The organism is Tatumella morbirosei, assembly GCF_000757425.2.
Classification (GTDB): domain Bacteria; phylum Pseudomonadota; class Gammaproteobacteria; order Enterobacterales; family Enterobacteriaceae; genus Tatumella; species Tatumella morbirosei.
This window is the reverse complement of the sequence record NZ_JPKR02000003.1, coordinates 748875-806545: the sequence shown is the minus strand read 5'-3', so window position 1 is coordinate 806545 and position 57671 is coordinate 748875. Positions and strand designations below refer to the sequence as shown.

The 57671-nt window shown below is 47.3% G+C and carries 48 protein-coding genes, 1 tRNA gene and 2 pseudogenes (1 of these 51 only partly in view); 32 read left to right on the top strand and 19 right to left on the bottom strand.

What is annotated here, in order from left to right; translation table 11 throughout:
• Positions 1–364 precede the first annotated feature (364 nt).
• The 6 genes from HA49_RS06610 to hutG are packed head-to-tail and all read left to right on the top strand — an operon-like array spanning position 365 to position 5618.
• A complete protein-coding gene (locus HA49_RS06610; RefSeq protein WP_084706384.1) occupies positions 365–1156 on the top strand; it encodes an IclR family transcriptional regulator domain-containing protein in 792 nt (263 codons plus the stop codon).
• Between the two features lie 24 nt (positions 1157–1180).
• The gene (locus HA49_RS06605) at positions 1181–1933 is read left to right on the top strand and encodes a transporter substrate-binding domain-containing protein (protein WP_038021353.1); all 753 of its coding nucleotides are present in this window, start codon (positions 1181–1183) and stop codon (positions 1931–1933) included.
• Between the two features lie 24 nt (positions 1934–1957).
• Entirely contained in the window at positions 1958–2629 is a 672-nt protein-coding gene (locus HA49_RS06600; protein ID WP_211259050.1) for an amino acid ABC transporter permease, read from the top strand.
• Entirely contained in the window at positions 2629–3405 is a 777-nt protein-coding gene (locus tag HA49_RS06595; protein ID WP_038021350.1) for an amino acid ABC transporter ATP-binding protein, read from the top strand. Before HA49_RS06600 ends, HA49_RS06595 begins: the two co-directional genes overlap by 1 nt.
• A 21-nt stretch (positions 3406–3426) precedes the next feature.
• Positions 3427–4821, top strand: coding sequence for a formimidoylglutamate deiminase (locus tag HA49_RS06590; RefSeq protein ID WP_046791703.1), 1395 nt, complete (start codon positions 3427–3429; stop codon positions 4819–4821).
• Positions 4821–5618 (top strand): N-formylglutamate deformylase, encoded by a 798-nt coding sequence (hutG, locus tag HA49_RS06585; protein ID WP_038021348.1) that lies wholly within the window; start codon positions 4821–4823, stop codon positions 5616–5618. Before HA49_RS06590 ends, hutG begins: the two co-directional genes overlap by 1 nt.
• A gap of 284 nt (positions 5619–5902) precedes the next feature.
• Here hutG and HA49_RS06580 read toward each other — a convergent pair whose 3' ends face one another.
• From HA49_RS06580 to HA49_RS06570, 3 genes are read right to left on the bottom strand one after another with little or no spacing between them, the layout of a single operon-like run.
• A complete protein-coding gene (locus HA49_RS06580; protein WP_038021346.1) occupies positions 5903–7252 on the bottom strand; it encodes a c-type cytochrome in 1350 nt (449 codons plus the stop codon).
• Positions 7253–7264: 12 nt separating this feature from the next.
• Positions 7265–9040: a GMC family oxidoreductase gene (locus tag HA49_RS06575; RefSeq protein WP_038021343.1), complete on the bottom strand. Its 1776-nt coding sequence runs from the start codon at positions 9038–9040 to the stop codon at positions 7265–7267.
• 2 nt (positions 9041–9042) lie between these two features.
• Positions 9043–9777, bottom strand: a complete 735-nt coding sequence (locus HA49_RS06570; RefSeq protein ID WP_038021340.1) for a gluconate 2-dehydrogenase subunit 3 family protein — start codon at positions 9775–9777, stop codon at positions 9043–9045.
• A gap of 252 nt (positions 9778–10029) precedes the next feature.
• Between HA49_RS06570 and HA49_RS06565 the strand changes: the two genes are divergently transcribed.
• The gene (locus HA49_RS06565) at positions 10030–10773 is read left to right on the top strand and encodes a GntR family transcriptional regulator (protein ID WP_072055917.1); all 744 of its coding nucleotides are present in this window, start codon (positions 10030–10032) and stop codon (positions 10771–10773) included.
• Positions 10774–10892: 119 nt separating this feature from the next.
• Here HA49_RS06565 and HA49_RS06560 read toward each other — a convergent pair whose 3' ends face one another.
• Genes HA49_RS06560 through HA49_RS06550 form a run of 3 tightly spaced genes read right to left on the bottom strand, consistent with a single transcriptional unit; the run spans position 10893 to position 13450 of the window.
• Positions 10893–11621 (bottom strand): ABC transporter ATP-binding protein, encoded by a 729-nt coding sequence (locus HA49_RS06560; protein ID WP_038022601.1) that lies wholly within the window; start codon positions 11619–11621, stop codon positions 10893–10895.
• A 1-nt stretch (position 11622) separates the two neighbouring features.
• Entirely contained in the window at positions 11623–12474 is an 852-nt protein-coding gene (locus tag HA49_RS06555; RefSeq protein ID WP_046791702.1) for an ABC transporter permease, read from the bottom strand.
• A 1-nt stretch (position 12475) separates the two neighbouring features.
• On the bottom strand, positions 12476–13450 hold the full coding sequence (locus HA49_RS06550) for an aliphatic sulfonate ABC transporter substrate-binding protein (RefSeq protein WP_046791701.1): 975 nt from the start codon (positions 13448–13450) through the stop codon (positions 12476–12478).
• Positions 13451–14350: 900 nt separating this feature from the next.
• Between HA49_RS06550 and mrdA the strand changes: the two genes are divergently transcribed.
• The gene (mrdA, locus tag HA49_RS06540; RefSeq protein WP_038021337.1) at positions 14351–16243 is read left to right on the top strand and encodes a penicillin-binding protein 2; all 1893 of its coding nucleotides are present in this window, start codon (positions 14351–14353) and stop codon (positions 16241–16243) included.
• Between the two features lie 677 nt (positions 16244–16920).
• A pseudogene (locus HA49_RS22070) lies at positions 16921–18126 on the top strand (MFS transporter); the annotation flags it as partial.
• 927 nt (positions 18127–19053) lie between these two features.
• Here HA49_RS22070 and HA49_RS06525 read toward each other — a convergent pair.
• The 5 genes from HA49_RS06525 to glnT are packed head-to-tail and all read right to left on the bottom strand — an operon-like array spanning position 19054 to position 24713.
• Positions 19054–20349 carry an ammonium transporter gene (locus tag HA49_RS06525; RefSeq protein ID WP_038021333.1) on the bottom strand — a complete coding sequence of 432 codons (1296 nt, stop codon included), beginning with the start codon at positions 20347–20349 and terminating at the stop codon, positions 19054–19056.
• Between the two features lie 56 nt (positions 20350–20405).
• Positions 20406–21731, bottom strand: a complete 1326-nt coding sequence (locus tag HA49_RS06520; protein ID WP_038021332.1) for an FMN-binding glutamate synthase family protein — start codon at positions 21729–21731, stop codon at positions 20406–20408.
• 14 nt (positions 21732–21745) lie between these two features.
• Positions 21746–22426 carry a GltB/FmdC/FwdC-like GXGXG domain-containing protein gene (locus tag HA49_RS06515; RefSeq protein ID WP_038021329.1) on the bottom strand — a complete coding sequence of 227 codons (681 nt, stop codon included), beginning with the start codon at positions 22424–22426 and terminating at the stop codon, positions 21746–21748.
• 2 nt (positions 22427–22428) lie between these two features.
• The gene (locus HA49_RS06510; protein WP_038021327.1) at positions 22429–23349 is read right to left on the bottom strand and encodes a class II glutamine amidotransferase; all 921 of its coding nucleotides are present in this window, start codon (positions 23347–23349) and stop codon (positions 22429–22431) included.
• Between the two features lie 29 nt (positions 23350–23378).
• Positions 23379–24713: a type III glutamate--ammonia ligase gene (gene glnT / locus HA49_RS06505; RefSeq protein ID WP_038021325.1), complete on the bottom strand. Its 1335-nt coding sequence runs from the start codon at positions 24711–24713 to the stop codon at positions 23379–23381.
• 544 nt (positions 24714–25257) lie between these two features.
• Here glnT and purU point away from each other — a divergent pair.
• From purU to HA49_RS06455, 8 genes are read left to right on the top strand one after another with little or no spacing between them, the layout of a single operon-like run.
• Entirely contained in the window at positions 25258–26121 is an 864-nt protein-coding gene (gene purU / locus HA49_RS06490; RefSeq protein ID WP_038021320.1) for a formyltetrahydrofolate deformylase, read from the top strand.
• Complete coding sequence (folD, locus tag HA49_RS06485) at positions 26121–27020, top strand: bifunctional methylenetetrahydrofolate dehydrogenase/methenyltetrahydrofolate cyclohydrolase FolD (RefSeq protein ID WP_046791700.1); 900 nt, start codon at positions 26121–26123, stop codon at positions 27018–27020. Before purU ends, folD begins: the two co-directional genes overlap by 1 nt.
• An 11-nt stretch (positions 27021–27031) precedes the next feature.
• Positions 27032–28273 carry an FAD-dependent oxidoreductase gene (locus HA49_RS06480; RefSeq protein WP_038021318.1) on the top strand — a complete coding sequence of 414 codons (1242 nt, stop codon included), beginning with the start codon at positions 27032–27034 and terminating at the stop codon, positions 28271–28273.
• Positions 28274–28284: 11 nt separating this feature from the next.
• Complete coding sequence (locus HA49_RS06475) at positions 28285–28602, top strand: sarcosine oxidase subunit delta (protein ID WP_038021316.1); 318 nt, start codon at positions 28285–28287, stop codon at positions 28600–28602.
• Positions 28599–31511, top strand: a complete 2913-nt coding sequence (locus HA49_RS06470) for a 2Fe-2S iron-sulfur cluster-binding protein (RefSeq protein WP_038021315.1) — start codon at positions 28599–28601, stop codon at positions 31509–31511. Before HA49_RS06475 ends, HA49_RS06470 begins: the two co-directional genes overlap by 4 nt.
• A complete protein-coding gene (locus tag HA49_RS06465; RefSeq protein ID WP_052752448.1) occupies positions 31511–32101 on the top strand; it encodes a sarcosine oxidase subunit gamma family protein in 591 nt (196 codons plus the stop codon). The genes HA49_RS06470 and HA49_RS06465 overlap by 1 nt, the downstream gene beginning before the upstream one ends.
• 53 nt (positions 32102–32154) lie before the next feature.
• Positions 32155–32958 (top strand): IclR family transcriptional regulator, encoded by an 804-nt coding sequence (locus tag HA49_RS06460; protein WP_038021313.1) that lies wholly within the window; start codon positions 32155–32157, stop codon positions 32956–32958.
• The gene (locus tag HA49_RS06455) at positions 32955–33572 is read left to right on the top strand and encodes a helix-turn-helix domain-containing protein (protein ID WP_038021311.1); all 618 of its coding nucleotides are present in this window, start codon (positions 32955–32957) and stop codon (positions 33570–33572) included. Before HA49_RS06460 ends, HA49_RS06455 begins: the two co-directional genes overlap by 4 nt.
• Before the next feature lie 257 nt (positions 33573–33829).
• Here the strand turns inward: HA49_RS06455 and HA49_RS06450 are convergent, their stop codons facing one another.
• Together HA49_RS06450 and HA49_RS06445 are read right to left on the bottom strand one after the other, a co-directional pair.
• Positions 33830–34117 carry a DUF1330 domain-containing protein gene (locus HA49_RS06450; protein WP_038021309.1) on the bottom strand — a complete coding sequence of 96 codons (288 nt, stop codon included), beginning with the start codon at positions 34115–34117 and terminating at the stop codon, positions 33830–33832.
• 2 nt (positions 34118–34119) lie between these two features.
• A complete protein-coding gene (locus HA49_RS06445; protein WP_038021307.1) occupies positions 34120–34797 on the bottom strand; it encodes a GntR family transcriptional regulator in 678 nt (225 codons plus the stop codon).
• A 513-nt stretch (positions 34798–35310) separates the two neighbouring features.
• On the opposite strand from HA49_RS06445, the gene HA49_RS06440 reads away from it, so the two are divergent.
• The 7 genes from HA49_RS06440 to HA49_RS06410 all read left to right on the top strand — a co-directional run bounded on the left by HA49_RS06440 (position 35311) and on the right by HA49_RS06410 (position 43936).
• On the top strand, positions 35311–35913 hold the full coding sequence (locus HA49_RS06440) for an amino acid synthesis family protein (protein ID WP_038021305.1): 603 nt from the start codon (positions 35311–35313) through the stop codon (positions 35911–35913).
• Positions 35885–36730: an alpha/beta fold hydrolase gene (locus HA49_RS06435; RefSeq protein WP_038021303.1), complete on the top strand. Its 846-nt coding sequence runs from the start codon at positions 35885–35887 to the stop codon at positions 36728–36730. Before HA49_RS06440 ends, HA49_RS06435 begins: the two co-directional genes overlap by 29 nt.
• Entirely contained in the window at positions 36717–37658 is a 942-nt protein-coding gene (locus HA49_RS06430) for a flavin reductase family protein (RefSeq protein ID WP_038021301.1), read from the top strand. Before HA49_RS06435 ends, HA49_RS06430 begins: the two co-directional genes overlap by 14 nt.
• A complete protein-coding gene (locus HA49_RS06425; RefSeq protein ID WP_038021299.1) occupies positions 37655–38686 on the top strand; it encodes an LLM class flavin-dependent oxidoreductase in 1032 nt (343 codons plus the stop codon). The genes HA49_RS06430 and HA49_RS06425 overlap by 4 nt, the downstream gene beginning before the upstream one ends.
• Before the next feature lie 11 nt (positions 38687–38697).
• On the top strand, positions 38698–40164 hold the full coding sequence (locus HA49_RS06420) for an aldehyde dehydrogenase (protein WP_038021297.1): 1467 nt from the start codon (positions 38698–38700) through the stop codon (positions 40162–40164).
• A gap of 185 nt (positions 40165–40349) precedes the next feature.
• On the top strand, positions 40350–41741 hold the full coding sequence (locus HA49_RS06415; RefSeq protein WP_038021295.1) for a purine-cytosine permease family protein: 1392 nt from the start codon (positions 40350–40352) through the stop codon (positions 41739–41741).
• 500 nt (positions 41742–42241) lie between these two features.
• Positions 42242–43936, top strand: coding sequence for a thiamine pyrophosphate-binding protein (locus tag HA49_RS06410; RefSeq protein WP_038021293.1), 1695 nt, complete (start codon positions 42242–42244; stop codon positions 43934–43936).
• Here HA49_RS06410 and HA49_RS06405 read toward each other — a convergent pair.
• Positions 43933–44853: a LysR family transcriptional regulator gene (locus HA49_RS06405; RefSeq protein ID WP_038022583.1), complete on the bottom strand. Its 921-nt coding sequence runs from the start codon at positions 44851–44853 to the stop codon at positions 43933–43935. The two genes, HA49_RS06410 and HA49_RS06405, sit on opposite strands and share 4 nt — an antisense overlap.
• A 508-nt stretch (positions 44854–45361) precedes the next feature.
• Between HA49_RS06405 and HA49_RS06400 the strand changes: the two genes are divergently transcribed.
• Together HA49_RS06400 and HA49_RS06395 are read left to right on the top strand one after the other, a co-directional pair.
• Complete coding sequence (locus HA49_RS06400; protein ID WP_038021292.1) at positions 45362–45715, top strand: type II toxin-antitoxin system RelE/ParE family toxin; 354 nt, start codon at positions 45362–45364, stop codon at positions 45713–45715.
• Between the two features lie 4 nt (positions 45716–45719).
• On the top strand, positions 45720–46022 hold the full coding sequence (locus HA49_RS06395) for a helix-turn-helix domain-containing protein (protein WP_038021290.1): 303 nt from the start codon (positions 45720–45722) through the stop codon (positions 46020–46022).
• A 192-nt stretch (positions 46023–46214) separates the two neighbouring features.
• Here the strand turns inward: HA49_RS06395 and HA49_RS06390 are convergent.
• The 4 genes from HA49_RS06390 to HA49_RS21950 form a co-directional block, all read right to left on the bottom strand.
• A tRNA-Asn gene (locus HA49_RS06390) sits at positions 46215–46290 on the bottom strand.
• A gap of 1067 nt (positions 46291–47357) precedes the next feature.
• Entirely contained in the window at positions 47358–47666 is a 309-nt protein-coding gene (locus tag HA49_RS21770; RefSeq protein ID WP_245610161.1) for an aldo/keto reductase, read from the bottom strand.
• A 31-nt stretch (positions 47667–47697) separates the two neighbouring features.
• Positions 47698–47961 carry an aldo/keto reductase gene (locus HA49_RS21955; RefSeq protein ID WP_281177691.1) on the bottom strand — a complete coding sequence of 88 codons (264 nt, stop codon included), beginning with the start codon at positions 47959–47961 and terminating at the stop codon, positions 47698–47700.
• Complete coding sequence (locus tag HA49_RS21950) at positions 47930–48205, bottom strand: aldo/keto reductase (protein ID WP_281177690.1); 276 nt, start codon at positions 48203–48205, stop codon at positions 47930–47932. The genes HA49_RS21955 and HA49_RS21950 overlap by 32 nt, the downstream gene beginning before the upstream one ends.
• A gap of 192 nt (positions 48206–48397) precedes the next feature.
• On the opposite strand from HA49_RS21950, the gene HA49_RS06380 reads away from it, so the two are divergent.
• The 5 genes and pseudogenes from HA49_RS06380 (at position 48398) to HA49_RS06365 (ending at position 54860) form a co-directional block, all read left to right on the top strand.
• Positions 48398–49348 carry an AraC family transcriptional regulator gene (locus HA49_RS06380; protein ID WP_046791699.1) on the top strand — a complete coding sequence of 317 codons (951 nt, stop codon included), beginning with the start codon at positions 48398–48400 and terminating at the stop codon, positions 49346–49348.
• Between the two features lie 293 nt (positions 49349–49641).
• On the top strand, positions 49642–50814 hold the full coding sequence (locus tag HA49_RS06375; protein WP_245610160.1) for an MFS transporter: 1173 nt from the start codon (positions 49642–49644) through the stop codon (positions 50812–50814).
• Between the two features lie 421 nt (positions 50815–51235).
• Positions 51236–51403 (top strand): annotated as a pseudogene (locus HA49_RS22065) (SDR family NAD(P)-dependent oxidoreductase); the annotation flags it as partial.
• Positions 51404–52305: 902 nt separating this feature from the next.
• Entirely contained in the window at positions 52306–53223 is a 918-nt protein-coding gene (gene nac, locus HA49_RS06370) for a nitrogen assimilation transcriptional regulator NAC (RefSeq protein WP_038021288.1), read from the top strand.
• Positions 53224–53564: 341 nt separating this feature from the next.
• Positions 53565–54860 carry an NCS2 family permease gene (locus HA49_RS06365; RefSeq protein WP_038021285.1) on the top strand — a complete coding sequence of 432 codons (1296 nt, stop codon included), beginning with the start codon at positions 53565–53567 and terminating at the stop codon, positions 54858–54860.
• A 122-nt stretch (positions 54861–54982) separates the two neighbouring features.
• Here the strand turns inward: HA49_RS06365 and HA49_RS06360 are convergent, their stop codons facing one another.
• Positions 54983–56431 (bottom strand): AMP nucleosidase, encoded by a 1449-nt coding sequence (locus HA49_RS06360; protein ID WP_038021283.1) that lies wholly within the window; start codon positions 56429–56431, stop codon positions 54983–54985.
• A gap of 372 nt (positions 56432–56803) precedes the next feature.
• Between HA49_RS06360 and HA49_RS06355 the strand changes: the two genes are divergently transcribed.
• Positions 56804–57671: the 5' portion of an EmmdR/YeeO family multidrug/toxin efflux MATE transporter gene (locus HA49_RS06355; protein WP_046791697.1), read on the top strand. 614 nt of this gene lie beyond the right edge of the window; the window shows 868 of its 1482 coding nt (coding positions 1–868); the start codon lies at positions 56804–56806; its stop codon lies off the right edge, out of view.

The window sequence follows — 57671 nt, the reverse complement described above, 5'->3', positions numbered from 1 at the left end:
AATTTCCATTGTCATGCAGTTTTTCTGAACCATGATAAGTACCTTCCACATCCTCATCATGTCTGCTATTTCAACCGGGAGAGTGAAGACTAATAGCTCTCCTGTTTTTTATCTTCATCACCTGTTCCAAAAGTGACAGTATGCTGCCCGCCATCGGTGCAACAGTTTATCTGACCTGCTTTATTTAACAAGGGTGGGAGTTCCTGAGAAACTATTTTCAGGTGATTTTTAGCAGAAACGAAATTTATAATATTTTATCCTACTGATTTTATTATCATTCCCTTATTGCGGGAATTCAATTCCTGGAAAATGGCACGCATTCTGCAGGCTATGGCTATCTCTCAGAAAAGAATGTGATTAAATAATGAGTATGTCGGAGCAAAACCACCCAGATCCTTCGCTGAATGTTCCATCCGCGGAAAGGGTATTAATGATTTTGCGCATCATTGCCGGATATGGTCGCCCAGTCAGTGCCAGTGAACTCATTGTCTCCTCAGGGTTAAACAAAAGTACGGTGTACCGCTTACTGGCAGCGTTGCGGCGATGGGGGTTTGTGATGGAAACCGGGGCATTATATGCGCCGGGTCCGGCTAGCCTGCAGATGGCCCTGAACTTTGATTCGGTTGCACTTCTTTCGCAGCATGCCAGCGCAGCGATGCACTGGCTACGAGAGAATACTCAGGAAACTGTTGCCATTACCGTCGCAATGCAACAGGAAGCCGTATGCATCAGTATGCTGGAACCTCGTCAGTCTTTACGTTGCTCGTTTGAAAAAGGACGGAGTCTCCCTCTTCATCGTGGTGCTACGGCTAAGTGCCTGCTTGCACATTTACCTGTTTCTGTCAGCCAAATTATCCTTAAAACGCATTACAAAACCCTTTCTGAACGTGCTGATCGCCAACAGGAATTAACAGCGATTTTTCGACAGGGTTACTCCTGTAGTGAAAGTGAAGTTGATGAAGGCGTTTGGGGCGTTAGCGTGCCAGTTTTTTCCCCTGACAGGCAGTTATTAGGGGCATTGAGCCTGATGGCTCCGGTATTTCGTGCTGAGAATAATATTCAGGGACTCATTGAGTTCACTTTGAATGCCGCGAAGAAAATACATCGTAGTCTGGATGAAACCTTTAATCAGTCAACCGCCATTAGTTCTTCTTAATCATTTAAACCGGAGAGTGAGCCTATGTCATTAATTAAACATAAAGTTAAACATGCTTTTCTTGCTATGAGTCTTCTGAGTTGTTCTGTCACAGCCTTAGCGGCAGGTGGGGCAATTAATGCTGTCACTGATGCCACTTTTCCTCCGATGGAATATGTCAGTAACCAAAAAATGACTGGCTTTGATATTGAGTTGGTGAATGCCATCGGTGCGAAACTGGGGCGGAAAGTACAGTGGACCAACGTCGATTTTAAGGGGCTGATCCCAAGTTTGGTTGCTGGAAGGGCTGATATTGCTGTCTCAGCGATTTACATCACTCCCGAACGTCAGAAGGTGGTTAATTTTACTCAACCCTATCTGGCTGGAGGGTTGGTGGTACTGGTGAAGGACGGAAATAACAGCATTAATAGTGCTGCTGATCTGAAAGGAAAAAAGGTGAGTGTGCAAACAGGAACCAAGTCGGTTGAGTGGCTGAAAACACATATTCCGCAAGCCAATGAGATCCAGGTCGAAAAAAATGAGCAAATGTTCAATCTGGTGAGTATCGGACGTGCTGATGCAGCGGTTACCGGTAAACCTGCGGCCTTTCAGTATGCCCGTACCCGTGGAGGAGTCAAAGTTTTGCCTGAACCTCTGACGAGTGAAGAATATGGTATTGCGGTCCGCAAAGATGAAACCTCACTGGTATCTGATATGAATCAGGCGTTGGATCAGCTGAAAGCTGACGGGACGTATCAAAAACTGGTGGATAAGTGGTTCCCTCACTCACCGAAGTAACTTAAGTACTCGAATGGAGGTTTCATGGCTCTGGATTTAAATTTTGCACCGGTATTTGCCAGCAGTGATGCTCTGCTGGCAGGAACCCTGGTGACGGTAGAAATTACACTTTGCGCATTAGTGCTGGGCTGTTTACTGGGACTGGTAATTGGAATAGCCAGAATTAATCCACAGAGTAAATTTATTTACGGCATCGCCAGTGCTTATGTCGCGTTATTACGTGGAACTCCACTGCTGGTGCAATTATTTATATGGTATTACGGTCTTCCCCGGTTTGGCCTGCTACTTCCTTCTTTTTTCTGTGGTGTTATTGGGTTAGGGCTGTATTCCGCTGCCTATATTTCTGAGATTGTCAGGGGAGCGATTACTTCAGTAGACAGAGGGCAATCCGAAGCAGCACGATCACTTGGAATGTCAGCCAGGCAGGCGATGGTCAAGATCATTCTTCCCCAGGCACTGGTGCGTATGTTACCTCCTTTAGGTAACGAATTTATTGCATTGATTAAAAATTCCGCACTTGTCTCTTTGATTACTATTCATGATGTGATGCAGCAAGGAAATACCATTATCAGTAATACCTACCGTGACCTTGAAACCTACCTGGTCATTGCTGCGATCTACTTTGTTCTGACGGGTATTACGGTGTTAATTCTACGCCATTTTGAAAAACGTCATCAGTTGAGAGGAATACAATAATGCAAACCGCAGAGGCCGGCACTAAGCCGCAAATCTCAATTCGTGGACTGCATAAAAGCTTTGGAAACAATGTGGTGTTAAAGGGCATTGATTTTGAAGTTTTCCCGGGACAGGTCATCGTCATCATTGGCCCGAGTGGCTCAGGGAAAAGTACCTTTTTACGCTGCTGTAACGGCCTGGAACTACCAGAAAAAGGGGATATTACCCTGTGTGGTAAATCGTTAATCAGTGATGGTAAGTCGCTTCCGGAAAAACAACTCAATGAACTGCGGAAAGATGTGGGTATGGTTTTTCAGTCTTTTAATTTGTTTCCCCATTTATCGGTTCTGGAAAATCTGTGCGTAGCTCCGGTGTTGCTTCACAGGCTTGAGAAATCTATGGCACATCGTCAGGCTATGCAGATCCTGAAAAAGGTGGGTCTGGAATCTAAAGCTCACGCGATGCCAGGTAACCTTTCGGGGGGACAGAAACAACGGGTCGCCATCAGTCGCGCGCTGGCAATGTCGCCCAGTGTAATGCTGTTCGATGAGCCTACCTCAGCTTTAGATCCTGAACTGGTTGGTGAAGTTCTCCAGGTAATGAAAATGCTCGCCAGCGAGGGGATGACCATGATGGTAGTGACCCATGAAATGGGTTTTGCCCGTGAAGTTGCAGATGTTGTCGTGGTCATGGATGGCGGTGGAATTGTAGAAGCAGGTCCTCCGGAGCAAATTTTTAATCAGCCGAAAAGCGAACGTACCCGGCAATTTTTAAATGCTGTATTAACACGCCAATAGTCAATGACTGAGAATTTTTACATGAGTCCTCATACTATATTTGCCCGACACGCTTGGATAGAAAACGGCTGGCAACGTGATGTTCTGGTGAGTTGGGATAAGAATGGTTACATTACCCAGGTACAAACCTGCGTTTTGCCGACCGATGAAACTTTGTCTGTCGACTGGTTATTGCCTGGTATGCCCAATCTGCACTCTCATGCATTTCAGCGGATCTTTTGCGGTTTGACGGAATACCGTCAACACCCATCAGATAGTTTCTGGAGCTGGCGTAAACTGATGTATCAGTTTGCCCAACAAATTACCCCTGAACAGTTAGAAGACATCGCTACACAGCTTTACCGCGAAATGCTGGCTGCAGGGTATACCTCAGTATGCGAGTTCCATTATGTCCACCACCAGCCTGATGGCACTCCTTATCCGGATGCAATTGCCATGAGCACAGCGCTGTTACAGGCTGCTAAGAAGACCGGGATAGGGATGACCCTTTTACCGGTTCTCTACCAGGCCAGTGGATTTGGCGGCAAGCCTCCTGAAAAACACCAACAGCGTTTTATTCACAACCTCACGGCATTTTTAAGCTTTTGGGATCAACTGTATACATTGTGCAGTGATAATGGGGTGAAACTTGGCCTGGCTCCACATTCACTTCGTGCAGTATTACCAGAACAACTGCACGAGGTGCTTTCTCATGTCTTTTCGGTAGATGATTCTGCACCTGTTCATATTCATGTGTCTGAGCAACAGAAAGAAGTTGATGATTGCCTGTCATGGAGTGGTAAAAGGCCAGTGCAATGGCTACTAGATAATTTTTCGGTAGATCATCGCTGGTGCCTGATTCATGCCACGCATATGGACGACCAGGAGTATCGCAGAGTTGCAGATAGCGGGGCTGTGGTGGGATTATGCCCGACAACTGAAGCCAATCTCGGAGACGGTACTTTTGATTTCCGCCAATGGCAAAGTCACCACGGGAAATGGGGTATTGGATCTGACAGCAATATCATTGTGAATGCTGCGGAAGAATTACAGCAACTGGAGTATTCGCAGCGTTTGCTCCATCAACAACGTAATATTTGCTGTGACGAGAACCAACCAGATGTAGCAAGTTTCCTGTACCGTCAGGCGTTACAGGGTGGCGCTAAGGCTACCGGAAGGGCAGTTGATGGTATAAAACCTGGCCAGTTAGCGGATTTTATTGAACTGGATACCAGCCATCCAATACTGGCGGGTTTGCCTGAGCATTCAGTGTTAGCTGCTCATATTTTTGCCAGCTCCAGACAAACCGCTATCCGCCGTGTCTGGGCTGGTGGTGTAATCCGCTATGACGTATCAGATACAAAATTTCTGAAAAATTCTGGCAGAGTGGCACTCATCAGACAGAAAATTATTGATACATACCTGCAGGAGTCATGATGTCAGAGACTGAACATTATATTTTCCATCAAGGTAATAAACCGTTGCTTATTACTATGCCCCATACTGGCACTGTGATTCCGGAATATATTGCAGAACGTATGACGCATAAAGCTCGTTCTGTACCGGATACCGACTGGCATATTGAAAAATTGTATGCTTTTGCCCGCGAGTCTGGCGCTTCAATTTTACAGGCAAAATGGTCACGGTATGTCGTAGATTTAAATCGCCCGCCTGATGATATATCCCTGTATCCCGGACAAGTCACGACCGGTCTGTGCTTCGTCAACAGGTTTGATGGCGGTGCTGTTTACACTAAGGGTAACAATCCTGATGCTGGTGAAATTGCTGACCGACGCGAGAAATATTGGCAGCCCTGGCACAATAAATTGCAGAATACGCTAACTGAAATGCGTGAAGAATTCTCTACGGTTGTAATGTGGGATGCTCATTCGATTCGATCCGAACTACCGCAGTTTTTCTCAGGTAAACTCCCTGATATCAATATAGGGACAAATGATGGCTTAAGTTGCCATTTTGATCTTCAGCAAAAAATTTTTAATATCGCTAGTCAAAGCCCACCACTGACAGTTGTGAGTAATGGTCGGTATAAGGGAGGGTATAATACCAGGCATTATGCTCAACCAGACCTTGGTACCCATACACTGCAAATGGAGCTGACACAGAGCTCTTATATGCAGGAAATACCGCCCTGGTACTGGGATGAAAAAAAGGCTGTTTTTTTACAAAACAGTCTAAAAAGAATGATTGATGCTGCAATTGAATTTGCGTCATAAGCCCTGTTTAGTATTGATAAAAGACCGGGTAAGAGACTTCAGACTATGAGTATGAGCACGCAGTGAACAATCAGGCAGGTGACTCGCTTGTGCTGTGTTTGTTGTGCATATTCAGTGAATACGTCGTTGTTTGATATGGCTTAGATTTTATCCGTGCAATTTGGAATATGCCGAAACTATTATCGTTTAAGACTGAACCCGCCGGCCATCGAAGGTGGGGCCGGCGGGTTGTATTTATCACTCAGGCTTCTTCCATGAAAATATTACTTCCCTAATTTTATTATTTACGGATCCTTATTTTCACCTTTTGGCGGATAATCTGCCCGAACCTGTTTTACCTGCTGTTCGGTGACTTCTGGTGCCTTATTACCCCAACTATTGCGGATAAAGTTACTTAAATCGGCGACCTGTTTATCCGATAAACGCCAGCCGAAACCAGGCATAGCCAGTGCTGACGGAGCCTCTGGTGTTGCAGGCAGGCGGCTGCCGTCCAGAATCAGATGAATCACGGACACCGGATTGTCAGCCAGCACTGTCGGATTATCGGCCATCGCAGGGAAGACATTTTTAACACCTTTACCACTGGTCTGGTGGCAGGCCGAACAGTTATCTACATACAGTTGCGCACCCGGGGTAGGGTTCTCACCACGGGCCAGCATGTCCGCTGTTTGTGATGATTCCGTGTACGATGACTTCGATTCCTGACCCGCTGGCAGTGATTTGATGTAAGCCGCTATAGCCGCCAAATCAGCATCACTCATTTTGCTGGTGCTTTTCGCCACAACCTCGGCCATTGGCTGACCCACGACAGTATGGCGGGTGTTATGTCCGGTACGCAGGGTGTCGATAATATCCTGTTCCGTCCAGTTACCCAGCCCGTCGGCTTTATCACCGCGCAGATTTACCGCCAGCCAGCCATCAATCACCTGTCCACCAGCGAGATACTGTTTACCGGAATCATCCAGCGCTTTTTCCTGCAAAGTACTGGCGCGAGGCGTATGACAGGTACCGCAATGCCCCAGCCCCTGAACCAGATAAGCGCCGCGAGCCAGGCTGGCACTCTGGTACTTATCTGCTGTAAAGCCTGTATCAGCCGGATCCGGTGCAAACATTTTCCGCCACACGGCCAGTGGCAGACGCATAGAGAGCGGCCATGGAATATCGCTCGCACGGTTCTGCTGGCTGACCGGTTTAACCCCATGCATAAACCAGGCATACAAGGCTCGGACATCATCATCGCTGATTTTTGAGTAGGACGGATAAGGCATGGCCGGATACAGGGTATCGCCATTAGGCAAGATGCCGTGACGAACCGCGCGTTCAAAATCATCCAGCGAGTAATTACCTATTCCCGTCTGTTTGTCCGGGGTGATATTGGTGGTGTAAATAACGCCGATAGGGCTGTGAATCGGCAGTCCTCCGGCCAGCGTTTTACCGCCAGGCTGAGTGTGGCAGGCCGCACAGTCACCTGCAGTCGCCAGATACTGACCCTGGCTGATAAGTGACGCCATCTGTGGACTGTTATCAGCAGGTAACGGCGACAGCGATGCTGTTTTTGTTGGCCACAGAGCGTAAGCCAGCAGGATAATGGCCAACACCAGTATGACAGCGATGATACCTTTAATAGCTTTCATCTGTACTGGCTCCTATGCCTGGACCAACGGACCGGGGTTTTTAAGATATTGTTCACGGATAGCGGTGGCTGCCCAGTAGGCCAGACCTCCCACCAGACCGGTCGGGTTGTAACCATTATTCTGTGGAAAGGCGTTGGCCCCGATGGCAAACACGTTCGGAACATCCCACGATTGCAGATAACGGTTCAGTGCCGATTTTTTCGGATCACTGCCCATCACGGCACCGCCACAAGTATGAGTACTTTGATATTTGGTGATGTCATAATGAGCACCGTCTTTTTTGGCATCACTGGTAATCGCTTTAGGATTGAGTACCTGACACATATCCACCGCCTTGCCGACCAGGAATTGTGAGGCCTTGATTTCGTTCGGTTGCCAGTCGAAAGTCATCCGAAGTAAAGGCCGGCCAAAACCATCTTTCCAGGTAGGATCCAGACTGAGATAGTTTTGCTGATAAGACATACAGGCCCCCTGGACTTCGTAATAGAACGAATGGCGGAAACTTTCAGAAGCCGCTTTTTTCCAGGCGGAACCCCAGGCGGGAGTGCCTTTGGGTACTGCAACACCACGCACCGGACCATTGCCCGGCTGTCTTGCCCAGATGATACCGCCACCGACAAATCCGGCTTGCGCATTATTCAGCTGATTACCGTTAAGGTCATCCATCGTGGTGCCGGAGCCACCGATGCCGATAAAGCCGTTGGCCTGCACACTTTGGTCATAGAACATCATGACCCGGTTCAGGTTCTGGTAGGAGTAGTTGCGGCCAACGGTCCCTTCATTACTGATGGGATCGTAAGGTTTACCAATCTGTGACAGCAACATCAGATGAACGTTATACAGTGAGAAAGCACACAACAGTACCAGATCAGCAGGTTGCTCGGTTTCCTGTCCGTTACTGTCCAGATAGGTCACTCCGGTGGCTTTTTTCCCGTCGCTGCTCAGGTTCACTTTCAGGACCTGCGCATGGGTGCGTAATTCGAAGTTTTTACGCAGGCGCAGGACCGGCATTATACAAACGTTCGGGCTGGCTTTTGAGTAGTTAAGACAACCATAATCGCTGCAAAAGCCGCAGGCATTGCAGGGACCCATCTGACAGCCATAGGGGTTAACGTAAGGACCCGCCGCGTTAGATGCCGGAATAGGATAGGGGTGATAACCCTTCTCTCTGGCCGCTTTATAGAACCACTCAGCACCAAGGTAATTGGGGTTGGGACCCAATGGATACTCACTACTGCGTGAGCCTTCGAACGGATTTCCCCCCGGCTGTACGACGCCGCGAATTACTCCCGCTTTCCCTGAGGTACCGCAAACCTTTTCAAACATATCGAGATGGGGTTCCAGCTCATCGTAGCTCACCGGAAAATCGTCAATGGTCATATCTGACGGGATAAAGGATTTGCCATAACGCTCTTCCAGATTACTGCGCAACCGCAGGTCTTCAGGCAACGGGCGGAAATGACAACCAGACCAGTGACTACCGGCTCCGCCCACCCCGGTACCGGGTTTAAATGAACCCATCTGACGGTAAGGAACCGCAACTGACTGAGTATTGTGGCGAACGGTGACGGTTTCCTGGTGAAGGCTTTGCAGATAGCGGCGATGCACCGAACCCTGTAATTCATCTACCACCCCGGGGTAAGCAAAATCTGGTTCTGTATCACGATCTGCTCCACGCTCCAGGGCCACTACCGATAAACCGGCATCGGTCATCTCTTTCGCCATAATGGCGCCGGTCCATCCCATCCCTACAATCACTACGTCGGTCTTATTTTTTATAATCGCCATTGTTAACCCCTGTTTCCTGCCAAATCTACCGGTCCCAGCGGATAAGGTTTATCGCGGACCGTAATGAAATCGATGTAATCAGCACGCATGCCCGGGAAACCAATCAGTTTCCAGCCGACCATGCCTTTGTTGCCTCCATAAGACGGATCGGCAAAGAAACCGTTACGAACTTCTCCCAGGAAGTAGTCAAAGAAGGTTTTGGCATCCATCTCTTCCAGATGAATCTTGCCTTTTTCCAGAGCCACTAATATTTCTTCCTGTTCTGAGTGGGTCAGGGCATCAAAGGTCTGATTTTTGTTGCTCTGCGTCCAGCCGATAACGCCACGGATCCCCGAGCGAATAATCTCGCTCAACGTTTTACGCCCCTGATAACCGAATTCCGGTCCTGCCTCAACAAAGGGTCCCTGGGTATACCAGACAGAACCGTTGGCATAAGGGGTTTGCAAATGGCGATCGAGAAATTCAGGAACTCCTGCCTCCAGTGCCCCGGGCCCCATATCATCGGCAGGTATCAGTCGTGCACAGGCCGCTTTGACAAAGGCCCACTCGTCAGGTTTGAAGAACACCGGCGAGTAGGGTGTCTGTGCTGCCGGTGCGGCGGTAGAAGTTTCGGCCGCCTGTGCGCTGCCAGTTCCTGCAATACCACTGGTAATAGCTCCCCCAACGGAGACCGCAGGGATCAGGGTGAGTGATTTCAACAGGAAATCACGCCTGGAATGAGAGGGTTTATCTGACATTGCCGCTCCAAAGTTAATTATGAATTCATTTTTACATTTTGAATTATAATTAGCCTGGTCGAAGAAAGGAGAAATAGCCAGTGGCTTGCTGTGGTTTTTTTACATAGATCAAACATAGTTGATAAAAATGCAACAAAATGCTTAAAAATAGACTGGTTGTTTCCGTAGATGATGCTTTTAACTTGCATTGCACCCGGGCCTGTCGCAAAGTCTTTGCGGTGCAGAAGAATTTTCCCAGGTAAGGATGCGCAGATGACAGACAGAAAACCGTTTTTGGCGCCAGGATCCAGCCTTCACGCTGAGGTTGCTCAGCAACTCAGACATATGATCCTTAATCTTGAGCTGGAGCCGGGTGCGAAAATTGATGAGCATGCGTTGTGTGAGCGCTTTGTGGTATCCCGTACACCATTACGTGAAGCACTGAAAGTTCTGAGCAGAGAGGGGCTGATTACCCTGGCCCCGCATCGTGGTGCCAGGGTAGCTGTGACATCTGTAGAGGATGTCAGGGAGCTGTTTCCTGTTATTGGTGCGCTGGAAGCCCTGGCGGCTGAGCTGGCTTGCCAGCAGGTCAGTGATCTGCAAATCGATTCGTTGCAGTTACTGCATGACGAGATGGTGGGATGCTATCGGGCACGGGATGCAGCAGGCTATGCGGAAAGAAATCAGAGAATTCACCATACCCTGTTCAGTATTGCCGGCAATGCCCAACTCACCCAACTGTATCAGCATCTGAGTGCCCGTACTCATGCCGTGCGTTATGTGGCCAGGAAAAACCCCGCAGACTGGGAGAGGGCGGTGGTTGAACATGAACAGATGATGTCTGCCTTACGTCAACGGGATGGCGGATTGCTGGCAAAAATCCTTAAAGATCATCTGGCTGGTAAAGCTGAGGTCGTTATTGCATTTCTGGAAAATCCGCCGGCCGGTGAGGGACGAAATCCCGGGGTCTCTGCTGAAGTCTCGAAAAATGCGACTCTCTACGTAGAAGAAGATTAACTGACATAAGGTAAGAGCCAATTTTCAGGGGGCAGATTAACTCCCTACAGGATTTTAGAGTTAAGGATGACCCTAAGGCTCAGAGTCACATTTCCACTCAAGGACATCCGGTTAACTGATCAGACGTGCAAATTTATCAGCTCTTTTAGCGCATCTGCACGCAGGTGAGCTAAATCATCGCTTCCTCTGTCACGCGGTCCGGGCAGGGTGACATTGTACTCCCTGATAATGCCAGCCGGTGCGCCACCCAGGATAACCACGCGGTCACTCAGATAGAATGCTTCATCGAGATCATGAGTCACCAGCATCACCGCGATATTGTAGCGCAATGACAGAGTCGCGATTAAATCCTGTAAGTGCATTCGGGTAAATGCATCTACGGCGCTAAAGGGTTCATCCATCAGTAACACGGAGGGTTTGCTGTAAAGGCCACGAGCAATCGCGACCCGCTGTGCCTGACCACCTGATAATTGTTTAGGCAAGGATTTTTCCAGTCCCTCCAGCCCCACATCACTAATCAGTTGAGCTATCCAGGCTCTATCACGGCTTCCATCCCGGAAACCGATATTAGCTTCTACGGTTAACCACGGCATCAGTCTGGGTTCCTGAAAGACAACCCCCACAGTACCGGGCCCACGGGAGCTATGATGCCCGGAGGCAAAATGCACTGAACCCCGAAATGATTTATCCAGACCGGCGGCAATACGTAACAAGGTGCTTTTACCGCAGCCACTGGCGCCAATCAGACTCAGGATTTCACCCTCCTGTAATGCAATTGTGATATCACTGAGAATGACACGCTGGTCGTATTGTTTAACAATGTTGTTCAGGGAAATCAGTTGAGCCATTTTATTCAGCATCTCCGATAAAACTGTCACGCCAGTAAAGTGCTTTCAGTTCCAGCAGCTTGAGTAAACTGTCACTTATCTTGCCCATCACTGCCAGTGTAATAATGGCCACCAGCACCAGATCAGGGCGTGATGTTTCTCTGCCATCTGTCAGCATGTAACCAATACCATTAGTCGCAGCCAGTAGTTCGGCGGCAACGACACACAGCCAGGCCATTGAAAGTCCGCTACGCAGACCGGTTAACACCGAGGGCAATGCCGCCGGCAGGATAATTTTGGCCACCATACGAACGCGGGAATATTGATAAAGCGTGCCAACTTCCACCAGCTTACGATCGACATTGCGGATACCGGCAACCAGATTGAGATACATAGGGAAAAAAGCGCCTATTGAGATTAAAGTGACTTTTGAACTTTCATCAATTCCAATCCAAATCAATAGCAAGGGAACCCAGGCCAGACTGGGTACGGAGCGCAGTGCCTGGAATGTCGGGTCGAGGTAAGCTTCGGCGTTTCGGCTTAATCCGACCAGCGAACCGACAACCACCGCCAGGCTGGTACCAATCACAAATCCTGCGATGACACGTAACAGGCTGGCAGTAATGTCATCCCACAACGGTCCGTGTGCTACATCAATAAAGCTGAACAGCAGTTCACTGGGAGGGGGCATCACGTAATCCGGGATAATCCCTGCGCGTACCACCCCTTCCAGTAGCAAAATACCCAATATTGGAAGTACCCAACCGCGACATTTACGCAGCGCAGAACGCAGCGAAAATGATCGAAGTTTTTGTTGTTCAGGAAGGGAACGGGAGTTCTGTTCGGCAACATCGTCCCCTATACGGTCAGTCATATTATTTGGCCTCAACAACAGGCGTTGCCAGCGAACTGTCAATCAATGTATTCAGTGTTTGTTCGGTATTGGCACCGTGGCGTAAAATATTGTCTGAAAGCAGCAGAGGGATCACAGGTTTAATTGCCTCTAAAGCAGCCTGGCCTGGAATAGGTTTGGTTAAATCATAGCGGCTGAGTTGCAGGCTGATCACCGGTTCCGGTAATTGTGTTTCGGCAGCAATCAGTTTAACTGCCTGCTGTGGATTAGCGATTATCCAGCGACGAGCCCGATCGTAGGCCTTAATGACAGCAGCGACGGCTTCAGGGTGATCATGCAGAAAATTTTCCCGGGTATTTAAAAAAGCAGCAACACCAAAGTTCTTATTTTCATACAGGATTTTATCGCCGGCGAGCTGGCCCGCTGCCATAAAAGGATCCAGTCCAGCCCAGGCATCCACCCTGCCTTGCTCAAGTGCTGCCCGGCCTTCAGGATGTTGAAGATGGACGATATTGACGTCTTTAACGTTAATGTGGCTGCTACTTAGTGCACGCAATAAAAAGAAGTATGGATCGGTCCCTTTGGTTGCTGCGATTTTTTTGCCTTTTAAATCGGTCAGCGAAGTATAAGGAGCATTTTTTTGTACCAGGATAAGACTCGGAACATACCACAGATAGCTGTAGATGGCTTTAACAGGCTGGCCGTTGGCTCTGCTGACAAAAGCCGAAATGCTCGAGGTTAATGCAAAATCAGTCGCACCACTATTCAGGAACTCAAGTGAGTTGTTAGAGCCGCGTGACAGTACCCATTTGACGCTGGTATGGCTTTTATTAAAATCATCTTCGAGCCAGTGATTCTTCTTTATCACCAGACTTTCCGGAGAATAGTAGGCGTAGTCCAGGCTGATTTTCTTTAGCGTTTCTGCATGAAGTGGAAGAACAAAAAAGAGACTGGCGGTAATCGCGGCTTTGATCTTAGCTTTGTGCTTAGGCAACATCGTGCTCTCCTGGCAGTGGTTCAATGAGTAAGGTGGCGAATTCAGGTTAAGTCCGTGGTATTCAGAAATAAAATATTGAGAGGTTGCCCGCAGACTGAAAAGTCATTGAATACTACGAGTGTACATTCTGTAAAACAAATAGATAAATTCAATTAACTTTTCTTTAATTTAGATAACAAAGACCTGTCGTAGGGTTTTCTGGTGCTTGTTAATTAAAAATCGAACGGTCTGTAAAGCTTATGTACTGTGAAATCCTTAATGCGATTTCTTTCTGGTTAAATAATTAAAAAATATGTTTTTATCTTTTAAAAGTGAGTTTTTCTGATTGCTATCAATGAAAATAATTACAATGGTTGCTGGTGATATATTTATCATTTATCATTTATCATTTATCATTTATCATTTATCATTTATCATTTATCATTTATCATTTATCATTTATCATTTATCATTTATCATTTATCATTTATCATTTATCATTTATATTTTAGTTTAGGATGGCTAGGGGGGTATTGCAGGTTGATCTGGTTGTAAATATGACGAGATGAAAATTTTTTAAAAGCCACGTTGCTACAAATATGCTATTCTTAGTATTTTCCTAATGAACACTTCTTTGGTAAGATATCTCACTCCCTGGTTTTCATTACTTCTCATTCCACATAACGTATTGTATTTAATTGTTACGTTTCTGTCATAGTATTTCTGATAGCATGTCGTAATACTGGAATTAGACTGGTTTCACACAGGGTTTATGTCCGCAGACAGGCCCGGTAATGGATGTGTTTACTCATGTTTATTGGCACATTTATTCTGCCACGATATATCCCTGTGATAACGTAGTGGAAATTGCTCTGTTAAATATTCTTGGCGTGTTTTTGAACAGAAAGTAAAAGAGATACTATGTTATTTCGTGATTACAAGAAAGAAGAGGTGTTGTTTTTTAAACGGGCAATCATGTCTTTTCTTATTGTTGCAGCCGGATTCACTGCGTTAGTGGTAAATTTATACCATCTACAGATTGATGATTATAATGAATATAAGCTGCGTTCTGCAGATAATTATATAAGATTAATTCCCATCGAGCCAGTGCGAGGGATTATCTATGACCGCAATGGCATTCCGTTGGTCGAAAATGTTAAGTCCTATGATCTGGATATTATGCCCTATAAAGTTGATCATCTTAAAGCGACAGTTTCGGGGGTTTTAAGTGATATTGGCGATTCTCAGGATGATATAAAGGAAAAACTAAAGGAAATTTCTGTTGCCAGTAAATTTAAGTATTTTACCCTTAAGGAAGGGTTAAGTGACGTAGAGATCGCTAAATTTTCAGTTGATGAATTTAAATATCCCGGAGTGTCAATATCCACCAGCCGTTATCGTCATTATATTTATGGGGCAGATTTAGCTCATGTCATTGGTTTTGTGTCAAAAATAAATGCCAGTGATTTAAAGAGAATCGATAAAGAAGGTCAGTCGGAAAATTATTTAGCCGACAAAGATATCGGTAAGCAGGGTATTGAGGCATATTATGAAAATGCACTGCACGGGCAAACCGGCTTCAAAGAAGTTGAGGTTGATAACCATGGTCGTGTGGTTCGGGTTATCAAAGAGACGCCCGCGATTGCCGGTGAAAATATTCACTTAACTATCGATCTCAAACTTCAGCAATATATAGAGAAGTTACTGGTCGGACAGAATGCCGCCATGATAGTGGAAGACCCTCGTGATGGTTCTGTTTTAGCTATGGTGTCCAATCCCAGCTATGACCCTAATCCGTTTGTCAAAGGCATAAGTTATAAAGATTATAAAGCATTACTGAACGATCCTAATCGGCCTCTGATTAATCGTGTGACCCAGGGATTGTATCCGCCAGCCTCGACAGTAAAACCCTATATTGCATTTTCTGCGATGTATAAAAATATCATTAAACCGACGACAACATTGTACAGCGGGCCCTCCTGGACATTACCCGGAACCAAGAGAAGTTATCGGGACTGGGTGAAAACCGGGCATGGGACCATTAACTTTAAGCAGGCTATTGAGGAGTCGGCGGATACTTTCTTTTATCAGGTAGCTTATATGATGGGTATCGACACCCTTCACGAAATGTTGAGCAAGTTTGGCTACGGGAAAATGTCGGGTATTGACCTGAATGAGCAATATGCAGGTTTGCTGCCCAGCCGTGAGTGGAAAATGAAAGTGCATAAACAACCCTGGTATCAGGGGGATACAGTACCCGTAGGGATAGGGCAGGGTTACTGGCTGGCTTCGCCGATACAAATGGAGAAAGCCATGGTGACCCTGATTAATAATGGTAAAGCCCTGAATCCACATCTGATGATGAATGAGCAATTTGGTAATGTGGTCGTTCCTTATTCCGGGAATGATAAGGTCGGATATATTGCCGATAAAAACTCGCCATACTGGGGACTGGTTCAGGATGCCATGTTTGGTATGGCGAATTCAAAGAATGGTACCGGTTATCGTTTTTTCCATACGGCACCTTATGGCATTGCCTCGAAAACAGGAACCTCACAGGTATTCAGTCTGAAAGAACATCAGATATACAACGCAAAAAATATCCCGCTCAGGCTGCATGACCATATTTTCTATACCGCTTATGCGCCGTATAAATCGCCGACAGTGGCCATAGTGTTGATCCTCGAAAACGGCGGGGTCAATGGCATTATGGGGGCTAAAGTGATCAGGAATGTGATGGACCATATGCTGTTACCCGCAGATGAGCAGAGCATGCCTTACATTTATGGCGGTCATGTAGGGGATATTTTGTAATTTAAGCTGATTATGGGTTGTTGTCTGATGTTATTGTCGATGTTTGTAGGTTCCATGATAAGCATCGGGATAGGTGTTTTGCGGCCGGGTGGGGAGTAGAGTAGGGCCACCTGTGTCTTATGCAAAAAGTCTAACTTTCCGGTACGCAGATCCTGGAAGCAGGCTAATCTGCCGTGGTGAAGTTGACGAGTTATTCTGTTTCAGCCATACCTTCACCAGTCAGCCCGGAAACAACGACAGAGGGAATTACATGCTCCCCGGGGACGATAAATAATACCCCTTCGGAGCAGGTGGGGGAGATCACGGCAAGCCTGATTTCTTTGAGCTTTATGTCATACTTATCCGGAATGCCCTTCACTGAATTGCACGTTACCCCCCCAGCCAGCAACCCCCGGCAATCTGAGTGAAATCCGCCTGTAAACTGTGCAGGATCTGACTGTCCTTTAGCGGAACCAGCGTTTTTATCCGGCTGGGGCTGATTTAACGAAGCCACTTTCATGGCCGGGCGACGGGACACGCCTGCATAAAACTCATAGCTTCACTTTCCGCAAACCCTAATTGATGATATTTGAATTGATTAAGTCAAATATAAAAATTAAGACATATTTTTATGTATTATACATCTAAATTGTTTTTGTTAATTATATATGCACCACTTATTTTAATTTTTTAAAATTATGAATTTAAAAAACAAGAGTAGCTATGCTTTTTTTCTGGGTACTATGTCAGGTCACCTGATTGAATGGTACGACTATGGTATATTTGGATTTTTAGCCGTGTATATGGCTAAGGAGTTTTTTTCAAATCAACCTCCAATAATCGGATTAATGAGTAGCTTCTTATTGTTTTCAATAAGCTTTGTTTTTCGACCTTTAGGCGGGATTTTCTTTGGTCCTTTAGCTGATAAGATTGGCAGAAAAAAGATCCTGGTAACAGTTATTGCTTTGATGTCAGTATCTACATTTTTACCAGGAATTCTTCCAGGGAGTAATCATATAGGAATCATCGCTCCGATAATACTAGTTCTTACCCGCTGCATCCAGGGATTTTCTGCTGGCGGAGAAATTGGTACGATTACTAGTTATGTCGCTGAAAAATCACCCAAAAACAGACTCGGAAGATCAACAAGTTGGCTTATGGTTACTGCTGTTCTTGGTCTTATGATCGGTGCGGGAGTAGTCAATTTGCTTACAGAATTTTTAGGAGAAAAAATTATGTCCGACTGGGGGTGGCGTATACCTTTTTATTATCTTTACCTACAGGTTTGGTATCCATTTACATTCGAAATCGATTTGAAGAAAACACCACACATTTAAGGGAAGCACAGATTTTATCCAGACCTCCATTGCGTGAGGTTTTTTTATGGAAGAGATCGCTTATATTCATAGCATTAATAACACCTCTAAATGCCTCCTTATTTTATCTTGTTATGATATACTCTCCAACCTGGTTATCTCAATTTCTCAAAGTAAATCATTCGGTCACCTTCCATTATACTATGTTTAGCTATTTAATTGCTATCGCAGGGATGTTAACCGGGGCGGTTATAACAGATCGTATTGGTAGACGTTTTTTCCTGATTTTTGTTAGTATTTTCTCAATGATTAATATTGCAATGTTTTTTTCCCCATACGTCATGACACATATAAAATTCCTTTTAATATCGTTATTGTCCTTATCTTTGTTATTTGGATTATACACGTCATCATTGTATGCTTTAATGAGTGAGCTATTGCCAACACATGTCAGGGCAACAGGGTTAGCCCTGGCCTATAATATTCCTGTTGCAATTTTCGGTGGCAGTACACCACTTATAGCAACATGGTTAGTTAAGGTCACTGGAAACATGAGTGCTCCGGGTGTTTTTTTCGTATTCACAGGTATAATTTCGACTGTCGGATTGTGTTTTATAAGGCGGCGAGATTATATTGGTATTGATACGATATAGTCAAAGGATTCAAAATTTTCTGTGTGAAATTCTAACATTTAGAACTCATGGGGGAGGGATAAAAATTTTTATTATTCATGCCAGTATGAATCAGAGATACTGACCTTTTAGAAGACTTAGGTCAGGTCCCGCCGGAGACAGGTTATTTAATCAGGAGTACGGCCGGGAATGACTATATTTTTGATGATATTGAAAGATTCGACAAACACATTATCTTTGGGCTTTCCCGAATGGGAAAACCCATGATTCTCCCATTTTCATAAGTACATCGGTTTTGAAATAAATTTGCTGCCGTAGTCTGTCTGCAGACTTTGCGGACTACGACATGAAGGCTGCTTTATACTCTCCATAAAGGCAACCACGTCATCATCCCATAACCCCTTAATGACCTCAGTCAGCAGCCTTCAGGGCTAAGAAGGATATGAATACGCTCACAGCCATAGCGTATCCGGTGGACTGTGATTTTTTTTTGAAGGTTAATAGCATTCCGTGTGGTGATGGATGTTTAATGTAACAGATATACAGTCGGCTTTTCCTTAATAGGAGTTCAGGGTAGTTCTCTGAGAATTTCATTATATTAATAGTAAATGTTAGATTCGTGTGTTAATACTATTATTTACCCGGGAGTAATATGCCGGGATTATTATTTAAAGGGATGTGTTGTTGTGCTCTGCTCTGTTTGTAGTAGTAGATATATAATAATATTTTATAGGCTCACCGGTACTACAGGTTATCACGTTATCTGATATATTAACCCGAGGGTATATTTTGTGAGTTCAATGAATGATAAGGAAATAAGTGCATTACAACAATAACGTAATGGTCAATATAATCTGACCATTACGTTATATGAGCTATTGGGTTAGATATTTTTTCGGTATCCGACCTCACCATGAGTGGTCAGGTCAAGTCCGGTATATTCATCTTCGTGGTCAACCCTCAGGCCATTACATAACCAGGACGTAATTTTTAAGGCAACCCAACTGGTAATCGTTGAAAATACTATACTGAATACAATGACTCCTGCGTTAATCAACAGTTGTTGATACATTGACCGTCCCTCAGTATATCCGCTGCCACCGAATGAGGTGAGGGCGAAAACAGGTGTCAGAATACCCCCGACGATACCACCTATACCATGAATGGAAAAAACGTCGAAAGCATCATCCAGCTTTAAGCGATGTTTGATCAGGGTAATTGCCACCATGCAAAAGGGGGCCGTGAGAATCCCGACACAAATAGCACCGACAGGTCCGACATAGCCACAAGCCGGTGTGATACCGACCATTCCCGCCACCGATCCGCTAATTACCCCCAACAGGCTAGGTAGCTTTTGCTTTTTCCATTCGATAAACATCCATGCAATTGCACCGCCAAACCCACCTAACAATGTGTTTAACACGACCAGCATAGAATAACCATTGACAGCTAATGCGCACCCACCACAGAACCCCAGCCAGCCAAGTATCAGCATCGAGCCGCCAGTCATAGTCATAGTCATATTATGGGGAGTTAGGGTAATACTGCCGAAATTTTGCCGACGGCCAATCATTAATGCTGCCACCAGTGAAGCAATACCTGAATTTATATGAACGACATTACCCCCGGCAAAATCCTGTACCGATAAGCCTGCTATCCATCCCCCTCCCCAGGCCATATGTGCCATAGGGATATAGTTAATGGTGACCCAGATGGCCATAAACACTAAAACAGCATTGAATTTAACTCGCTCGGCGAATGAACCGGTGATCAGCGCAGGTGTGATTGCCGCAAACGTCATCATAAAAAAGATGTAGACATATTCCGGTACTGTGCCTACCAGAGAATTAACAGAGATATTCTTCAGAAAAATCTTTTCTCCACCACCCAGGATGCTGTTGAGTGCTCTACCGTCAGTGAAGGTAAAGCTATATCCATAGAGAGTGAACAGAATAGAGATTAGCGCGGTAACACTAAAAACCTGAACTAATACAGATAATACATTCTTACTCTGTGCCATACCGCCATAAAAAAGCGCCAATCCTGGCAACGTCATTAACAGAACCAATAGCGCTGTCACAAACATGAAAGCAGCGTCACCGCTATTAAGGCCTGGTGCAGCAAATGCCGGAAAGCTACATAAAACAGCAGGCAACGCGAATAATAGCGTTCGTCTCATTACGTACCTCATGATTAGCTGTAAAAACGCCTCCAACGAGTGGAGGCGTGAAGGGGTTATTTCAGGTCCTGGCCCGGAATCCAGTGGGTTCCTGCCAGAGGTACGCGTGCCATCGCCGCCGCTTCAATATTTAATGCGACTAAATCTTCAGGCTCCAGATTGTGAAGATGAGATTTACCACAGGCACGTGCCAGGGTCTGGGCTTCCAACGTCAGCACCCGCAGGAAATTAGCCAGTTTTTTGCCAGCTATTACGGGGTCAAGGCGTTTGCTCAGTTCAGGATCCTGAGTCGTGATCCTCGCAGGGTCTTTACCCTCCTGGAAGTCATCATAAAATCCTGCTGCTGATCCAAGTTTCTGATATTCCTCTTCGTAACGTGGATTGTTATCACCAAGAGCAATAAGTGCAGCAGTACCAATGGCAACAGCATCAGCCCCCAGTGCGATAGCCTTGGCTACATCGGCACCATTTCTTATACCGCCGGAGATGATCAGCTGAACTTCACGATGCACGCCAAGTTCCTGTAATGCCTGAACTGCCTGAGGAATAGCAGCCATAGTCGGAATACCGACATGCTCAATAAAGACATCCTGGGTGGCTGCCGTGCCACCTTGCATACCATCAACCACCACTACATCTGCACCAGCCTGTACGGCCAGTTTTACATCATAATAAGTGCGGGTAGCACCGACTTTGACATAAATGGGCACCTGCCAGTCAGTAATTTCCCGTAACTCAGCAATCTTAATTGCCAGGTCATCAGGGCCGGTCCAGTCGGGGTGACGACAGGCACTACGTTGATCGATGCCCTGTGGCAGGCAACGCATTTTTGCCACACGTTCGGAGATTTTCTGCCCGAGGAGCATTCCACCGCCCCCCGGTTTTGCTCCTTGTCCGAGCACCACTTCGATGGCATCGGCTTTGCGCAAGTCATCGGGGTTCATGCCATAGCGTGATGGCAGGTACTGATAGACCAGTTTGCTCGACTGGCCACGTTCCTCGGCTGTCATTCCGCCGTCGCCGGTGGTGGTAGAAGTGCCTACCGCTGATGCTCCCCGGCCTAAGGCCTCTTTAGCTTGTGCAGACAAGGCACCAAAACTCATTCCGGCAATGGTGACGGGTGTGCTGAGTACCACCGGTTTTTTCGCAAAACGGGTGCCCAGAACCACTTCGGTACTGCATTTTTCGCGATATCCTTCCAGTGGATAACGCGACATACTGGCGCCAAGAAATAATAAATCATCGAAATGAGGGACCTGACGTTTGGCACCCCAGCCGCGAATATCATAGATGCCGGTCTCAGCCGCCCTCTGGATTTCAGATATTACTGTCCGGGTGTAGGTAGCGGATTCGCGCAATGCCGGATTGTATTTCTCACTCATGGTGTTCTCCACTCTTAGTACGCAGAAGCGTTATCTACTTTGAAATTGTAGAGCTGACGGGCCGAACCGTAGCGGGTAAATGCAGAAGGGGATTCATCAAAGCCTGCCTGTTGCAGTAACTGACTCAACTCTTCAAGATGTTCAGCACGCATCTCTTTTTTAACGCAATCGGCCCCCAGGGAAGCAACACTACCTTTTACGTAGATATGTGCTTCGTACATAGAATCACCCAGGGCTTCACCGGCATCACCACATACCACCAGACACCCGGCCTGAGCCATAAAGGCACTCATCGGTCCGATATCGCCTTTCACAACAATATTGATACCTTTCATTGATATACCGCAACGTGCGGCGGCATTGCCCTCAATCACTAGCAACCCACCGTTCCCTGTTGCCCCCGCGGATTGTGATGCGTCACCTTTAATCCTCACTGATCCGGACATCATATTTTCAGCAACACCAACACCAGCATTACCCTGTACGGTGATAGTTGCTTTCTGATTCATCCCCGCGCAGTAATATCCCGCATGTCCTTCAATGGTGATGTCGACATCATCATTCACTCCACAAGCTATGTTGTGTGCACCATCGGGATGAATTACCTGCCACTGTTTGATCTCGCGGGTTAGGCTGCTATCGTGCAGTGCCTGATTAAGTTCGCGAACGCCATGACTCAAGTCGTATGTTTTCATATTCACACTGCTCCTGCGGTTGTGGTGGTGTTGCGCTCCCACACGTAAAGTTTTGCCGGCTCCGGCTCCCATACTTTGGCGTCGCAGATACCTGGCAGGTTAGCAAGCGCACGATATTCAGACGCCATAGCGACGTAGTCATCTGTTTCCGCAATCACTGCGGGCTTACAAGCAATAGGGTCACGTAGTACGGCAAAGCCATCGCGGGTACCGATGGTGAATGTGAAGAAACCATCGAGATCTTTCAGAGCATTTTGCAATGCTGTCTGTAGAGAATCTCCCTGTGACAGACGCCAGGCGAGATAACCTGCCGCGACTTCAGAGTCGTTATCAGTCTTAAACTCAATACTTTCACGTTTGAGCTTCTCACGCAGACGATTGTGATTAGACAGTGAACCGTTATGGACCAGGCACAGATCCATTCCGGTTGAGAAGGGGTGGCTGCCCTGTATGGTTACAGCACTCTCAGTGGCAAGCCGGGTATGTCCGATAGCGTGACTACCTTTCATCTTAGCAAGATTGAAATGATCGGCGACTTCTGCGGGCAAACCTACGCCTTTAAGAATTTCAATACTGTGGCCGGCACTCATAACTTCGATGTCTGGTACATTCTGCTTCAGCCAACTCAGGGCGGTGGCTTCGTCAACCGGTAGCTTAAATACAGCGACGGTATTGTTGCGGAACCACTCATCCACCTTGCCAAATTGAGTTGCCAGTTGATCCGCCAGCGCAATCCAGTTGAAGTTGGTATCGTTGCTGCGCAAGGTCAGTTTGATACCTGCATCATATTCGTCGCCATACACAGCAAAGCCGGCACTGTCACAGCCTCGTTCTGTCATAGAAATAAGCATTGGTCGAAACAGGCTGCCCAACTGCTTTTCCATTTCTGCATTTTTGAAATAAAGTCCGACAATTCCACACATAGAATTTCCTTAGCTTTACAGGCTTACAGTTAGAAGAGTTCTAGGTAGCGGCGGGTTTCCCACTCGCTAACATGGCGGTGATATTCATGCCATTCCTGACGTTTGACCTTAATAAACTCATCAACGATTTCCGGCCCAATACATTCGCGGAGGATCGTATCGTTAGCCAGTTCATCGATGGCCTCTTTAAGATTTTGTGGTAGTAACTCTATACCTTCACGCTGGCAATCCTGAGCAGAGAAAGCGTAGAGATTACCGTTCTGGGCTTTGCCGGGGTCCAGTTGACGTTCAACTCCGTCCAGGCCGGCAGCGATGATCGCAGCATGAACCAGATAAGGGTTGGCACCGGTATCGGGCAAACGCAATTCGAGACGGCCATGTGGAATACGCACCATGGCTGAACGGTTGTTATCTCCATAGGTAATAAATACCGGCGCCCAGGTAGCACCGGTGGCTGAACCGCCGCTGATTAAGCGTTTGTAGGAGTTAACCGTAGGCGCAGCAAACGCGCACAGGGCTTTAGCATGATGAATCAGTCCCGCCATGAAGTGATAGGCCATTTTCGACAGTCCCAGCCCCTGAGGATCATTGTCGTCATTAAACAGGTTATTGCCCTGTTCGTCGGCCATTGATAAATGGAAATGCATGCCATTACCGGGACGGTCAGCAAAAGGTTTTGGCATGAATGAACACAGTAGTCCCTGATCGTGAGCAATTTCCGAAGCCGCCATCCGCACAAAGGTGAAGCGATCTGCCGAGGTCAAGGCATCACTATAGGTGTAGTTAATTTCGAACTGACCGTTGGCATCCTCGTGGTCAATCTGGTAAACGTCGAACCCAACTTTCTGCAGCGATTCGGTAAGTTTTTCGAGGAACGGGCGTACACGAGATAATCCTTTATAGTCGTAGCACGGTTTTGCCAGCGTATCACTGATATCGGCTGGCAGAATATTGCCATCTTCACCGCGGCTGAATAGCGAGAATTCGGGTTCCAGCCCGCTGTTAAGGATCCAGCCTTTTTCAACCAGCCGCTCAACCTGTTTGATTAACACCACCCGGCTGTCATAAGGGTGAGGCTGCTTATTGACGTAACCGTTGCAGGCTATCCTGGCATAGCCTGGTTGCCACGGTACCAGTGACAGAGTACTTAGATCGCCACGGGCGCAAAAGTCAGGCCCATGTGGTTCCATTCCCATACCGGTAATGGCGAAACCGGCGAAACCGGCACCTTTCTCTACTACATCCATCAGACACTTCGCCGGTACGGATTTTGTCTTGGCTGTACCGTGGATATCAACGAACTGTGCCAGAAGATATCGCACATTATTGTCCTGCAAAAATTGCATGGCTTGCTCAGGTGACATAACTACCTCTTAACCACAATGTAATGGAGCACGCTGTTTGAACGTGGGAGCCGTGTTGTATTCCCGCTAGGAATATTTTTTCACTGAGGGGAAAATGCAGGAGTTGTGCCAGAATAGCGAGTTGTGGAGAGGTTTTTTTAAAATACAATAATATCAATATTTTAATTTTTTTATCGCTGTCTGTAGCGATGCACTGTCCGACAAAGCCGGGAGTATTCCCATTCATTATCATCATTAATGAAAATACCCCCGGACACTTCTCACCAAATTGGGGCTTACTTGTGGTTAGCAGGAATCGATATTTTAATAGAGGTATTTATAAATGAAGATGTCTGCTGTGATTTTTTATATATAAAGATATGTATTTATATTCGTATATTTATTAGGAACGGGAATTATTTTCGGATGATCGTGAAAAGTCGCTAGACAAGTTAATTAATATGAATTAAATGTGTTAAATAAGAATCGGAATGTGGTGTTTTCTTGTCGCAATGCTGATTTAATTTTACCTGTAAATTGATTAATTCACCTGTGTGGGGTTTGTATGTCTGCATCTGACCGTGACTTTATTATGACTGCGACTTGCCCGGCAACGTCGGGAATTATTTCTGCATTAACGGGCTTCCTGAGCCAGAGCCAGTGTTATATCAGCGAATTATCGCAATACGACGATGAGCATTTAGGTCATTTATTTCTGCGTACACGTTTCAGGTTTAATGAAAATGTCCATCCGGATATTTCTACCCTGAAGAAAGATTTTTCCAGTATTGCTGATCGGCTCAATATGAGCTGGGAAATTTTCGATACATCAGAATCAATGCGGGTAATGCTGATGGTCAGTAAATTTGATCATTGTCTGACGGATTTGCTTTATCGGCGTAATAAAGGTGAGCTTAACATTAGCATTACGGCAATTGTTTCTAATCACCTGGATCTTCGCCCGATGGCTGAGCGTGAAGGAATTCGCTTTGTTTATCTTCCTGTAAACAAAGAGAATAAGGTGCACCAGGAAGCTGAACTGATTAACCTCATTGAGGAAACAGGAACCGAACTGGTGGTGCTGGCACGCTATATGCAAATCCTGTCAGATAACTTATGCAAAAAACTTGCAGGACGCGCTATCAATATTCATCACTCGTTCCTGCCAGGTTTCAAAGGTGCAATGCCCTATCACCAGGCGTATGATCGCGGTGTTAAATTGATTGGTGCCACTGCACATTACGTCACTTCTGACCTGGATGAAGGTCCGATTATCGATCAGGAGGTACAACGTGTCGATCATACCTACCGACCAGATGACCTGGTAGTAGTGGGGCGTAATACAGAAACTATTGCGCTGGCCAGAGCCGTTAAATATCACACTGAACATCGTGTGTTCCTCGACGAAAATAAAACGGTGATATTCTGATGACACTTTCGATGACTTCGCAACCGATAGCGGCTACTATCGATGGAAAAAAAAGTGCCGCTAAATTACTTGAAAATACTGCGCATGAAATTAAACAATTAATGCAGCAGAATATTACGCCCTGTCTGGCGGTGATATTAGTGGGTGAAGACCCGGCTAGTCAGGTTTATGTTCGTAATAAATTACGCACTGCCCGGCAGGTAGGTATTAAATCGCTGGAATTTCGTTTTGATTCCCGGTTAACAGAAACAAGATTACTCTCGACTATTCAAGAATTAAATAATGACCCTACAGTACATGGTATATTAGTACAACTGCCGTTACCTTCGCAGATTAATGAAGCAACCATTGTACAGGCCATTTCACCAGTGAAAGATGTGGATGGCTTTCATCCACAAAATGCCGGAGGACTGGTACAGGGACAACGGGTGATCACTCCCTGTACCCCACTGGGTTGCCTGATGTTGTTACAAGAGTACGGCGGGGATCTGAGTGGCAAACATGCAGTGGTCATTGGCCGCTCGAATATCGTGGGTAAACCCATGGCAAGTCTGTTGCTACACGCTCATTGTTCTGTAACTACCCTCCATTCGCGTAGTCGTGATGCAGCAAATCTGGCACGTCAGGCCGATATTCTGATCGCAGCTGTTGGTCAGCCACGAATGATTGACGCCAGTTGGGTGAAGCCAGGAGCACTGGTAATTGATGTGGGTATCAACCGAATTATAGATTCAGAGGGAAACAGCCGTTTAGTGGGGGATGTAGACTACGACAGCGTCAGTCTGGTGGCCAAAGCTCTCACGCCGGTACCGGGTGGGGTGGGGCCGATGACTATTGCCTGCCTGATGCAAAACACGGTGCTGGCTGCTGAGATTCAACAACAGCAGCCAGCGGGTTAAGGAGAGCGAAGATGCCTTTAGCACTATTGAAGTACGGACTTTCATCGGAATATCCGGCCGAAGTTGATATCCCGCCTCCCCGTGAACTGAAAAAACATTACGACGTGGTAATTATTGGCGGGGGCGGGCATGGTTTGGCCATCGCTTATTATCTGGCTAAATACCATGGTATTACTAATGTCGCAGTGCTGGAAAAAGGTTATCTGGCGGGCGGAAATACTGCCAGAAATACTGCTGTTATTCGCTCTAATTACCTGACCCCGGAAGGGGTACGTTTCTACAGTGAGTCGGTAAAACTGTTCCAGAATCTGTCTAATGAGTTTGATTTTAATATTATGTACTCCGAACGGGGCCAACTGACGCTGGCGCATACCGATAGTACTGTCCGAGCGTTCAGGCAACGTGCTGAGGTCAACAAGCATTTTGGTGGTCGTACCGAAATGATAGATCGTCAACAAATCAAAGAACTTGTGCCAACCCTCAATCTTGACCCCGGCAATATCCCGGTACTGGCAGGGCTATGGCATATCGATGGTGCCACGGCACGTCACGATGCCGTCGCCTGGGGATATGCTAAAGAAGCTGCAAAGCGTGGTGTTGAAATCCATCAGATGACGACGGTGGAAGATCTGGAGATTACTGACGGGCGTATTACGGCCGTGAAAACTAATCGCGGCAAAGTGGGATGCGGATGCGCCGTACAAGCTGTGGCAGGACATAGTTCGCTGTTGGCCGCCAAAGCAGGTTTTCGTCTGCCGGTGGTCTCTTATCCCCTGCAGGCTATGGTAACGCAGCCGGTCAAACCCTTCCTTGACCCGCTGGTGAGCTCTACTGCGTTGCACTGTTATGTGCAGCAAACAAGCCGTGGAGAGGTAGTATTTGGCGGAGGGTCTGATCCTTATCCGCTATACAGCACACGGTCAACGTTGGATCTTAAAGAGAGTCTGATTGCCCACGGTATTGAAATGTTCCCTTTTCTTGCTAAAGCGCGGTTGATGCGGCAGTGGGCAGGAATAACCGATATGACTCCGGACTACAGTCCTGTCATGGGGGAGAGTCCGGTGAAAAATTACTACCTGGATGCGGGATGGGGGACATGGGGGTTCAAAGCCACACCTATCTGCGGCAAGACCATGGCGGAGACAGTTGCCAGCGGTGGTAAGACACCGTCATTGATTGCACCGTTTAAACTGGAGCGTTTTGCACGCTTCCAACAAGTCAATGAAATGGGTGCTACGGCAGCCAGCCACTAAAGGAAAGACAGATGAAAATTTTGCATTGTCCTCTCAACGGACCACGCAATATTACTGAATTCGCCTATGGTGGCGAGTTGAAAACCATACCGGACCAGATGAGTTGCAGTGATCGTGAATGGGCTGATTATGTATTTTATGAAGATAACCGGGCCGGAGTGGTGACCGAGTGGTGGTTCCATACTCCTTCAGGATACTGGTTTCTGGCAGAGCGTAACACTCTGACCGATGAAGTTATCCGTACTTTTGACGCACACCAGGTTTTCCCGAATCCCCATAGCAATGTGCTGCCAGAGATTATCACTGAGGCAGCGGAGGTCATATCATGACTCAAAAACGTTTACCTGCGCCGATGGGAAGGCTGATTAACCGTCAGCAACCGGTTAGTTTCACTTTCGAAGGCGAATCATTCGCTGGGTTTAGCGGTGATACGATTGCCAGTGCCTTAATCGCCAACGGGCAACAACTTCTCTCTCGTTCATTTAAATATCATCGCCCACGCGGAGTGCTCAGCATGTTCGGGCAGGATGCGAATTCACTGGTGCAATTGCCGGATGAACCCAACGTACTGGCTGATGTGCAACAAATTACCCAGGGACTTAACGTTCGCGGGCAAAATTACCGTGGATCACTGAATAAAGACAGTGACGAGAAAATTCAACTATTTTCGCGCTTTATGCCGGTAGGATTTTATTACCGGGCATTTTACAAACCGAAAGGCATGTGGAAACGCTGGGAACCACTGATTCGACGTAAAGCAGGGCTGGGGGTTCTAAATCTTGATGCGACATCAGGCTACTACGATAAGGCCTATTTGTTCTGTGATTTACTGGTGGTCGGGGCCGGCCCTGCGGGAATGCAGGCTGCGATCACCGCTGCTGACAGTGGCGCTAAAGTTATTGTCGTTGATCAGTTACCCGTGGCCGGAGGGGCATTGAGCTGGGCCAGGATGTCTGTCACAGCACAACAAACCGAACAAACATTGCAGACCATGACTCATCGGCTTGAAAACCATCCAAACATTCGTTTACTGCTGAATGCGACCTGCAATGGTTGGTTTAAAGATCACTACTTACCGGTGATTCAAAATCAACGCATGTATAAAGTCCGGGCGGGCGGTTGTGTAATTGCTGCCGGAGCATACGACCAACCCGTGATCTTCCGCAATAATGATCTGCCTGGCATCATGCTGACAAGTGCAGCACAGCGATTGATTCATCATTATGCTGTCAGTCCGGGACAGCGTGCAGTTTTGTTAACCGGCAATGATGATGCCTATTTAGCCGCTATGTTGATGCATGAGCAGGGCATTAAGGTCGCGGCTATTGTCGACTTGCGTGCCAGTTTGCCCGCCGTGGAGTTAACTCAGCCGTTGAAAAACGCAGGTATTGAGCTTATCGCTAATGCGACGGTGTATGAGGCCTTGGCAGGACGTTCAGGGCAGGTTTCAGCGGTGGAAGTCCGTACAATTACCGGGCAAGGGCAGGTGGCTCAGACCGGCACACGGATAGATTGCGATTTACTCTGTATGTCTGCCGGTTATATGCCCGCCTGGCAATTACCTTGTCAGGCCGGTGGCAAACTCAGTTATGACGATGACAGTGCGAGTTTTTCACTGAGCGATTTGCCGGCGAATATGTTTACCGCAGGTTCGATTAACGGCTGGTCTACTCTGGAAGAGGCTGTCAGGGATGGAATGAATACCAGCCGCATGGCGCTGCAGCAGCTGGGTTTCAGTCATAATCTTAGCTCCCTTCCACCTTTGCGGGGTGAAAAACAGCGGATCAATCATCCCTGGCCAATTTTTGCTCATCCGAAAGGCAAAGAGTTCGTCGACTTCGACGAAGATTTGCAAATCAAGGATATTATTAATGCCACCAAACATGGCTATCGCGATGTGCAACTGGTCAAACGCTTTTCAACAGTCGGTATGGGGCCATCACAGGGGCGTCACTCTGCATTGCCCACCGCCCGTTTAGTAGCCCGGGCGACTGATCGCAGTATAAGTGAAACAGGAATTACCACAGCCAGGCCCCCTTTCAGCGCCGAGAGTCTTGCGCATCTTGCCGGACGTCATTTCGACCCCTGGCGTGTGACGGCAATGCACCAGCGTCATCTGGAACTCGGTGCACAAATGATGCCTGCGGGTAACTGGTTACGGCCGGGGTGGTATCAGACAGTCCCTGCGACCGATAAACACTCAACGGTTCAGGCGGAAGTCGTTAATGTGCGAAATAATGTAGGGCTGATTGATGTTTCGACGTTAGGAGGGATTGAACTGCGTGGCCCGGATGCCGCCGAATTTCTTAACAGAATGTATACTTTTGCGTTTGTTAAACAGGCAGTGGGGCGTACCCGTTATGCGCTAATGACCAATGAACAGGGAGTCGTGATTGACGATGGTGTCGCGTGTCGGTTGGAAGAAAACCATTTTTATGTAACCGCAACCACCAGTGGCGTGGCACGAGTCTATCAGTCGATGTTGCAGTGGAATATCCGTTGGCGGCTGGATGTAGATATAGCCAATGTTACCTCAGCATGGGCCGCAGTTAATCTGGCGGGTCCAAAATCGCGTCAGGTATTAAGCCAGTTGTGTCACGACCTGGATCTGAGTGCGGAAGGATTTCCTTATCTGGCTTGTCGTGAAGGCCGCGTTGCAGGGATACCTGCCCGCTTGTTGCGCGTCGGATTTGTCGGTGAATTGGGCTATGAAATCCATGTTCCAACCCGATATGGACAAGCTTTGTGGGATGCCCTGATGGAAGCTGGCCAACAGTATGATATCCAACCGTTCGGAGTTGAAGCTCAGCGACTGCTGCGTCTGGAAAAAGGGCACGTCATTATCGGACAAGATACCGATGGTATGAGTCATCCGCAGGAAATCAGCATGGGCTGGGCGGTGAACCGCACCAAGCCGTCATTTATCGGTCGCCGTGCTATCGATATTCTTGAAGCTCATCAGCCGGTGCGGAAATTAGTCGCATTTACTTTACCTGCCGGTTCACCGCAGCCGCTGGAGGGGCATCTGGTGCTGGAAGGTGACCGTATTACCGGCAATGTAACTTCCTGCGAGTTCTCGCCGACACTTAACGCAATAATTGGCATGTCCTATGCATCTGCTGAGCAGGCGACTCCGGGCGATCGGCTAACGATTCGCACCGAAGGCGGCAGGGAAGTCACAGCAGAAGTGGTCAGGTTGCCTTTTTATGATGCTGAAAACCAGCGACAGGAGCTTTAATGATGCAAAATCTGCACGTTTTTGCGGCAGGGCCGCTGGATCATCAAAATACCAGCTTCGACAATGGCGGGGTTGTTCTGAGTGACTCTTCGCATTTTTCCCGGGTCGGCTTTCGTGGTCGCCATGCTGCCTGGTATTTACAACAGCGCGGCTATGAGTTGCCGGCTCAGCCCAATCAGGCGTGCTGGCAAATTGATGGTTCGCTGGTGGCCCGCTTGTCACAAACCGAATATCTCCTGTTGGCAGCATCGGCGGAATCTCAGCCACGTATTGAACAGGAAGAACTGCAGTGGCAGATGAACGAGCTTTCCTGTTTTGCCTTGCCGCGCCAGGACACCCATGCCTGGCTGCGCCTGAAAGGGGAGATTTTGCCAGAGATGATGGCGAAGCTCTGTGCTGTGGATCTGGCCGCTTCGCAATTTGTTGCGGGAGCGGTAGCTCAAACTTCGGTTGCCCGTGCGAATGCCCTGGTGATTAACGCCTCCCGGGATGGGGAAACTGAGTTCTGGTTGCTTATGGATTGTTCACTGGCGGTCTATTTATGGGGGGTATTATGTGATGCCGGCACGGAGTTTGCGATTACTGATTAACCCTTAACTTTCATCTCCGGGCTTTGTCCCGGATTGACTTACTGCAGGTGTATATGTCTGTGATTGCTATCACCGAAAATGATTACACGGTACCCGCGCTGTTTCGTGGACTGACCATTATTGAAATGTTTAACAGCCGGGATCGGGTTCTGACCGTACAGGATTTCGCCGAACATCTTGGCGTATCAACCTCCTCAATTTACCGAATAGTTACCACTCTGACCGAGATGAACTATCTTGAGAAGGTAGCGAAAAATACTTATCAGCTGGGACCGCAGGTGATCTCGAATGGCTTTAGTTATCTGGCCAGTCGTGATGTGGTGGATATTGCGATGCCTCACCTTAACGCTCTGCGTAATTCGGTTTCCATGTCGTGCCATCTGAGTATCCGTGAAGGGCAGGAAGCCGTGTATATTTACCGTTCGTTTGCTTCACAACGCCTGTCAGTGAATGTACCCATTGGTACGCGAATTCCCTGCCATTGTAGTGCGATGGGCCGCGTGCTGTTAACCGGATTGAATGGAGCGGAACTGGAAAGTCTGTACCAGCATGTGCGACTGGATGGTTATTCGGTGCCGGCACCGCGTACCTTGCCAGAGCTAAAGGAAACGATTCTGCGGGATAGTTCTCAAGGCTGGGTCGAACATCGTTCAGATTTCGCGACTGCTATCGCCTGTGCGTTGCGTGATCATCACAATCAAATTGTGGCGGCGATTAATGTCTCTGGTCCGGATGCGTTAATGGAAGACGCACGTCAAAAAGAGACTGTCCGTAATGCGCTGCTGGCGACTGCGCAACGTATATCGTTTGAACTGGGTAACTTGCGGAAAATGACGGAGAAAATCAAGGCGCGATGAGAAAACCGGTCACTACCAGTCAGCGTGAAAGCCCGTTGAGCCTGGAGCAGCATATCGCCCGGTCGCTGAAACAGCGGCGTATTTCACAAGGGTATAAAATCTCTGATGTTGCCCGTATTGCCGGGGTCAGTGTGGGTATGGTCAGTAAAGTAGAAAATGCTCAGGTTTCGACCAGCCTTGATATTCTGAACCGGCTCTGTGATGCCATTGGTTTACCTGTGTCTAAGTTATTCAGTGACTTTGATATTGCAAAACGGGGTGCTCAGCTGATTAAAGCGGGTGAGGGCCTGGAGGTAGTACGTTCCGGAACTGAAGTTGGCCATTCTTATCATCTGCTCAGTTATGCCCAGGGACCGCAGAAGCTGTACGAGCCTTTTTTGGTGATCATGGATGATGCCAGTGAAGAGTTCCCTAACTTCTGTCATCCGGGGCACGAATTTCTTTATCTTCTGGAAGGCGAACTGGTATATCGTCATGGTACGCGGCTTTATCCCATGTTACCCGGCGACAGTCTGTCTTTCGATGGTGGTGTTCCTCATGGTCCGGAAAAATTAATAACCGTCCCCATCCGTTTACTATCGATTATTCATTATGACGAGAATGATGATCGATAACAGAATATCTTATCCTTCCTGAAAATACCTGCATATAAAATCCCTGACTTTCTCCGGTGTGCACTTGTCTGGAACACTGTTTTGACGCATTGTGGTTAGCGGCGATTTATATTTAAATTTTTTATTTTATTCATAAAATTCATATGGTTATCATATGGAATTGTTATAGTAATCATCAGGCGGTAATAGTAACTACCGCCATAGACAGGGTGGTTAATTTAATTAACTGATAAAAGTTTGTGCTTTGTCTTATATATTTAACTGAGCCCGTTAACGATGGTTATCATTGCTTTTGATACCTGTTCACGTTGTTTTTTTGCCAATTGATATTCTTCGGAATGATAACAATCTAATGCTGTCTGATAATCAGGAAACTCAATTATGACATGTTTGCTGAATATTTCACCTTCCAGTGAAGTGGCATGTTCTCCACGAGCAATAAACTTTGCCTGATATTTTTTAAATGCCAGTGGGGCTAATTCGATATAATTCTGGTACTGCTCTGCATCTTCAATATTAACGTGCGCTATCCAGTAAGCTGACATAATTATTCCTCAATGGTAAGAATTGATTTTGCAAGAGTCGCTGCTTCGGTCAGATGCTGTATCACTGCCTGTTTAGCTTGTTCAGGGTTATTCTTTTCGATGGCTTCATAAATCCGGGACATGCGTTCAAATCCTGCGACCTGCCGTTCCGGACTGCGTAAAGTCAGTGCACGCAGCCTGCTAATCCGGCTGTTAAGTCGCTGAACAATTTCCCACGCAATATGATGTTTTGCAATGGAAAACAGAGCCTCATAAAAAGCCTGCGATGCATTAACCCGCTCAATATCATCAGGGTCATGGGAAGCTTTAGCAATACGCATTAGCTTCTGGTGTAAGTTTTTTTTGTCTTTACTGGTCGCAGACTTTGCACAATCTTTGGCTGCTTCTGATTCCAGTAATAACCGGATGTCATAAATTTGTGCCGCGACTTCCCAGGTTAACACGGCAACAATCGGCCCTTTCTTGGGCATATTCTCAATAAGGCCTTCGGCTTCCAGATAACGAATGACTTCACGGACTACTGTACGACTCACACCTAATTCATCGCACAGGCTGCGTTCAACCAATCGGTCACCGGCTTTAAAATAGCCTGAAATAATGGCCTGACGAACTTTCTCTAATGCCAGTTCGCGAAGTGTCACCGGCGTGTTTTCAATTTTTAACGAGTGACTCGCAGCCATAATCTTCCCGAAATCAAAAATAAAAAATTCAGCGAATAGTTAATTTAAAATTTAGCAACCTTTTTAGTATTAGCACTGTTTATGTCGCTAAAGCAATGCCAGCAGATTTATTTCATCACAATTTCATCTGCGGTCAGTCATCACTGGCTGACGCTAAATTAGCGTTGGTTCACAGTTTCATGATAGCCCTCATCTGCCGGATGACTACGGCAACCGGTAAGAAATTAACACAATATAAATCAAACTATTAGCTGTACTCAGGTGATAGCCGATATTGTGAATTTATGACGGCAATCACAGAGTGTTTCTACACACAATAGCAGGGGGTAGGTGAGCCCATCATCTATCTAACATAATGTTTTATATGGTGTTAATTGCATTCCATTCAAACTAAAAACCCACCTTATAAGAATACAGTATGATGGTATACCAAAATTTGACTTAGTATAAATCTCACTGTTATATCCATTCCCGACAATTTATTAACAAACCGTTAACTTAAGTGAGGCCCCGATGCATCCAGATATTCGCAAGACGTTTGTAACTACCGAAACCATCTATTCAGACGGTGGTAAGGCCGCAACCACGCCTCTGGTGATGATTGCAGCTGCCGCGGTGGTAAAAAACCCGTGGGCTGGAGAAGGTTTTGTTGAAGACCTCGCACCAAAAATCCGTGAAATGGCCCCGGTACTCGGGGAGCTGTTAACCAGCCTGATCGTCAAAGAAGCGGGCGGCGGAGATAAAGTCGTAGCATACGGCAAAAGTGCGTTGGTTGGTCTGAATGGCGAACTGGAACATGCTTCTGCACTGATTCATACCCTGCACTTTGGTAACCATTACCGGACGGCGGTCAAAGGTAAAACCTACCTGGCATTCAATAACACCCGTGGTCCTGCCAACAGCCCAATTCTGGTCCCGATGATGGGCACCGATGATGAAGGAACCCGTGAACACTATCTGACAATGCAGTTCAACATCAATGATGCCCCGTTCAGCGATGAGATTGTGATAGCACTGGGCGCAGCGTTGGGGGGGCGTCCACACCACCGTATTGGTAACCGTTATCTTGACCTGAAAGAGTTAGGCCATGACCAGAAAAATCCAGCAGCTGTCTGAATCAGGGCTCCGGGTCAGTTACCTGGAAGAGGGTGAGGGTCAACCACTGGTGTTGATCCACGGCGTTGGCATGAATGCTGACGCATGGTACCCGCAAATCGAGGTCCTGAGTCGCCATTTTCGTGTGCTTGCGGTGGATATGCCGGGTCATGGTGAAAGTAGCGGTTTTCAACATCCGGTTAGCCTGAAGGATTACGTGCACTGGCTGACACAGTTCCTGCAAACACAACCCGAACAGAATTTTGCGGTGGCAGGACACTCTATGGGGGCATTGATCACTGCAGGTATTGCGATTGAACACCCTGAACTGGTTAACCACGCAGTAGTGATGAGCGGGGTATTTAAACGTGATGACAGTGCGCGTGATGCGGTATTAAAACGAGCTCAGGAATTGGCCAGTGGCAGTGTTCGCTTAGATGCCCCACTTGAGCGCTGGTTCAGTGAACAACCCCATGAACTGCCGCTCCGCCAGCAGGTAGGCGGATGGTTAAAGCAGGTGAACCTTGCTGGTTATGCCCGTGCCTATCAGGCGTTTGCTGAGGGTGACCGGTGGTATTCAGAGCGCTGGAATGAAATGCAATGTCCGGTGTTAGTGATGACCGGGGAGCTTGATACCAATTCGAACCCAAACATGACACACCAGATGGCTGAGGCGGCTCCGCATGGCCAGGCGGTTGTGGTAGCTAACGCAAAACACATGTTGAACCTGACAGATGCTGACCGCGTAAATGAAGAAATATTATCGTTTCTCAATACAGATGTTGGCGCTGCCATGAAAAACAAAGCGAGTAAAGGAGTAAGTTATGGATGCAGATAAACGCAGACTGCTTCGCGACGCCTTTGGTGCTTTTATGACCGGCGTGACCGTAGTGACCACTAATGATGCGCAAGGCCAGCCGATTGGCTTTACGGCGAACTCGTTTTCGTCAGTGTCGCTCGACCCGGCGTTATTGCTGGTCAGTATTGATAAACGTTCAGCAAATTTTGAAAACTTCACGCAATGTCCACACTTCGCCATCAATATTCTGGCGGAGCAGCAGAAAGATGCTTCAAACATTTTTTCACAAAAGATGGATGATCGATTCTCCCGGGTTCAGTGGCGTAAGGGTGAATTTAATACCCCGTTACTGAATGACAGCTCAGCCTGGTTTGAATGTGCGATGCATCAGGTAGTGGATGCGGGTGACCACGCTATTTTGATCGGTAAAGTTGAACAATTTGATTCCTGTGGTACCCCGGGGTTGGGCTACTATCGCGGTGGTTACTTTACCCCTTATCAGAATGCAGAATCCCTGATTACCGGACCGAATGTGGTGGTGACTGCGCTGATTGAATCAGCTGGGCATGCACTGGTGGTGCGGAAAGAACAGGGATATGGTCTGCCTACACAAACTGTGAATAACAGTAGCGTCAGTGAAACCCTGAAACAGATCTTCAGCAAGCTAAGCATCGATGCTAACCCCGGCTTTATCTACTCAGTATGGGAAGATCGTCAAAAGAAACAACAACATATTGTGTTTCTTTGTGCTCAACCAACAGACAGCACTTTGGCAGAGATCCCTCAGGGGGAGTGGGTGGATATTGAAAGCCTGACGAAACTGTCGATGCCGGATGGTGCACTGAAATCGCTGGTGGAGCGTTTTATCCGAGAAAATGCAGTCGGTAACTACGGTATTTATTACGGTGATGAAGCCAAAGGTTCAGTCCGTCACTTCTTTAACCAGTCTCCTCAGGAGGTGGTATGAAACTTTCTTTATTCCTGCATATGGAACGTGTATCCGCGGAGGACCCTCAGGAAAAGCTGTACGACGAGATGATGGAACTGTGTGAAATTGCGGATCGCGGTGGTCTGCATGCCATCTGGACTGGCGAACATCATGGAATGAATTTCACCATTGCCCCTAATCCGTTTATCAATCTGGTGGATATTGCCCATCGTACTAAACATGTTCGTTTAGGGACCGGAACCATTATCGCCCCGTTTACTCATCCTATCCGACTTGCGGGTGAAGCCGCGATGACTGATTTGATTACCAATGGACGTCTCGACCTGGGAATTGCCCGTGGCGCCTATTCTTTTGAATACGAACGCCTGGTTCCGGGGATGGATGCCTGGGGAGCAGGTCAGCGGATGCGTGAACTGGTACCTGCCGTGAAAGCACTGTGGCAGGGAGATTATGAGCATAAAGGTGAGTTCTGGTCGTTTCCTTCGACGACCTCATCTCCACAGCCCATACAGCATCCACCGATTTGGGTAGCGGCTCGTGATCCTAACAGTCATGAGTTTGCGGTGAAAAATGGTTGTAATGTGCAGTGTACCCCGTTGCACCAGGGAGAAGAAGAGATTTCGCGGTTAATCACCACCTTCAAAGCTGCGTGTCGGGAATATTCACCTGAACAGCCTCTGAAAATCATGTTATTACAGCACGGTTTTGTCGCTGAAGACGAAGCTGATGCAAAGCAAGCTGCGGAAGAACTTAATCGTTTTTATAACTATTTTGGTGCCTGGTTCAAAAATGAGCGTCCGGTACATCAGGGACTGATTAAGCCGCTGACAGAGGAGGAAATTGCAGCCAATACCTATTACAGCGCAGAAGCGATGCGTAAAAATCTGGCGATTGGTAACCCTGACCAGGTGATCGCGCGGTTGAAAAACTATGAAGCGATGGGCTATGACGAGTATGCGTTATGGCTGGATAGTGGTATGTCCTTCGAGCGCAAAAAAGCCTCACTGGAACGTTTTATTAAACATGTTGCACCTGCATTTCACTAAGCGGAGACGTCATGGAACAGTTCAAACTCTACATCGACGGCCAGTTTGATTCCGGGGCCGCAACTTTTATTTCGCTAAACCCGGCGACAGCAGAACCCTGGGCGGATATTGCCGAAGCTCGTAGTGAGCAAACTGACCGTGCAGTTCAGGCTGCGGCCAGGGCTTTTCAGTCTGACGGTTGGCGCGGGCTAAGCGCCAGCGCTCGAGGGAAACTGTTGCATAAACTGGCAGACCTGATAGAGCGTGATGCGCGTAAACTTGCTCGTCTGGAAACACTGGACACCGGTAAAATCATCCGTGAGACAGAGGCGCAAATTGCTTATGTTGCTGAGTATTACCGTTTTTATGCCGGACTTGCCGACAAGATGGATGGCGCAACCCTGAGCATTGATAAAGACGATATGGAGACATGGATCAAACGTGAGCCTGTCGGGGTGGTGGCAGCGATCATTCCATGGAACAGTCAACTCTTTCTCTCAGCAGTAAAAATTGGGCCTGCGATCGCGGCTGGTTGTACTGTGGTGGTGAAGGCGGCTGAAACAGCACCCACCCCATTACTGGCGTTGGCGGAACTGGTGCATGAAGCAGGATTTCCGGCGGGCGTGATTAATGTTATCACAGGGTTCGCCGCGGAATGTGGCTCGGTACTAACACAGCATGAACTGGTTGACCATATTGCCTTCACCGGCGGAGCAGAAACTGCCCGGCATATTGTGCGTAACAGTGCTGCAAACCTTGCCAGTACCTCTCTGGAATTGGGCGGCAAGTCGCCTTTTATTGTGTTTGCAGATACTGATTTAGACAGTGCAGCGAATGCTCAGGTGGCTGCCATCTTTTCTGCCTCAGGACAAAGTTGCGTTGCCGGCTCAAGGTTGCTGGTAGAAGAGGAGATCAAAGAGGCCTTTATTGAGAAACTAATCAGCAAAGTCCGTGACATTGTGATTGGATGCCCTCAGCAGCAGGAGACTCAGTTCGGCCCGCTTTGCACTTTGCAACAGAAACAAAAAATTGAACAGGTAGTTAGCCGTAGTCTGGAGCATGGCGCTCGCCTGGTGTTGAGAAACCAGTTACCTGACCTGCCTGGATTCTATTACCCGCCAACCATACTGGATTGTAGTAATGCACCTGATGCGGAATGCGTGGTACAGGAGTTGTTTGGACCAGTGCTTTCTGTTCTGACCTTTAAGGATGAAGCAGACGCAATTCGGCAGGCCAACAGCACCGAGTATGGTTTGGCAGCGGGTATATTTACACAAAACCTGACCCGTGCCCACCGGGTTACCCGTAAGTTACGCAGCGGAGTGGTATGGCTGAATACCTATCGCGTGGTCTCACCTTTGGCACCTTTTGGGGGATATGGCAAATCCGGTTTTGGCCGGGAGGGTGGAATTGATGCGGCTCTGGAATATACCACCACCAAAACGGTGTGGTTGCGTACCAGCGATGAACCGATCAGTGATCCCTTTATTATGCGTTGAGGTTCCAGATTCGGGTTCAGCGTTAATTACTGAACCCGGGTGATAATTTTTTATGTCGGAAGTTTTACCGCCAATTCTTTTATAAGAAGACGAAAACAGATTCGTCGGGATGGCCATGGCTTTTTTACAGGAAGGTTTTATAGGCATTTAATTATAATTAAATCATTGAGAATTGGAGGGGTAAGGTGAATACACAATTACGTCAAAATAATATAATAGAAAATAAGTCTGTAGATTATGTCCCGGAATCTGAACGACATGGTAAATATTTCAGTTTATTTACTTTATGGTTTTGTACTAACATTGCGCCGCTGGCAGTGGTCAGCGGTACAATTGCCACTACTACTTTCCATCTTAGTATTATTTCTGCACTGACAGCCATTATCGCTGGTCATTTATTTGGCGGGATATTTTTGGCACTAACCTCAGCACAGGGGCCGAAAGTAGGTATACCGCAAATGGTACAAAGCCGTGCGCAATTTGGTCGCTATGGTTCATTGCTGGTCATTGCCTTTACCACGGTAATTTATCTGGGCTTCTTTATCTCTAATATTTCCTTATCCGGACGGGTCATTAATAATGTATTTTCGTCATTTCCTGTAAGTAGTGCTACAGTTATCGGCGCTATTCTTTCTACCGTGATAGGTATTGTTGGCTACCACTTTATACACCGTATCAATAAAATTGGTGCCTGGGTGATGGGCACAGTACTGATTATTGGTCTGGGAATCATGGTTTCACAGCCATTGCCGGCTGATTTCTGGCAACGTGGCAGTATGAGTGTGGCTGGCTGGTTTGGCACTTTCTGTATTGGTGCTGTCTGGCAAATCAGCTTTTCACCTTATACTTCTGATTACTCTCGTTATCTCCCAGCTAAAATCGGGATTGCACGTCCTTTTTTTGCCACCTATTTAGGGGCTTGTGGCGGTACAATTCTGGCCTTTATTTTTGGTATGATGGCGGTAAATGTTGCCCCAACCAGTGACGTCATGATGTCAGTACGCCATGCAACAGGATGGCTGGGTCCGGTATTGATGGTGCTATTCCTGATTAATATCATCTGCCACAACTCGATGAATCTTTATGGTGCCGTACTATCGCTGATTACTGCTGTTCAAACCTTCCGTCCTCACTGGACACCCGGTGCTGCAGTACGATTAGTCGTCTCATCATTGGTTCTGGTAGGAAGTGTATTGGTGGCTTTGGCAGCATCGCAAAACTTTGTATCATTCTTTATTAATCTAATTCTTGCACTGATCGCAGTACTTATTCCATGGATTGTTATTAACCTGCTGGATTTCTATTATATAAATAAACAATCCTACGATGTGGAAGCGATTTTCCGTGCTGATGGTGGGCGTTACGGCCTGTTAAACACCCATGCGCTGTTAGTTTACTTTTTTGGTATCATTGTACAGATTCCTTTTGTTGAGAATGCCTTCTTTTCCGGGCCTTACGCTAAATTAATTCCCGGGGTGGATATTTCCTGGTTGATTAGCCTGGTGGTGACAAGTATTGCTTATCCACTTTTTTGCAGGAAAGTTAGTTATGTGAATAGTAAAGTCTACGCGGAGTGACTATATAATTATAGTTTATTGTGATTGAATGTATTTGCAGGTTGCGAATCATTAAACACCTTCTGGTTACTCTTTGGGTTGAATATTTCAGCGCCGAATAAATCCCGGTGCTGAAATTCATTATATTTTTTCGAAATGAAAATTATCTTTCACATCTGAGTAAACTCTATTTATTAAACCTCATTATTCAAACTACAGGGCTGAACTTACTGTGAAGTGACTTTTCTCTTAGGTGAAATGACACCAGTACAGCGATCACTGAACTTAACACTGGATTGCTGTAGATCACTCTTCAATGCCTCTTTATGCACCAGAATGTCAATCACAGGATTTATCCTGAGTAAGGCAACAATAGCAAACGGCGCATGGGCTTTTTGTACTGCATACCTTTAAAGGTATAAAGAATCTCATTAATAGTATTGGAATGAATTTCCTGACTTTCATTAACATCCTGTGATGATCAGCAGTAGCGAACTGCGAGCGAATCGGGGTAACCAGCAATGAGTAAATCATTTATCAAAGTTCAGGATTCAAATGCGCGTCGGGGTGGAGACGTGTTATTGGAGGTTTTGGAAAGCGAAGGTGTTGAATATGTTTTCGGCAACCCGGGTACCACCGAACTCCCGTTTATGGACGCACTTCTCAGAAAACCGGCCATCAGCTATGTGTTAGCGTTACAGGAAGCCAGTGCGGTGGCTATGGCGGATGGTTATGCTCAGGCTGCGCGGAAACCCGGGTTTCTGAATCTGCATACCGCAGGTGGATTAGGGCATGGCATGGGAAACCTGCTAAATGCTAAATGTTCGCAGACCCCCTTAGTGGTGACCGCCGGTCAGCAGGATTTACGTCATATGACCTCTGATCCACTCCTGTTGGGTGATCTTGTGGGTATGGGGAAAACCTTTGCAAAATGGTCACAGGAGGTGACGCATGTTGACCAACTGCCCGTACTGATTCGACGTGCGTTCCACGATGCCGATGCAGCGCCTAAAGGTTCCGTTTTTCTGTCACTGCCGATGGATGTGATGGAAGCGCTCAGCTCGATAAGCATTGGAGCACAGAGCACGATTGACCGTAACCCGATTGCAGGTTCACTGCCATTGTTAGCCAGTAAATTAGCTGCCTTTACCCCTGGAAAAGTGGCGCTGATTGCCGGTGACGAAATTTATCAGAGCGAAGCCGCGGATGAAGTTGTTGCCTTAGCTGAGTTGCTTGCTGCGGATGTTTACGGTTCAACCTGGCCGAATCGGATTCCTTATCCTACTGCCCATCCCCTGTGGCGGGGAAATCTTTCCACGAAAGCTACTGAAATCAGCAAAGCACTTGGCAGGTATGATGCTATTTTTGCGCTAGGTGGTAAGTCACTGATTACCATCCTTTACACGGAAGGTCAGGCGGTACCTGATGATTGCAAAGTATTCCAGCTGTCAGCGGATGCCGGGGACTTAGGGCGCACTTACAGCAGTGAACTTTCCCTGGTGGGGAACATTAAATCATCATTAAAGGTCTTGTTACCTGAACTGGAGAAGGCCACGCTGAATCGTCGGGCCGATTATCAGAAGCGCTTTGCGCTGGCAGTCAGTGAATTCAGGTTAATCAAAGAAACTCTGTCAGAACAGGTTGCAGAGCAACAATCTGCGTCCGTGATTACCCCTCTGGTGGCTGCATTTGAAGCGGCCCGAGCCATTGGACCCGATGTCCAGATTGTCGATGAAGCTATTGCTACCAGCGGTTCGCTGCGTAAATCACTGAATAGTGAGCGTGCTGATCAGTACGCTTTTTTACGGGGCGGCGGTCTGGGGTGGGGGATGCCTGCTGCTGTAGGTTACTCACTGGGTCTGGGAAAAGCACCGGTGGTTTGTTTTGTCGGTGACGGTGCGGCAATGTACTCACCGCAAGCACTCTGGACCGCGGCTTACGAAAAATTACCGGTCACTTTTATTGTGATGAATAACACCGAATACAACGTGTTAAAAAACTTCATGCGCTCTCAGGAGGATTATACCTCCGCACAAACCGACAGATTTATCGCCATGGATTTAATTAACCCTGCGATAGATTATCAGGCACTGGGGGCCTCTATGGGATTAGAAACCCGTAAAATTATCCGTGCAGCAGATATTGCACCGGCAGTTGAAGCTGCACTGGCCAGCGGCAAGCCCAATCTTATTGAAATTATTATCAGCAAAAATTAACGACTACTCTCCGGACTCTGTGCTGCATCCGGATTCTGTTTAATGTTGCGGCACAGATTCAGAAAATGTCGTAATGACGGGTTTTTATTCTTCGCTGACCACATCATCACATTTTCAATCTGATTAGCATTTTCCAGGGATTTGTAGACTACACCTCTGAGCTGGCCGTTTTCCATGCTTGCCGGGATCAGTGCTACCCCGGCACCGTGGGCGACAAAATTCATCACAGTCTGTTGTACCGTCACTTCCAGTCCTATATGAGGGCTAAACCCCGCCTTCAGGCATTGCTCCAGAATGGAATCATAGAGTACGGGTGCACTCTGACGTGGAACGGTAATAAAGGGCTCATCACTTAATAATTCGAGGCTGAAATGACTGGCTTTCGCCAACGGATGGCCTGCCGGAAGTGCCGCAATTAACGGTTCACGCAATAGCACCATGGAATTGATTTCCGGATTGGCGGGTTCTGAGAAGCTGATTGCCGCATCCAGTCTGCCATCTAACAAGGCCGCCTTTAGATCTGCCGGGATCATCTCCTGAAACTGCAGGCTGATCTCCGGATATCTTTTTCGGTGCTGCATGGTGACATGCGGAAGGACGCTATAGCTTGCGTACATAGTTGCACCTAACCTGATAAAACCTTTCTGACCAGAGTCAAGAGCGCGTATGTTGTTACATGCCTGCTCCAGCAGCCCCAGGATAGCGTGAGAATCACTCAGGAACTGTTCTCCGGCAGTAGTCAGGCTGACCCCATTGGCGCTTCTGCTGAATAACTTTGCCCCTAACGTCGACTCAAGTTGGGCTATTTGTCGGCTCAGTGGGGGCTGGGAAATGCTTAGCCTGTCAGCTGCCCTGGAAATATTGCCGGTTTCAGCCACGGTACAAAAGCTGATTAACTGATTGATTGTCGGCTTCATATTTTTACTCATTCAGAGTCATAGTTTTAATAATATCCCGGAGCGTCAAATATGCATGGTGATGTTATAGAAAGGAAGTAATATCATTAAATTCATATGGTTATATATTTTCCTGTGAGGTGTCGGGAGTCACGCTGGCTAAGTCAGCTCGAATACAGACCCAGGGCTCTTATCTCAGTTTAAAATGAACTATCCCGTTTTTTAAGAGCTATTTTTACCGGTTCTTTACGCGCACTCTACTTCTGAGCAGTCTCCTGATTACATCTGGCCGTGCAGTGGCTAGCCACGTGTACGATCACCGGAGGAGATTCGTCCTGCTGTATCCAAACCACAGCTATTACGGGACAAGTCATATAACGTTGAATGCCGCGCATGTCGCACAATAAAATACCGGAATATACCTCCAGCTTTGCAGTAACGACGACTGAATCTTTCACTCCATCATTTTATTCTCCGCTCATAGCTTTACATCTATATAGCAATAGATCTATATTGCTCAGGAGGTTTTGTGTGGACGATTATAACAACGGATAGGTTCGACGACTGGTTGTGTTCACTCAGTGATAGCGACCGGACCTGTGTGCTTGCCATGTTGTTAGTTTTGCGGGAAAAGGGACCTGGCTTAGCCAGGCCTTATGCCGATACGGTGAGAGGCTCCCGTTACCACAATATGAAAGAGTTGCGTATTCAACGTTGCGGGGATCCCATACGTGCATTTTACGCTTTTGATCCGGCCCGTAACGGCATTGTACTTTGCGCAGGAACTAAGGTCGGTAATGAAAAGCGTTTTTATGTTGAAATGCTCCCTGTAGCTGACCGGGAATTCACTCACTGGCTTAAGAGATTAAAACAAGAGGAATAATTTGATGGTGAGAACGCTGGAACAGCTTATCGCAGATGAAAAACCTGAAGTGGTGGCCCGTGCTCAGGTAATGGCAAATGACATTCTGCTCAATATCCACCTTGCCGAATTACGTGAGAAAGTACAGAAAACGCAGGTGGAAATGGCGCAGGCGCTGGGTATCAGGCAACCCACCGTTGCAGTCATGGAGAAACCAGGGCGCGACCTGAAGCTTTCGACGCTTAAGCGCTACGTTGAAGCAACCGGCGGCAAACTCCGTCTTGATGTCGAATTGCCGGATGGATCTCACTATGGATTTGAATTGTGAGTTCCCGGGAACCTGCATGAAGGTTTCCTCACCGTGCAGGTAACAGGACAACCGGACCAGCTAAAGTGATAATTGTTAATCACAGAAACGGCTTCGGGGATTTTTAGCCGATGATTGCAGTTAGAGGGAGAGAATGAATCATGGATAAAAAGCAAAAAACCAGACGCCCGTAGACATCTGGTTTCTTTAATCTGGCTCCTCTGACTGGACTCGAACCAGTGACATACGGATTAACAGTCCGCCGTTCTACCGACTGAACTACAGAGGAATTGTCGTGAAGACGGGGCGCATAGTAACGAGGTAGCTTCAGGTTGTCAAAACAGTTTTACCTTTCTGCGAACTGATTGCTGATAAAAGATACACCTGCGCAGGGTGACGGGTAATGATCGCCCGTTGTCGTGTCGTAAAACTACTGATAGTTCAGGAGTTCCGGTGCCATGGCACCAGGTGAGGTAGCCAGTGACTCAGGCCGGTCATAAGTTATGGGCGGACTCTCAGCTGAGTGTTGATGAGAAACGAGTCCTGCCACAGTCTACACCGGAACAGATTGAGGCGAAGTCACTGGCTTGCTGTGTTGAACAGCGGAATTCGGGTTGCTCCGCATAAAGTTGGCCAAACTTACGAAAATGATTTTTAACCATTTTATGTACCTCTTGTATGTAATCGGCACATGCTGGTTAGCTACTACCATATGAAGCGAAGTGAGCCAGTCCCCCTTTCGAAGGTAAACCTTGCTTAGCAGCTTATGGCCCTTCGCTTAACCTTTCACGCCAGCAATAATCTTGAATGGTTACCAAGAGCTCGACTCTGAATGAACAAGGCGACCTGCGTGATGGTTATGTGAAAGGAGATGCGGGAGTTTACCAACCAGGGATAGATGTAAGAAAAAAACACTCGATATCTACCTGATGCGTGAAGGTGTCCGTGGCTGGTTGGTTATAGACAAAAAAGACCAAAAGCGATTTCAAGGCAGTACACATCATCACTGAATGGCTTGAGCATTATAATTGTGCTTTAAGTGATGCTCACATCAAAATGGAGGCGTCAGCTGTGTACCATGAGTTACTAGCCACAGAGCTGTGTCTGGCAGGATTGAAACTTTCTCTGGCAACCTTTACAGCACGCGCGTATTTGCTCGAGGTATGGATATCAGAGAGCTGAATCGGACTTTTTGTTTCGTTGGCAGCACTGGCACTGATGGTTGCAGGCTGACACTCATCAGGGCTACACTGCAGGCGACAGCGTTTAAAGCGGGTTTGAAAGAAATAATTGAATTACCTTCTGGGTCACAGTTGAGGTGCAGACTGCCTGAGCCAGGCCGTCTTACAAAGCAGATCAGGTGCTAAATTTGACCGAACTAATCCAGCGAATACGCACTGGATTCTCGTGGTCAATGAAGCAACTCTCACCGGTTTGAATTTTCTCAATCATTCCAATATCCTCTTTAGATAGGTTGAAAGAAAAAGCATTCAAATTCTGACAGATACGTTCAGGCGTAACTGGTTTTGGGATCACGCTGATATTGCGCTGCATAAGCCAGCAGAGAACGACCTGAGCAACACTTTTACCGTGTTCAGTGGCGATCTGGCTGAGAATCGGTTGGGTGAAAAGTCCATTTTTACCTTCCGCAAAGGGAGCCAACACGATGGTTTGTATACCTAATTTACTAAAGAATTTAACCTTCTCTGGCTGTTGCTAATACAGATTTCACCTCAACCTGGTTAATCATAGGCGAGGTTTTATTGAGCACAATGAGGTCGGCAATACGTGCTGGTGAAAAGTTGCTTACACCAATATCCCTGACAACTTTTTCTTCATACAAATCTTCCATTGCCCGCCATGAACCATGTGCGTCAGAATAGGGCTGATGGCTTAGAAATGCGTCAAGGTAATCCAGTTGAAGGAGTTTAAAGTTCAAATGCCCGGCGCGTTGGTTCAAACCCCGCATTCTGAATCCAGAGTTTGGTCGTAACAAAAATTTCATTACGTGGTATATCACTGCGCTTGATAGCACGTCCAACGGGTTCCTCATTTTCATATGCGGCAGCCGCATCGATCATTCGATAACCTGTCAGTAAAGCCTGAACGACTGCACCTTCATACTGCTCAGGATCAGAGATCTGGTAAACCCCTAATCCTACCAAGGGCATATTAAAGCCATTACTTAGCGTTACTGTATTCATATACGTCTCCTTATCAGGCAGTTAACCACAGCTACAGACCTTTCATTTGTGTGTGAGTACCCCAATAGAGTGTATACATGTGTATGAAATACGACCTGCGGAATAAAACCTCGCCCTTGTTTTGCTATTTGACTGGTGGTCATTTAGTTTATTAATAACGCAAAGTCGCCTTTACTTATGTGAGAGTCTAAAATGGATCCTTTATCGGACGTTTTACAGCTACTATCGGCTCGGAGTTATATTACAAGTGGGCAAACAGCGGGAGCGTATTGGTCAATGCGTTATCCGGGGTTTTACGGAATGAAATTTATTGCCCTGCGAAAGGGGCACCTTTGGTTCCGGCTTGAAGAAGAAGATGTCTGGACGGAACTATTCCCTGGTGATGCTGTAATATTAACTCGCTTTACACCGTTTATAATGGCTTCTGATCCAACATTGATATCGGTTCATTCAGAGCAGGTCCCCTACCAGATGCATAATGGTATTGCTGATTATGGCGGTAGTGAAAGTATCATTCTGGCTGGGAAAATGGATGTTGATCAGGCCGCCGCAGGCCAATTACTCAATGTATTACCAACTGTCATACCGATTAAAACCGGCTCTGATGCCTCATCAACCCTCAGTTGGTTAATGGAGCGACTTCACGAAGAGAATATGTCATTACGCCCGGGGGCTTCTCTGGCTGGTAACCATCTCATACAACTTGTCATGATTGAAGGGATACGAAGCTGGATATTATCCGAGGAATCTGCTCTTAAGGGCTGGATGGGCGCACTACGGGATCCAAGGATACTTAGTGCGTTAGCGGCAATACATACGAGACCAGAGAAAAACTGGCAGTTAACTGAGCTTGCCGGAATTGCAGGTATGTCACGTGCAAACTTTGCTCGCAAATTCAATGAATCAACAGGGACAACACCGCTGAGTTATCTGACTCACTGGCGCATGCAAATTGCTAGTAGGGCTCTGAGACTTAGCAGCGAGCCGGTTAAACAAATAGCATTCAGATTAGGATATGCAGCGGAAAGCACATTCAGCACGGTATTCAAACGCGTATACGGGGTATCACCTAAGGCTCACAGAATGCAATACCATGAAGGTCCGGTTTATCCGCTTGGACCTTACCGATTTAATATTCAGTAAAACACCCCATTCCTACTTTGATACTTACAATAAAGTAAAAGAGACTATCACTTATTAAAAATCTCATGTCATAGAGATACTCTTATACCGGCGATACAATGCCTATCTCCGGATTAAGCAGTGCAGCTGCATTATCTGGAGGAACTTTATGATATTTCTGCTCATGATTCAGATGGGTAACACTATGAATTGGGTTCTCTATGACTAGTACTATAAAAAACCAGAATCGGCTATTTACGTTTGCTTCTTGCCTCGGGATTATCCTTGTACAGCTCGATGTCAGCATTGTGAATGTGGGTTTGCATTCACTTAAAGAAGCATACAACGCCACTGTCTCTGATCTTGAATGGGTCATTAATGCTTATGCACTCGTGTTTGCTGCGCTAATGCTCAGTTCGGGCACGATAGTGGATAAGCTTGGCTCCAAAAAGACCTTTATCTCAGGGGTCATCATATTCATCTTCGCCTCTGTCTTTTGTGCTATGGCACCTTCAATTTACTGGTTGGATATTATGCGTGCAGTACAGGGCATCGGTGCAGCATTGCTGTTGCCAAGCTCCCTGACGTTACTGCGTCAGTATTTTTCCGATCCTAAACAACGAACGTCTGCGATTGCCATGTGGGCATCATCCGGCGCTCTTGCACTTGTTGCCGGGCCTGTCCTTGGCGGAGCTCTCATCAAATACCTTGGATGGAAAAGTATCTTTTTAATCAACTTTCCACTGGGGTTGATTAGTATTACCATCATTTGCTGGCTGGCGAACGCAGGAGAAGTCTCTCCGAAAAAGATGAACTACTCGAGCCAGCTACTGATTGCTTCCGGACTTGCATTACTCACATTCACGCTAACTGAAGCAGGTCAGTTTGGCTGGGCAAGTCCTGTCATCATCACGACGCTCATTGCCGGGCTGCTGATGTTGATCGCGTACAGAAAGCTTGACAGCAAAGCAGATAATCCTGTTATATCTCATGAAGTTCTGGCAAACCCACTGATTACCATTGCCGTTGTTGTCGGTTTTCTCTGTAATCTGGTTTTCTATGGTGCAGTGTTTATCTTCAGTATATTTTTCCAGAATAAACTACATCTATCTGCACTGGAAACAGGTCTTGCCTTCATGCCCATGATGGCAGTAACCGCTCTGGTTAACTTCAGCTCAAAATGGTTCGTGAACTGGCTTTCTGTCAGAAGTCTTTCGTTGCTCGGGAGCATTATCAGTCTGGTTGGGTTTGGTATGGTAATGCTTGTTTCTCCTGACTCGACAGCAACACAGTTGTTTATTCCAATGGTCTTACTCGGCAGCGGAACGTCATTTGCAATGCCGGTGATGACGAATCTTGTTCTTGGTCAGGCGACTACTAAATCGGCGGGTTCAGCCTCTGCACTGTTCAACTGCGCAAGGCAGATGGGGGGGGGTTACAGGTGTGGCAATCTTTGGCCTGCTGTTAGGCTCTGCGGGTGTAAATAACATGACCGAAGGGTTAAAAATGGTGTCTCTTTCCGCCTCAGTTATCACTGTCATCTGGCTAATTGCAGGTTACAAAAAACTTCCGGTGCAGAAATTACATTTATTGTAGTGATTCAGGTTAAGGCTAAAGATACTGCTCAGTTTCTGTCGCTCTGTTTACGAGTCAATGTTGGCGAAAAGATACTCGAAAGAGGATGACAACAAGGGTAAGTATAATAGTTGTACAAAAAACGCAACATAGTATTGAAATATTTAAAAATATCGAGTTAAAAATAAAATAACATTAGTTACTGGAGTAGGCTTGGCCGGTGGTCTTGGTTTTTAAACGGATCAACAAATTGGTCTACCTGGCTATAAAGTCATTATCTCATACAGGAATTTAGATAAGGTTAAATAGCTCGCAAGGGGATTAAAATTAAAAGGTGTTGAAATCTTAACACTACAACTGGATATAACCGATGATATCAGTGTATCCAGCGTTTTCCAGGAAGTTCAGCTTGCACATGGAAAGCTGGACGTATTGATAAATAATGCCGCTATTCTTCCGCTAAACCGGAAGCTGGGTTGCCGGCACCATGACAGCCGCTGAGCCTGCCCTTTCAAGAGGAGCTGTGGTAGATGGTGTGCTGGCAGAGTTTGTCGTATGCGAACAGAGCTTGGCAATACATATTCCCTCGCACCTCACTTATCAGGAAGCCGCTTGTTTTCCCTGCGACGGAGCTACGGCATGGAATGCACTTTTCTGACCGGCTCAACTGACCTGCGTGCAGACTGTGCTTACCTTGGGAACCGAGGGAATATCTACTTTTGCCATTCAGTTTGCTGCATTATCTGGAGCAAGCATCATCTCGACTTCCTCCAGCGACGAGAAACTAGATCGCATACGAGCCCCGGGGGCCAGTGACACGATTAACTTGAGTGAGAGCAAGAGGTGTCACGGCTAACCAATTGTAGGGGAGTTGACCATTGTTGTTGAAGTTGGTGGTGGAGGCACACTAAATCGCTCAGTTGTCAGTACCGATCCCAATAACCTTTCAAAAAAATGTTGTTCTTGCCAAGCCTCTCCGAGGGGCGCAGTTAGCGCTGGTCGCATGCGACCGGGAACGCCTGGGCACTTGTGGCCGGGCGCGCGGTGATGTGAGTATTCAGCCATAGGCAAGCTACGGGTGACATTTCTGCAAAATTATTGGCTAAATTGTTTTATTTAACACGGTAGCTGCTACGCAGGAAACCGGTTACGCAAAAAAACAACTGCACTAATGGCTGACATTTTGCACTGGCCTGGTGCGTTTTTTAGTGTTCTCTGTCATCGAACTGAAATAACCCTGTGCTTAAAAAAACAACAGAACAGCCTCTTTTCATAGTGTTTTTGTTATGACCTGTCTTCGCTGGCAGGCTTTATTCATTTCTGGCCTGGTTATTGCAACTACCGGTATATCCATCCAAAGGCATTGCCTGTTTTGAGTTTCCGGATTTCGTGACGGGGGAAAAATGAATCTAAGACGTCTGAAATACTTTGTGAAAATTGTCGATATCGGCAGTCTTACCCAGGCCGCAGAAGTTCTGCATATTGCGCAACCGGCACTAAGCCAGCAGGTCGCTACACTCGAAGGTGAAATGGACCAGCAGTTGCTGATCCGCACCAAGCGTGGAGTGACTCCGACAGACGCTGGTAAGGTCCTCTATACACATGCCAGAAATATTTTGCGTCAGTGCGAACAGGCTCAACTGGCGGTGAATAATGCCGGGCATACCCTAAGCGGTCAGGTCTCTATCGGTCTTGCTCCCGGGACTGCGGCTTCTTCATTGGTGATGCCATTGTTGCAGAAGTTGCGTGAGACATACCCGGAAATTCTGGTTTATCTGAACGAAAACAGCGGCCATGCCCTGAATGAAAAAGTGCTGAATGGTCAGCTGGATATGGCATTGCTCTATGACCGGACACCCGTCACCGGGCTGAACTGTCAGCCGTTGATGAAAGAAGAACTGTATCTGGTAGGCACCGGGAATTCTCCGGGACATACGGTTGACCTGGGTGAAGTTGCCGGCATGAATCTTTATCTACCGCGTGATTATAGTGCTGTGCGGCAGCGGGTTGATGAAGCATTTTCCTTGCGCCGGTTAAGTGCACATATCATTGGTGAAATTGAATCTCTGTCGACCCTCTCAGCGGCAATTTCCAGTGGCATGGGTGTTTCGGTCCTGCCTGAATCTGCTGCGAAATCTTTAACTGCGCCAATCAATGGCTGGATGGCAAAAATTACTGCACCCTCGTTACATCTGCCCTTATCGCTGAATACCTCTTTTGCTCTGCCGTTGTCTGGTTCGGCCCAGGCGGTCAAAAATTGCCTGCTATCACTGACACAACAAACTCTGGTGAATGAACATGAACTGATGCTGGTGAGTTAACCAGCAGTTTACTGTCAGATGCCGGTTATCCGGCATCGCTATAACTTTTCCTGCCGGTAATCAGAAAAACTTATTGCTCCCGGTGTCGCCGATGATTAGGATCGGCAGCCGGAAGGAAAACGTTTGCGCCTTCATGGTGCAGTCAGGTGTGGTTTTTCTGTCCCGCTATTCTCCGGGAATACTAACCTGTGCTATGCCATGGCACGGGTTTTGCTTATGTAATTCTGTTTGGGGTGATGTGAAAAATCCCTCTGCCGGACACCCTGTCGCAGAGGGATTTTTCTGAAATGCCGTAATAAAAATGAAAATCGTGGTAAGCGATATCAAAAAGGGATCGACTCATGCTTGAAAAACTCTTTAAGTTGAAAGCAAACAAAACCAGCGTTCGTACTGAAGTGATCGCCGGTTGTACTACCTTCCTGGCAATGGCCTATATCCTGTTTGTTAACCCAAGCATTCTGGGTGCCACCGGGATGGATAAAGGCGCAGTATTCGTGGCAACCTGTCTTGCTGCAGCAATCGGTTCTGTACTGATGGGGATGATTGCCAATCTGCCGATTGCTCTGGCTCCGGGCATGGGCTTAAATGCTTTTTTCACCTACACCGTCGTGCTGCATATGGGTTATCACTGGCAGGTGGCTCTGGGCGCGGTATTCATATCGGCATTAACCTTCTTTGCTCTCTCTTTGTTTAAGATTCGTGAGTGGATCATAAACAGCATCCCACTGCCATTACGTTCGGCAATTGCGGCCGGGATTGGTCTGTTCCTGGCACTGATTGCTCTTGAAGGAGCAGGGATTGTGGTAGGTAACCCTGCGACGCTGGTAGGTCTGGGCGATATCACCAAACCAGGTGCGTTACTGGCGCTGTTGGGTTTCTTCCTGATAGTCATACTTGAAGCACGTAAAGTGACCGGTGCGGTATTGATTGGTATTCTGGTGGTTACCGCGATTGCGATGCTGGCAGGTTTAACTCCCTTTGGTGGAATTTTCTCCGCTCCTCCGTCACTGGCACCAACCTTCCTGAAACTGGATATTGCGGGGGCATTCAACGTTGGCCTGGTAAGTGTGATTTTCGCATTCCTGTTTGTCGACGTGTTTGATAACTCAGGCACCCTGATTGGGGTTACCCGTCGTGCCGGTCTGAGCGATGAGAACGGCAACATTCCGGCAATGGGACGTGCTCTGGTTGCTGACAGTGCGGCAGCACTGTTCGGTTCACTGCTGGGCACCTCTACCACCACCAGTTTTGTGGAATCAGCGGCCGGGGTAAGTGCGGGTGGCCGTACCGGTCTGACATCGGTAGTGGTAGCTATCCTGTTCCTGTTGTCACTGTTCTTTTCACCACTGGCGGGGAGTGTACCGGTCTACGCGACAGCACCAGCACTGTTATTTGTGGCGGTACTGATGACCTCTGGTCTGGCTGAGATTGACTGGAAAGATATTACGACTGCCGCACCGGTAGCCGTGACTGCGATTACCATGCCATTCACCTATTCGATTGCCAACGGGATCGCGTTTGGATTTATCACCTGGACCGTAGTGAAGTTACTGAGCGGCAAGGTGCGTGAAGTCAATCCGGCACTGATTATTCTGTCGATTCTGTTTGTCATCAAACTCGGCTGGTTAAGTGCCTGAGTATTGAATAATCCGGCCGGACTGCCTGGCCTACCCGATCAGTTTGGCTGAAGTTTTAGGGGGCGGTTATCCGCCCCTTGTTATTTGTGTTTCCTGCGCCGTTATGCTCAGAAAATGCTATCTCAGCGGAATGGCGGTTCGTCAAAGGTACGAAGTTTCCGGGAATGCAGGCGGTCGGCCTCTGCCTGTAGCAACGATACGGCACAGATCCCGATATGCAGATGTTCGGAAATAGCGCCTTCATAAAACCGGTTAGCCTGGCCCGGTAGTTTTATCTCACCGTGCAGGGGCTTATCAGAGACACAGAGCAGGGTGCCATAGGGAACCCGAAAACGATAACCCTGGGCAGCGATAGTGGCGCTTTCCATATCCACCGCGATGGCCCGGCTTTGATTAAAGCGTAATGCAGATGCTGCATACCGTAACTCCCAGTTACGATCATCAGTGGTCACCACTGTACCAGTCCTCAGGCGCTGTTTTATATCCTCACCGTGAATTCCGCTGACCTGGCGGGTAGCATCATATAATGCCCGTTGCACTTCAGCGATACTGGGGACCGGTATATCCGGTGGCAGTACAGAATCCAGCACATGGTCATCCCGTAAATAGGCATGCGCCAGTACATAATCACCAATCCTCTGGCTTTCACGTAAACCACCACAATGGCCAATCATCAGCCATGCATGCGGACGCAGTACGGCCAAATGGTCACAGATGGTTTTGGCATTCGAGGGGCCTACACCGATATTGATCAACGTTATTCCACGTTTATTATCGGCTATCAGGTGCCATGCCGGCATCTGGTGTTTTTTCCACGCGAGATCGGTCACAATATCTTCCGGTTGTTGGCTTTCGGCGGTAATTTCGATTCCCCCGGCACAGACTAAGCGGGTATAAGGGGTCGCCGGATCCCGGACCTGGGCCACCGCCCAGCTGACGAATTCATCCACATAGCGGTTATAGTTGGTGAACAGGACAAAGGGCTGGAAATCTGCAGTAGAGGTTCCTGTGTAGTGACGTAACCGGGCGAGAGAAAAATCGGTGCGTAAGGCATCGAACTGTCCCAGCGGGAAATCACCTTGTTGACCCAGCAGGCCATCAGAAACTTCGTTACCAATGTGCGACAGATCGGTCACCGGGAAGTGGCGGGCGATACTGGCCATGATCTCTCTGTCCGCCGGGAGTTCCGTTCCTTCAATGACATAAGGATAGGGAATTTCTGTCCGGGAAGGGCGCACTTCCAGGGTAAAGTCATACTCACTCGCCAGCATCTGGAGCTGTTCACGCAGATAATGACGTAACAGGGCTGGCTGGGTGACGGTAGTGGCATAGCTGCCCTGGCGGGTAAATCTTCCCCAGGCTCGTACCCGGCTGGCCGGTGCGGTTTCTCCCTGCCAGTTCAGATGCAGCTCAGGATAAACAAACAGACCTGCGGCACGGGTGACAGGGTCCGGTAATATTCCCTGCAGGGCATAGTTTTGCAGTGCCTCACGCAGGGCAGTGACAGATTTCTGGTAGCCGGACTCAAGAGCATCCAGGGCGTGTTCTATATCTTCAGGAAGTACAGTCATTTTAGCTCCGGTCATCGGGTTTCTTCTGTTAGCCTGGTGGCAGCTACCGATTATTACCCGTTAAACCCGCCAGAGAAACTTAAGTTTTTTCTGAAAACCCCGATATTCAGCGGCGGCGCTGTATAATTTATATTCATACATTCGTATAAATAACTGATAATTTTGCAGAGATAAAAAAATTTTTAATAAATAACAATGTATCAGACTTGTTAAGTAGTGTTTTTGGAATGCGGGGTATAGAATTATTTAGCCAGAGCACATCGCCTGACAGTATCCCCTGATGATATCCACCAGTGACAAACAACCCGCTGTATCGCAGTGGTGGTTGATTGTTTGTTTTTATTTCAATGGCTTAAATGATTTGGTATCCCCTTGCGAAATCCAGGCATAGCGTTAAAACAAGCAATACAAAAAACGGAATGGTATCCCAGACGTAAACGATATACGACGTTATTACGCAGGGAGATTACCCCGCTGGCAGTGCCCATTCTGATTGAAAATACCTGTGTTTTATTAATGGGTGTGCTCAGTACTTTCCTCGTCAGCTGGCTGGGTAAGGCTGCGATGGCCGGAGTTGGGCTGGCGGATAGTTTTAATATGGTAGTTATCTCTTTCTTTGCGGCGGTGGATCTGGGAACCACCGTGGTGGTTGCCTTCAGTCTGGCGAAAAGAGAAGGCAAACGTGCCAGAGCCGCTGCCCGTCAGTCACTGGGACTGATGACTGTTATCGGTTTTTTACTGGTGATTGTCATCGAAATCTGGGGGCACGTGATAATCGATCTGATTGCAGGAAGTGCTCAGCCCGATGTAAAAGCATTTGCACTCAATTATTTACAGGTATCTGCATGGAGTTATCCGGCGGCGGCGATTGCGTTGATCGGTAGCGGCGCTTTACGTGGCGCCGGAAATACCAAAATTCCTATGTTGATTAATGCAGGAATGAATATACTGAACATTGCCATCAGTAGCGTCCTGATATATGGCTGCTTTTCCTGGAAAGGGCTGGGATTTACCGGCGCAGGATTAGGCCTGACGGTGTCACGTTATCTGGGGGCTGCCGTCGTGATTATTGTTCTGATGGGTCGTTACAACGGCGCGCTGACGATTCCGTTGAAAAGTTACTTTCGTCGCTGGAATTTTACCATCCTGACCGAAGTGCTGAGTATTGGTATTCCGGCCAGTATCGAGTCGGTGTTATTTAACGGCGGTAAGTTACTGACCCAGGTGTATGTCGCCGGGA

Bases quoted from the DNA above. Each gene is read 5' to 3' on its own strand.
- HA49_RS06590 (WP_046791703.1), top strand. From the start codon at position 3,427: ATGAGTCCTCATACTATATTTGCCCGACACGCTTGGATAGAAAACGGC.
- purU (WP_038021320.1), top strand. From the start codon at position 25,258: ATGTCTGCATCTGACCGTGACTTTATTATGACTGCGACTTGCCCGGCA.
- HA49_RS06605 (WP_038021353.1), top strand. From the start codon at position 1,181: ATGTCATTAATTAAACATAAAGTTAAACATGCTTTTCTTGCTATGAGT.
- HA49_RS06410 (WP_038021293.1), top strand. From the start codon at position 42,242: ATGAGTAAATCATTTATCAAAGTTCAGGATTCAAATGCGCGTCGGGGT.
- HA49_RS06460 (WP_038021313.1), top strand. From the start codon at position 32,155: ATGTCTGTGATTGCTATCACCGAAAATGATTACACGGTACCCGCGCTG.
- HA49_RS06610 (WP_084706384.1), top strand. From the start codon at position 365: ATGAGTATGTCGGAGCAAAACCACCCAGATCCTTCGCTGAATGTTCCA.
- HA49_RS06420 (WP_038021297.1), top strand. From the start codon at position 38,698: ATGGAACAGTTCAAACTCTACATCGACGGCCAGTTTGATTCCGGGGCC.
- hutG (WP_038021348.1), top strand. From the start codon at position 4,821: ATGTCAGAGACTGAACATTATATTTTCCATCAAGGTAATAAACCGTTG.
- glnT (WP_038021325.1), bottom strand. From the start codon at position 24,713: ATGTCACCTGAGCAAGCCATGCAATTTTTGCAGGACAATAATGTGCGA.
- HA49_RS21950 (WP_281177690.1), bottom strand. From the start codon at position 48,205: ATGAATACAGTAACGCTAAGTAATGGCTTTAATATGCCCTTGGTAGGA.
- HA49_RS06510 (WP_038021327.1), bottom strand. From the start codon at position 23,349: ATGTGTGGAATTGTCGGACTTTATTTCAAAAATGCAGAAATGGAAAAG.
- HA49_RS06525 (WP_038021333.1), bottom strand. From the start codon at position 20,349: ATGAGACGAACGCTATTATTCGCGTTGCCTGCTGTTTTATGTAGCTTT.
- HA49_RS06395 (WP_038021290.1), top strand. From the start codon at position 45,720: ATGGTGAGAACGCTGGAACAGCTTATCGCAGATGAAAAACCTGAAGTG.
- HA49_RS06475 (WP_038021316.1), top strand. From the start codon at position 28,285: ATGAAAATTTTGCATTGTCCTCTCAACGGACCACGCAATATTACTGAA.
- HA49_RS06455 (WP_038021311.1), top strand. From the start codon at position 32,955: ATGAGAAAACCGGTCACTACCAGTCAGCGTGAAAGCCCGTTGAGCCTG.
- mrdA (WP_038021337.1), top strand. From the start codon at position 14,351: ATGTTATTTCGTGATTACAAGAAAGAAGAGGTGTTGTTTTTTAAACGG.
- HA49_RS06580 (WP_038021346.1), bottom strand. From the start codon at position 7,252: ATGAAAGCTATTAAAGGTATCATCGCTGTCATACTGGTGTTGGCCATT.
- HA49_RS06595 (WP_038021350.1), top strand. From the start codon at position 2,629: ATGCAAACCGCAGAGGCCGGCACTAAGCCGCAAATCTCAATTCGTGGA.
- HA49_RS06380 (WP_046791699.1), top strand. From the start codon at position 48,398: ATGGATCCTTTATCGGACGTTTTACAGCTACTATCGGCTCGGAGTTAT.
- HA49_RS06465 (WP_052752448.1), top strand. From the start codon at position 31,511: ATGATGCAAAATCTGCACGTTTTTGCGGCAGGGCCGCTGGATCATCAA.
- folD (WP_046791700.1), top strand. From the start codon at position 26,121: ATGACACTTTCGATGACTTCGCAACCGATAGCGGCTACTATCGATGGA.
- HA49_RS06435 (WP_038021303.1), top strand. From the start codon at position 35,885: ATGACCAGAAAAATCCAGCAGCTGTCTGAATCAGGGCTCCGGGTCAGT.
- HA49_RS06440 (WP_038021305.1), top strand. From the start codon at position 35,311: ATGCATCCAGATATTCGCAAGACGTTTGTAACTACCGAAACCATCTAT.
- HA49_RS06550 (WP_046791701.1), bottom strand. From the start codon at position 13,450: ATGTTGCCTAAGCACAAAGCTAAGATCAAAGCCGCGATTACCGCCAGT.
- HA49_RS06575 (WP_038021343.1), bottom strand. From the start codon at position 9,040: ATGGCGATTATAAAAAATAAGACCGACGTAGTGATTGTAGGGATGGGA.
- HA49_RS06425 (WP_038021299.1), top strand. From the start codon at position 37,655: ATGAAACTTTCTTTATTCCTGCATATGGAACGTGTATCCGCGGAGGAC.
- HA49_RS06600 (WP_211259050.1), top strand. From the start codon at position 1,958: ATGGCTCTGGATTTAAATTTTGCACCGGTATTTGCCAGCAGTGATGCT.
- HA49_RS06565 (WP_072055917.1), top strand. From the start codon at position 10,030: ATGACAGACAGAAAACCGTTTTTGGCGCCAGGATCCAGCCTTCACGCT.
- HA49_RS06555 (WP_046791702.1), bottom strand. From the start codon at position 12,474: ATGACTGACCGTATAGGGGACGATGTTGCCGAACAGAACTCCCGTTCC.
- HA49_RS06570 (WP_038021340.1), bottom strand. From the start codon at position 9,777: ATGTCAGATAAACCCTCTCATTCCAGGCGTGATTTCCTGTTGAAATCA.
- HA49_RS06365 (WP_038021285.1), top strand. From the start codon at position 53,565: ATGCTTGAAAAACTCTTTAAGTTGAAAGCAAACAAAACCAGCGTTCGT.
- HA49_RS06560 (WP_038022601.1), bottom strand. From the start codon at position 11,621: ATGGCTCAACTGATTTCCCTGAACAACATTGTTAAACAATACGACCAG.
- HA49_RS06520 (WP_038021332.1), bottom strand. From the start codon at position 21,731: ATGAGTGAGAAATACAATCCGGCATTGCGCGAATCCGCTACCTACACC.
- HA49_RS06480 (WP_038021318.1), top strand. From the start codon at position 27,032: ATGCCTTTAGCACTATTGAAGTACGGACTTTCATCGGAATATCCGGCC.
- HA49_RS06430 (WP_038021301.1), top strand. From the start codon at position 36,717: ATGGATGCAGATAAACGCAGACTGCTTCGCGACGCCTTTGGTGCTTTT.
- HA49_RS06450 (WP_038021309.1), bottom strand. From the start codon at position 34,117: ATGTCAGCTTACTGGATAGCGCACGTTAATATTGAAGATGCAGAGCAG.
- HA49_RS06360 (WP_038021283.1), bottom strand. From the start codon at position 56,431: ATGACTGTACTTCCTGAAGATATAGAACACGCCCTGGATGCTCTTGAG.
- HA49_RS06515 (WP_038021329.1), bottom strand. From the start codon at position 22,426: ATGAAAACATACGACTTGAGTCATGGCGTTCGCGAACTTAATCAGGCA.
- nac (WP_038021288.1), top strand. From the start codon at position 52,306: ATGAATCTAAGACGTCTGAAATACTTTGTGAAAATTGTCGATATCGGC.
- HA49_RS06405 (WP_038022583.1), bottom strand. From the start codon at position 44,853: ATGAAGCCGACAATCAATCAGTTAATCAGCTTTTGTACCGTGGCTGAA.
- HA49_RS06470 (WP_038021315.1), top strand. From the start codon at position 28,599: ATGACTCAAAAACGTTTACCTGCGCCGATGGGAAGGCTGATTAACCGT.
- HA49_RS06445 (WP_038021307.1), bottom strand. From the start codon at position 34,797: ATGGCTGCGAGTCACTCGTTAAAAATTGAAAACACGCCGGTGACACTT.